At 68.7% G+C, this 57,611-nt stretch carries 46 protein-coding genes, 3 tRNA genes, 1 pseudogene and 1 riboswitch; of the genes and pseudogenes, 14 read left to right on the top strand and 36 right to left on the bottom strand.

What is annotated here, in order from left to right; all coding sequences use genetic code 11:
• The 5 genes from ACWELJ_RS11350 to ACWELJ_RS11330 all read right to left on the bottom strand — a co-directional run.
• Positions 1-968: DUF1254 domain-containing protein (locus tag ACWELJ_RS11350; RefSeq protein ID WP_452366058.1), on the bottom strand; the 968-nt coding region annotated here is incomplete at its 3' end.
• A gap of 65 nt (positions 969-1,033) precedes the next feature.
• Positions 1,034-1,969 (bottom strand): DUF389 domain-containing protein, encoded by a 936-nt coding sequence (locus ACWELJ_RS11345; RefSeq protein ID WP_452366057.1) that lies wholly within the window; start codon positions 1,967-1,969, stop codon positions 1,034-1,036.
• A gap of 169 nt (positions 1,970-2,138) precedes the next feature.
• Complete coding sequence (locus ACWELJ_RS11340) at positions 2,139-3,818, bottom strand: hypothetical protein (protein ID WP_452366056.1); 1,680 nt, start codon at positions 3,816-3,818, stop codon at positions 2,139-2,141.
• A 272-nt stretch (positions 3,819-4,090) separates the two neighbouring features.
• Positions 4,091-4,837 (bottom strand): tyrosine-type recombinase/integrase, encoded by a 747-nt coding sequence (locus ACWELJ_RS11335; protein WP_452366055.1) that lies wholly within the window; start codon positions 4,835-4,837, stop codon positions 4,091-4,093.
• A gap of 173 nt (positions 4,838-5,010) precedes the next feature.
• Positions 5,011-5,346 (bottom strand): DUF4913 domain-containing protein, encoded by a 336-nt coding sequence (locus ACWELJ_RS11330; RefSeq protein WP_452366054.1) that lies wholly within the window; start codon positions 5,344-5,346, stop codon positions 5,011-5,013.
• 649 nt (positions 5,347-5,995) lie between these two features.
• Between ACWELJ_RS11330 and ACWELJ_RS11325 the strand changes: the two genes are divergently transcribed.
• The 3 genes from ACWELJ_RS11325 to ACWELJ_RS11315 all read left to right on the top strand — a co-directional run bounded on the left by ACWELJ_RS11325 (position 5,996) and on the right by ACWELJ_RS11315 (position 7,559).
• Positions 5,996-6,184 (top strand): YegP family protein, encoded by a 189-nt coding sequence (locus tag ACWELJ_RS11325; RefSeq protein ID WP_452366053.1) that lies wholly within the window; start codon positions 5,996-5,998, stop codon positions 6,182-6,184.
• A gap of 112 nt (positions 6,185-6,296) precedes the next feature.
• The gene (locus tag ACWELJ_RS11320; protein WP_452366052.1) at positions 6,297-7,211 is read left to right on the top strand and encodes a tyrosine-type recombinase/integrase; all 915 of its coding nucleotides are present in this window, start codon (positions 6,297-6,299) and stop codon (positions 7,209-7,211) included.
• Between the two features lie 120 nt (positions 7,212-7,331).
• Positions 7,332-7,559: a hypothetical protein gene (locus tag ACWELJ_RS11315; RefSeq protein WP_452366051.1), complete on the top strand. Its 228-nt coding sequence runs from the start codon at positions 7,332-7,334 to the stop codon at positions 7,557-7,559.
• Positions 7,560-7,783: 224 nt separating this feature from the next.
• Here the strand turns inward: ACWELJ_RS11315 and ACWELJ_RS11310 are convergent, their stop codons facing one another.
• The 3 genes from ACWELJ_RS11310 to ACWELJ_RS11300 all read right to left on the bottom strand — a co-directional run bounded on the left by ACWELJ_RS11310 (position 7,784) and on the right by ACWELJ_RS11300 (position 10,981).
• Positions 7,784-9,955, bottom strand: coding sequence for a KAP family P-loop NTPase fold protein (locus tag ACWELJ_RS11310; RefSeq protein ID WP_452366050.1), 2,172 nt, complete (start codon positions 9,953-9,955; stop codon positions 7,784-7,786).
• A 440-nt stretch (positions 9,956-10,395) separates the two neighbouring features.
• Positions 10,396-10,468, bottom strand: a tRNA-Lys gene (locus ACWELJ_RS11305).
• Between the two features lie 81 nt (positions 10,469-10,549).
• Positions 10,550-10,981: a MarR family winged helix-turn-helix transcriptional regulator gene (locus ACWELJ_RS11300; RefSeq protein WP_452366049.1), complete on the bottom strand. Its 432-nt coding sequence runs from the start codon at positions 10,979-10,981 to the stop codon at positions 10,550-10,552.
• 132 nt (positions 10,982-11,113) lie between these two features.
• Between ACWELJ_RS11300 and ACWELJ_RS11295 the strand changes: the two genes are divergently transcribed.
• Complete coding sequence (locus ACWELJ_RS11295; protein WP_452366048.1) at positions 11,114-12,187, top strand: alkene reductase; 1,074 nt, start codon at positions 11,114-11,116, stop codon at positions 12,185-12,187.
• Positions 12,188-12,281: 94 nt separating this feature from the next.
• Positions 12,282-12,716 carry a TIGR03667 family PPOX class F420-dependent oxidoreductase gene (locus ACWELJ_RS11290; RefSeq protein WP_452366047.1) on the top strand — a complete coding sequence of 145 codons (435 nt, stop codon included), beginning with the start codon at positions 12,282-12,284 and terminating at the stop codon, positions 12,714-12,716.
• A gap of 62 nt (positions 12,717-12,778) precedes the next feature.
• On the opposite strand, the gene ACWELJ_RS11285 is transcribed toward ACWELJ_RS11290, so the two are convergent.
• Entirely contained in the window at positions 12,779-18,250 is a 5,472-nt protein-coding gene (locus ACWELJ_RS11285) for an ATP-binding protein (RefSeq protein ID WP_452366046.1), read from the bottom strand.
• Between the two features lie 166 nt (positions 18,251-18,416).
• Between ACWELJ_RS11285 and ACWELJ_RS11280 the strand changes: the two genes are divergently transcribed.
• Entirely contained in the window at positions 18,417-18,710 is a 294-nt protein-coding gene (locus ACWELJ_RS11280; protein WP_452366045.1) for a hypothetical protein, read from the top strand.
• Positions 18,711-18,867: 157 nt separating this feature from the next.
• Here the strand turns inward: ACWELJ_RS11280 and ACWELJ_RS11275 are convergent.
• Positions 18,868-18,940: transfer RNA gene (locus ACWELJ_RS11275), tRNA-Lys, on the bottom strand.
• Between the two features lie 220 nt (positions 18,941-19,160).
• Between ACWELJ_RS11275 and ACWELJ_RS11270 the strand changes: the two genes are divergently transcribed.
• Positions 19,161-20,369 (top strand): L,D-transpeptidase, encoded by a 1,209-nt coding sequence (locus ACWELJ_RS11270; protein WP_452366044.1) that lies wholly within the window; start codon positions 19,161-19,163, stop codon positions 20,367-20,369.
• An 83-nt stretch (positions 20,370-20,452) separates the two neighbouring features.
• Here the strand turns inward: ACWELJ_RS11270 and ACWELJ_RS11265 are convergent, their stop codons facing one another.
• The 3 genes from ACWELJ_RS11265 to ACWELJ_RS11255 all read right to left on the bottom strand — a co-directional run bounded on the left by ACWELJ_RS11265 (position 20,453) and on the right by ACWELJ_RS11255 (position 22,530).
• Positions 20,453-20,887, bottom strand: a complete 435-nt coding sequence (locus ACWELJ_RS11265; RefSeq protein WP_452366043.1) for a hypothetical protein — start codon at positions 20,885-20,887, stop codon at positions 20,453-20,455.
• Between the two features lie 115 nt (positions 20,888-21,002).
• Positions 21,003-21,650 carry a cyclase family protein gene (locus ACWELJ_RS11260; RefSeq protein WP_452366042.1) on the bottom strand — a complete coding sequence of 216 codons (648 nt, stop codon included), beginning with the start codon at positions 21,648-21,650 and terminating at the stop codon, positions 21,003-21,005.
• A 40-nt stretch (positions 21,651-21,690) separates the two neighbouring features.
• A complete protein-coding gene (locus ACWELJ_RS11255; RefSeq protein WP_452366041.1) occupies positions 21,691-22,530 on the bottom strand; it encodes a class I SAM-dependent methyltransferase in 840 nt (279 codons plus the stop codon).
• An 84-nt stretch (positions 22,531-22,614) separates the two neighbouring features.
• Between ACWELJ_RS11255 and ACWELJ_RS11250 the strand changes: the two genes are divergently transcribed.
• Complete coding sequence (locus ACWELJ_RS11250; protein ID WP_452366040.1) at positions 22,615-23,043, top strand: helix-turn-helix domain-containing protein; 429 nt, start codon at positions 22,615-22,617, stop codon at positions 23,041-23,043.
• 25 nt (positions 23,044-23,068) lie between these two features.
• Here ACWELJ_RS11250 and bla read toward each other — a convergent pair whose 3' ends face one another.
• Positions 23,069-23,977, bottom strand: a complete 909-nt coding sequence (bla, locus tag ACWELJ_RS11245) for a class A beta-lactamase (protein WP_452366039.1) — start codon at positions 23,975-23,977, stop codon at positions 23,069-23,071.
• Positions 23,978-24,023: 46 nt separating this feature from the next.
• A complete protein-coding gene (locus ACWELJ_RS11240; protein WP_452366038.1) occupies positions 24,024-25,802 on the bottom strand; it encodes a penicillin-binding transpeptidase domain-containing protein in 1,779 nt (592 codons plus the stop codon).
• A 154-nt stretch (positions 25,803-25,956) separates the two neighbouring features.
• Here ACWELJ_RS11240 and ACWELJ_RS11235 point away from each other — a divergent pair, with 154 nt between their 5' ends.
• A complete protein-coding gene (locus tag ACWELJ_RS11235) occupies positions 25,957-26,862 on the top strand; it encodes a serine hydrolase (RefSeq protein WP_452366037.1) in 906 nt (301 codons plus the stop codon).
• Here ACWELJ_RS11235 and ACWELJ_RS11230 read toward each other — a convergent pair.
• Both ACWELJ_RS11230 and ACWELJ_RS11225 read right to left on the bottom strand, forming a co-directional pair.
• Positions 26,811-27,764, bottom strand: a complete 954-nt coding sequence (locus ACWELJ_RS11230) for a LysR substrate-binding domain-containing protein (RefSeq protein WP_452366036.1) — start codon at positions 27,762-27,764, stop codon at positions 26,811-26,813. The genes ACWELJ_RS11235 and ACWELJ_RS11230 overlap by 52 nt on opposite strands.
• A gap of 36 nt (positions 27,765-27,800) precedes the next feature.
• A complete protein-coding gene (locus tag ACWELJ_RS11225) occupies positions 27,801-28,655 on the bottom strand; it encodes a thioesterase family protein (RefSeq protein WP_452366035.1) in 855 nt (284 codons plus the stop codon).
• A gap of 149 nt (positions 28,656-28,804) precedes the next feature.
• Between ACWELJ_RS11225 and ACWELJ_RS11220 the strand changes: the two genes are divergently transcribed.
• From ACWELJ_RS11220 to ACWELJ_RS11210, 3 genes are all read left to right on the top strand, one after another.
• Positions 28,805-28,993 (top strand): YegP family protein, encoded by a 189-nt coding sequence (locus tag ACWELJ_RS11220; protein WP_452366034.1) that lies wholly within the window; start codon positions 28,805-28,807, stop codon positions 28,991-28,993.
• A gap of 155 nt (positions 28,994-29,148) precedes the next feature.
• Entirely contained in the window at positions 29,149-30,366 is a 1,218-nt protein-coding gene (locus ACWELJ_RS11215) for an MFS transporter (RefSeq protein WP_452366033.1), read from the top strand.
• Positions 30,353-30,760 (top strand): MerR family transcriptional regulator, encoded by a 408-nt coding sequence (locus ACWELJ_RS11210; protein ID WP_452366032.1) that lies wholly within the window; start codon positions 30,353-30,355, stop codon positions 30,758-30,760. Before ACWELJ_RS11215 ends, ACWELJ_RS11210 begins: the two co-directional genes overlap by 14 nt.
• 71 nt (positions 30,761-30,831) lie before the next feature.
• Here ACWELJ_RS11210 and ACWELJ_RS11205 read toward each other — a convergent pair whose 3' ends face one another.
• From ACWELJ_RS11205 to ACWELJ_RS11190, 4 genes are all read right to left on the bottom strand, one after another.
• Positions 30,832-32,340, bottom strand: coding sequence for an amino acid permease (locus ACWELJ_RS11205; protein ID WP_452366031.1), 1,509 nt, complete (start codon positions 32,338-32,340; stop codon positions 30,832-30,834).
• Positions 32,341-32,376: 36 nt separating this feature from the next.
• Positions 32,377-33,447, bottom strand: coding sequence for a Glu/Leu/Phe/Val dehydrogenase dimerization domain-containing protein (locus ACWELJ_RS11200; RefSeq protein WP_452366059.1), 1,071 nt, complete (start codon positions 33,445-33,447; stop codon positions 32,377-32,379).
• Positions 33,448-33,663: 216 nt separating this feature from the next.
• Positions 33,664-37,158 carry an indolepyruvate ferredoxin oxidoreductase family protein gene (locus ACWELJ_RS11195; RefSeq protein ID WP_452366030.1) on the bottom strand — a complete coding sequence of 1,165 codons (3,495 nt, stop codon included), beginning with the start codon at positions 37,156-37,158 and terminating at the stop codon, positions 33,664-33,666.
• A gap of 193 nt (positions 37,159-37,351) precedes the next feature.
• Complete coding sequence (locus ACWELJ_RS11190) at positions 37,352-37,843, bottom strand: Lrp/AsnC family transcriptional regulator (protein ID WP_452366029.1); 492 nt, start codon at positions 37,841-37,843, stop codon at positions 37,352-37,354.
• An 85-nt stretch (positions 37,844-37,928) separates the two neighbouring features.
• On the opposite strand from ACWELJ_RS11190, the gene ACWELJ_RS11185 reads away from it, so the two are divergent.
• A complete protein-coding gene (locus ACWELJ_RS11185; RefSeq protein WP_452366028.1) occupies positions 37,929-38,546 on the top strand; it encodes an LppP/LprE family lipoprotein in 618 nt (205 codons plus the stop codon).
• Between the two features lie 61 nt (positions 38,547-38,607).
• Here the strand turns inward: ACWELJ_RS11185 and hutH are convergent, their stop codons facing one another.
• The 5 genes from hutH to hutU form a co-directional block, all read right to left on the bottom strand.
• Positions 38,608-40,194, bottom strand: coding sequence for a histidine ammonia-lyase (hutH, locus tag ACWELJ_RS11180; protein WP_452366027.1), 1,587 nt, complete (start codon positions 40,192-40,194; stop codon positions 38,608-38,610).
• A gap of 26 nt (positions 40,195-40,220) precedes the next feature.
• Positions 40,221-41,630 carry an amino acid permease gene (locus tag ACWELJ_RS11175; RefSeq protein WP_452366026.1) on the bottom strand — a complete coding sequence of 470 codons (1,410 nt, stop codon included), beginning with the start codon at positions 41,628-41,630 and terminating at the stop codon, positions 40,221-40,223.
• Between the two features lie 116 nt (positions 41,631-41,746).
• The gene (hutG, locus tag ACWELJ_RS11170) at positions 41,747-42,706 is read right to left on the bottom strand and encodes a formimidoylglutamase (protein ID WP_452366025.1); all 960 of its coding nucleotides are present in this window, start codon (positions 42,704-42,706) and stop codon (positions 41,747-41,749) included.
• A complete protein-coding gene (gene hutI / locus ACWELJ_RS11165; RefSeq protein ID WP_452366024.1) occupies positions 42,703-43,890 on the bottom strand; it encodes an imidazolonepropionase in 1,188 nt (395 codons plus the stop codon). The genes hutG and hutI overlap by 4 nt, the downstream gene beginning before the upstream one ends.
• Before the next feature lie 6 nt (positions 43,891-43,896).
• Entirely contained in the window at positions 43,897-45,567 is a 1,671-nt protein-coding gene (hutU, locus tag ACWELJ_RS11160) for a urocanate hydratase (RefSeq protein ID WP_452366023.1), read from the bottom strand.
• Positions 45,568-45,719: 152 nt separating this feature from the next.
• On the opposite strand from hutU, the gene hutC reads away from it, so the two are divergent.
• Positions 45,720-46,520: a histidine utilization repressor gene (gene hutC, locus ACWELJ_RS11155; protein WP_452366022.1), complete on the top strand. Its 801-nt coding sequence runs from the start codon at positions 45,720-45,722 to the stop codon at positions 46,518-46,520.
• Positions 46,521-46,542: 22 nt separating this feature from the next.
• On the opposite strand, the pseudogene ACWELJ_RS11150 reads toward hutC, so the two are convergent.
• From ACWELJ_RS11150 to orn, 10 genes and pseudogenes are all read right to left on the bottom strand, one after another.
• A pseudogene (locus ACWELJ_RS11150) lies at positions 46,543-49,887 on the bottom strand (NAD-glutamate dehydrogenase); the annotation flags it as partial.
• 82 nt (positions 49,888-49,969) lie between these two features.
• Complete coding sequence (locus ACWELJ_RS11145; RefSeq protein WP_452366021.1) at positions 49,970-50,767, bottom strand: IclR family transcriptional regulator; 798 nt, start codon at positions 50,765-50,767, stop codon at positions 49,970-49,972.
• Positions 50,768-50,789: 22 nt separating this feature from the next.
• Positions 50,790-51,362 carry a histidine phosphatase family protein gene (locus tag ACWELJ_RS11140; RefSeq protein ID WP_452366020.1) on the bottom strand — a complete coding sequence of 191 codons (573 nt, stop codon included), beginning with the start codon at positions 51,360-51,362 and terminating at the stop codon, positions 50,790-50,792.
• Positions 51,359-52,162: a CbtA family protein gene (locus ACWELJ_RS11135; protein WP_452366019.1), complete on the bottom strand. Its 804-nt coding sequence runs from the start codon at positions 52,160-52,162 to the stop codon at positions 51,359-51,361. The genes ACWELJ_RS11140 and ACWELJ_RS11135 overlap by 4 nt, the downstream gene beginning before the upstream one ends.
• 22 nt (positions 52,163-52,184) lie before the next feature.
• Positions 52,185-52,400 carry a CbtB domain-containing protein gene (locus tag ACWELJ_RS11130; RefSeq protein ID WP_379279599.1) on the bottom strand — a complete coding sequence of 72 codons (216 nt, stop codon included), beginning with the start codon at positions 52,398-52,400 and terminating at the stop codon, positions 52,185-52,187.
• A 40-nt stretch (positions 52,401-52,440) separates the two neighbouring features.
• Positions 52,441-52,566: riboswitch (cobalamin riboswitch) on the bottom strand.
• A 96-nt stretch (positions 52,567-52,662) separates the two neighbouring features.
• Positions 52,663-53,655, bottom strand: coding sequence for an SGNH/GDSL hydrolase family protein (locus ACWELJ_RS11125; protein ID WP_452366018.1), 993 nt, complete (start codon positions 53,653-53,655; stop codon positions 52,663-52,665).
• Between the two features lie 66 nt (positions 53,656-53,721).
• Positions 53,722-55,281 (bottom strand): ArnT family glycosyltransferase, encoded by a 1,560-nt coding sequence (locus ACWELJ_RS11120; protein WP_452366017.1) that lies wholly within the window; start codon positions 55,279-55,281, stop codon positions 53,722-53,724.
• 12 nt (positions 55,282-55,293) lie between these two features.
• The gene (locus tag ACWELJ_RS11115) at positions 55,294-56,292 is read right to left on the bottom strand and encodes an SGNH/GDSL hydrolase family protein (protein ID WP_452366016.1); all 999 of its coding nucleotides are present in this window, start codon (positions 56,290-56,292) and stop codon (positions 55,294-55,296) included.
• A gap of 224 nt (positions 56,293-56,516) precedes the next feature.
• A tRNA-His gene (locus tag ACWELJ_RS11110) sits at positions 56,517-56,589 on the bottom strand.
• 66 nt (positions 56,590-56,655) lie between these two features.
• Positions 56,656-57,282 (bottom strand): oligoribonuclease, encoded by a 627-nt coding sequence (gene orn / locus ACWELJ_RS11105; RefSeq protein WP_452366015.1) that lies wholly within the window; start codon positions 57,280-57,282, stop codon positions 56,656-56,658.
• Positions 57,283-57,611: the final 329 nt, after the last annotated feature.

The following is a 57,611-nucleotide window of genomic DNA, read 5'->3' as shown; positions in this document are numbered from 1 at the left end:
TCGACGGCCGCGCGTGCCAATCCCTTTCGCATCGGTTCGCTGAGAGCGTTGACGTCCATGGGCTTGCCGAGGGTGATCCCACCGCGGCGAAGTAGTTCGACGGCTGCTTCGTTGCCCGGTGCCGGTGGGTTTTCGGCCGCCAGATCGGCGATCGTCTGGAAGATCGCCAGATCGCCGTCGTAGTGCGGGCGCTTGCCCAGGTCTGGGACGGTCACCTGGCCGTGTTTGGCCGGATCGCTCCAGTTGGACAAGGCGGTCGTGGTGAACTTCTCTTGCAGCGCATTGACTTCGGCGAGATCGGCGGCGTTGTCGGGCAGCACGCCGATGCGGATCGCGACCATCGCGCTGTTGTTGGGTAGCCGATGCTCGATCACGCCGGGCGGTAGTTCGCCGTGCCAGTTCGGTCCTACGAAGGCGTGGTCGCCGCCCTTGCCGCCGGTCGCACGGGTTCCGAGATAGAAGACATTGTTGGTGTAGGCGTCGGCGACCTCGACCGACCAGTATCTGTCCATGATGTCCGGGGCCGTCAGGATCATCGGCTCATCGCGAAGTTCCATCCCCACACCGCTGTAGACGGTGTCGTTGTTCGGCGTGTACGGCATCTTGTCGTCTGCCGTAGCAAGGGTTTTCATGTGGCCGATCTGGTTCAGCGGAGCGGCCGGCGCGTAGGCCTTGGCCTTCTCCAACGCCACCGGATCCAGCCGCAGTGCGCGCTCCCGCTCCGAGATCGTCAGCGGGAGTCCGAACACGTAGTTCTGAATGCCGACCGAGTAGGCCCAGTCCTCCTCGGCCTTGGCGTCCGCTGCCCGAGTGTCCGAACTCTGGGGCGAGGCGTTGTCACTCTGGTGATTCGTGCCGGTCGAACATCCCAGCACCATGGCAGACACCCCCAACAGCACCATCGGTACCCGAACGCAAACCGATAGCCGTCGCAGCGGGCGGGGAAGATCGACGTAGCGTGCATTCATGGGGCAATGATGGCACCACTGAGCGAACTTGTAGCAACACTTGAGGGGTTGAGTTCCGAAGCGGGTCAGCGCTTGCGGGGAAGGACGCCGTCGCGACGGTCGGCGGCCTGCAGTAACAGCAGCACCGCTACCCCGGCGACGACGATCCCGATCAGGTTGACGCCGAGTTGAGCGAGCGAGCTCAGTGCGGCATGCCATTTTCCCGCGAAGGCCGCGACCGCCGCCAATCCGGCGGCCGGCACGGTCGTCACCGAGATGAACACACCCACCAGCACGGCGGAGGTGGAGGTGACCACGGCCAGCATCCCCGCTACACCTGCCAGCAGGGCGACCACCAAGGAGAACGGCCCGACCTGGTAGATGAAGTCGAAGGCGTGGGCGCTCTCGACGTTGCCGACCCCGATCCAACCGAGGCGGACCCACAACAGCGTGGCCAGCACGGTGATCGCCATCGCGGCCGGGAACGAAATGGCCAGGGTGCGTACCGAAGCCCGCACCAGCCGCGCATCGCGGCGCACCAACCCCACCGAAAGCGCTGCCAGCGGCCGGAATTCGGGCCCGACCACCATCGCGCCGACCAAGGTGAGTGGCGACGCTGTCGTCACCCCGACCGCCGACAGCAGGATCGCGATCGTCAGGAACGCGAGGAAGGTGGGCGTGAAGCGGGCCCCTTCGCGCGCCTGCTCGAGCAACTGCTCCCACACCACCGCTTGGTCCGGCGGCCGGGGCGCTGCGGCATCGGCCCGCCGTGCTGAACTGGACAGCATGGTTCCCGTCGGCGCGAACGAAATACTGCCCGTCCGAGCAAGATCCAGAGCGCTCAGCGCGGAGACCACGGTATTGACGGAGCCACGCGCCAGATCGGCTTCGATCACATCGCCGGGCGGATCCACGGCCTCACCGCGCGCGAGCGTCACATGGGTGGCACCGGGTTCCGCGACCAGGATGCGCAGAACGTCGCCGCTCCGCCCACTCGGAGAAACGATGCGCAGATGCAGCACGGTGTGGCCTCCTTCGGCCCGGTGGTGGGCTGAGTCAGCGGCGGAGGCAGCCCGGTTCATTTCCAGCAACCATAGCGGCAGCGGGCCCGAATACCGTCCCGCCCCGGGCCGACGCGCGACGGCCTGCCCCGGTGGGATCGGAGCAGGCCGTCGGGTGAGTGTCGCGGCGTTACTTGGCGATCTTGGCGCGGAAGGGTCCGCCGATGCTGTTGAACAGCAGGTCGCCGTTGGGGAGACCTTCGATGATGGCGTAAGCGCCGTTGCCGAGGTTGGATTGGCCGAAGATGGTGCGGTGCACGGTTTCTCCGGTCTTCCAGTCCAGGCCGGTGACCTCCCAGCCGTCGGCTTTGCTGTAGCCGTTGACGAACACGATCCCGGTGGTGCTGGAGATGGCTGGGACCATGGAGGTCGAGGCGACATCGCCACGTGCCCACACCGAGTTCCAGCGATGCCCGGCGGGGTCCCACTGGAAGCGTTGCATGCCGTGCGGCGGGGGATCGACCGGGCCGTTGGCGAGGACGTCGATAAGCCGGTCGGGTTCGCCGCCGCTACCGATGTTCTGGACCACGAACGCGCCGTACCCGTTGACCACGACCGACTGTTCGGATTGCACGAACTCCGGCAGCGGATCGGGCAGGCCCGCGGTCACCTGGACCTGGTCGGCGATGCGGTTGGACTTGGTGCCCGGCTTCTGCTGGAACCCTTCGGGAATCTTGTTGCGCCAGAACGCGACCAGATGCATCTGGTCCGCGCCGTCGGTGATCACGACCAGCTCGTCGGATTTGCCGTCGAATCCCATCAGGGTGGGGGTCGAGCCGGTGCCGGTGCCGAACTTCACCGCCGGCGGCCGGCGACCGGTGTCATAGGGCGAGGACCACGCGCCGTCGGCTTCGTCGGTCGAGAGTTTCGACCCGGTCCAAACGATCTTGCGCATGATCTTGTTGGAGGCGATGTAGATGCCGTTGTGCTCGTCGATGGACATCGAGTTCGACACGGTCTCGTCGTCACCGAAACGCACCCGCTGCGGGGCGGCGTCGAGGTTGGTGCGGTCGAAGGCCAGCAGCTCACGCGTGGAGCCCACGAGCAGATGCCCGTCGTAGGTCAGATTCACCCCGACCACGTTCTCCGGCAGGCCCGTGGCGGTGGTGCCGGTGCCCAGGAACGGTTTCAGGTCGAGGTGCTTGATCACCTGGACGCCGTCCTCGGGCTTGTCGTTGTTCACGAGCCCGAACACGTACAACTGAGAATCGTTGGTGGTGTAGTAGACGCGATTGTCCTTGTCCACCAGGCTGTAGACGCCGTTGGCGATACGGGTCCAGTTCGCCCCGCCCCAGTCCTGATTCACCGCGTCCTGGATCTGGGCGACGTCGGTGAAGTTCTGATTCAGCACCGCGTCCAAGGCCGGCGCGGGGATCGGCGCTATGCCGGGGGCGTCCATTCCCGCGACTTCCTTGAATCCACTGTTGGAGACGTCGACGTACCGCACGCCCGCGGACGAGGAGATCCACCGATACTTCGGGTCGGTGCCGGCCAGGGTGATGATGCTGACCGGTCCCACCGTGACGCGCGGCATCTGCGCCGGATCGATGTGGAAGGTGCCCCGCGGTACCGGATCGTCGAAGGTGTCGGTCTGGCCCGAGTCCAGGTGGGTGACCGCGTACTTGTCCGCGGCCAGATAGGGATTACGCGCCGGGCCCTGCCCTGCGGCGGCCGCCGGAGAAGAAGTGCCCGACGAGTCGCTGTCACCCGAATCCAAAGAGTTGCTGCTGCAGGACGAAACCGCCAGTGCCGTGGCTAGGGTCACTGCGGCGGCAACGGCGCCCGTGCGCAGATATCGAGTCGAACTCACCGGTGCATCACTCCTGTCCCTCGCGGCCGAAGGGACGCGAACTTGCAGTTGGAAAGCCAGAAACCGCTGCAGCCCGCCCGGCGAGGGCCAACTGCCACAGCCGGTCGAAACGAACAGAAGTCTCCGAGTTCAGCGAACGTAACACGCCTTTTCAGCGGGCCAGGAAATTGATTGCCACTGTGTTGCCAATGGCTCTCGACTCGCTGGGGTGCGTCCGCGAACGCGGGTCTTCCCGGAGTGCACGCCTTTCGGCAATGCAGGATGTTGAGATGTCATGTGGCCGAGGCCATGAACGCCGCGAGGATGTAGTTGGGGTGGCGGTCGAGGTTGGTGCGGGCGCGGTCGTAGCGCATGGTGGTGCGGGGGTCGGCGTGGCGGGCGGCGATCTGGATATCGCGCAGGTCGACTCCGGCGTCGAGCATGGTGGTGACGAAGGTGTGGCGCAGCATGTGCGAATGCATGCGCGGCAGCCGGACCACCGAGACGTCCGCCAGGTGCCGCAAGCGGCGGGTGGCGCAATGGCGGTCCATCCGTCTTCCTCGCAGGTTCAGCAGGATCGGCCCGTGGATTCGGCCGTCGACGGCGCGGTCGATCGCCCGCCCGAGATCGGTGACATCGCACCGGCATGCCTCGCTGATACGCAGGCCGAGCAGTCCGAGCATGGCGACCAGTGCGAAGTCCGGTGGGTTGTCCGAGTCGCGGGAGGCGACGAGCAGGGCTTCGAACTGGAGGTGTGAAAGTCTCAGTGTCGGAGACTCGTTCGACACGCGGGGCCGGCGCACGTACTCGGCGGGTGAGTAGTCGAGCAGGCCATCGATCACGCAGGTGCGATAGAAGCCCGCCACAACCGCCAGGGGTAGCAGTTTCCGCTCGGTGCACCACGAAAAGTACAGGTGTAGATCTGATCTCGTGTGGACGAGCGAGACGATGGAGAATCGTGCCAGGTAGGCCAGCGACGCCAGCCGCAAGACGAGATCATCACCGGCGAAGGAGACGTCCAGGTCGGAGGAGGTACTCATTCCTCACGATTGCCCCGGACCAGCGACCCACCGGAACGCGACACGCGCCGCGCACGGACACCCCCTACACCGCAGCCAAACATCCTGCATTGCCGATTACACGATGGCAGTCGATCACCAGAGGCTGATCCAGCGGACCACCCGAAAAGCGGGTGTGCCGAGCGCGTAACAGTTCAGGATGACTTGTAGAGGCCCGGCGGCGTCGCGATCAGCTGAAGCGGCGGCATTTTGTCGGAGTGTCCGGATGTGGTGGAGCAAAACTGGAAGGGGCCGTCCGGGTCGAACAGCATGCTCATATGCGGATCGGCGTGGTCGAGAAACCACACGCTCAAACCCGTTCTGCTATCGATCCGATAATGCTCCCACGCCCGCCACATAGCATCCAGTCGCGCGACGGCCTCAGCGTGCAACCACCACTGCGGACACCACACTCGACGGCCCTTATCGACTTCTCGTCGGTACAGAAGACTGAGATAGTTCTCCACGAATTCAACGACAGATCCGTACACCGACGGAAGGTTGCTAGGCTCCACAGAACATTGAACATACTCGGCCGCAAGGGGTTCGGCGCGCCTGGATCAGGCCGACCGCATAGTCCGATACCGGCTCGAACGGTTGCCCTCGACGTCTCGCGCCGGCGCGAGACGGGCATCAATTCACGGCTCCCGTACTGCGGGCTCGAAGGGCAATTGGCCCGCGGTCATCGCGGTGTGCCGAACGCACTATTCGGCCGATTACCGGATATCTCTCCACCTAAATACGTTGTCGTACATGGTCATTAGACCAGCGCTAGGCTTCGCTTGTCGGCCAACTACCAGGAGGCGATGGAATGGTGGGAAAGGAATGCTCGCAGGAACCTGACACCGCAGAAGGCGACGCCGATAGGGAGCCTGATCAAGAGCCGGACGTCGCTTCTGAGGCAGGGAATGCGGCTAACCCAACCACGAAATTCGGGGAGTTCGACTGGCAAGGAACGATGCGCGACAGCTGAGTTGTCGGCTCCCGATATATGGCGGCCGGACCCGTCCGTCCGCTGTTGCCGCGACCCGGGCGGTTCGGGCTGGTTGGGGCTTGTCTTTGCCGACTGTCCGGGATCTTCACCCCTACGCTGATGCTCTGTCAGATGCACGTTTCTCGAGGTGGTGGAACGAGGTAGTCATGGCAGGCAAGTTCGAATTGTTCGCCGACGCGGCCGACAAGTTCCGGTGGCGGCTCAAAGCAGGCAATGGTGAGGTCATCGCACAAAGTCAGGCGTATGCCAGCAAGGACGCCGCGAAGAAGGGCATCGCCTCGGTGCAGACCAACGCCGCCGGCGCGGCCGTGGTCGATCTGACCGAGGCGAAGTAGATCCGATCCATCGATGCCCCGATCGGCTGGGCTGATCGGGGCATCGATCTCTATCGGCCAGCGCGCGTGTGTCGAGTTCCCGCGGTTCGTCGCAACGGCGGCATCGTGAAGGATGGCTCCCTCACCCGACCTCGATGTCACCTTCGCCGGTGACGACCTCGTGCTCCGGCTGGCCGCCCTCGCCTACCTCGCCCGCTTCTCCGCGGTCTCGCGCATCCACACCAAATCCGATCTGCGCCTGTACTTCTCCTGGTGCACCGACCAGCAACTCACCCCACTCGCGGTCGCCCGCACCGAGGTCGAACGCTATATGCGGTGGATGCAGGAAGTTCGCCGCTTCAAACCCGCGACCGTCGCCCGCCGCCTGGCCGTCATCGCGGGCTTCTACCGCACCTGCGTCATCGACGGCGTCTTGGACCGTTCCCCAGCCGAGTACGTGCGCCGGCCCCGGGTGTCGAACGAGTCACCGACACTGGGACTTTCGCATCTGCAGTTCGAGGCGCTGCTGTGTGCGGCCCGCGACTCGGAAAACCCACCGGACTTCGCACTGGTCGCGATGCTGGGACTGCTCGGATTGCGGATCAGCGAGGCGTGCCGCTGCGACATCGACGATATCGGTGAGGAACACGGCCACCGCGTGCTGCGCACCGTCGGCAAAGGCACGAAGATCGCGCTCGTGCCGCTGCCGCCCGCAGTTGGACGCGCCGTCGACCGCGCCGTGGAGAACCGGATCCGCGGGCCGATCCTGCTCAACCTCCGGGGCCGGCGCATGGACCGGCACTGCGCGACCCGGCGTTTGCGGCGCCTGGCCGAGCACTCGGTGGTGCGGCTGCCGAATCTGCACCCGCACATGCTGCGCCATACCTTCGTCACCACCATGCTCGACGCCGGGGTCGATCTGCGCGATGTCCAGATCGCCGCCCGCCACGCCGACCCGCGCACCACGATGCGCTACGACCGGGCTCGCACCAACCTCGACCGGCATCCGAACTACATCCTGGCGGCCTACATGGCCTCAGCCACATGACATCTCAACCATCCGCACATGCCGAATGTCGGCAGAGCAGCTGCGTGATAATCCGTTCTCACACAGGGCCTGACCCGTAGGGTGGTTGCCGCAGCGGACCAGCGATAGAAGGGGTGCATTATGGCAGACGACTCTAAGGACGACTGGGCTGTACTCGAGGCCCGTAGATACATCCTCTTACAGATCCTGATGGCGTTTCCCCGGCAGGCTGATCCGAATGCCGTGGCAGAGGCGTTGTACGTAAAAGCCCGGGGCGACACAGCACTCCTTCAGCTAATCGAGCAGGACTTGTCCGCTGATGTCGTTGCCGCACTACAGCGGATCGCGAATGAGGCACCCACTATTTGATCTTCGGGGCCCTTCGGTAGGCGCGACTCGACGGCCCGCGAACGCGCTACATTGCCGCTTACGGGTCGGTCCGGAGCGGCCGGCACGGTCCTGCTGAAGATCGAACGCCCCGAGATCACCGGGGCGTTCGTATGTCTGGAACGTCCGCAACTGCCGAATTGAGGGCGGTTAAGTCGTACGTGGGCATTGTCGCTGCCCTACCGTCGGGATTATCCAATTCGTACTTACCTTGAGTCGTTGGCGCGGGTGCGACGCAGCTCGAAGGCGGCGAATGCTTGTCGCCCGTCGATCGACACGTCGGTCATATCGACCGTGGACGGGTTGTCGAACCCGCTCAGATTCAACTCGTCGACCGTAACAACCTTCGAAAAGTAGTCCTCAAGGAAAGAATCGATGACAATTGTTTCCGACCCGATCCTTCGTGAGGTACTGACGAACCGCGCCGCGATATTCTGCTGAGAGATCCCGCTGCCCAGTAGATTTGCTCGAAGCTGTGCCCACATTGCATCGTCCATGACTCGTATGAACGACAGAACCTGCTCCTCGAACGGTACATCCGGCAGGCTCAGGTCTCGCATGCATGCGTGCACTACACGATCACGGATAACACCGACAGCGACCGACAGCCGATCGTCGGAGGCCGCTTCCACGACGCGGATATGGGTCAGTACCGGTGCCGTCTGAATCAGACCGAACTCGTCGCAGTAGTCGGTGAGGATGTGGCGAGCTTCCTCCTCCGATGCTGCTGTCGCCACTGAGTGAGTGAGAATGCTGAAGACGACCGAACCCCAGCCGTAGTAGTAGTCCATCGGATGCAGGTTGGTCAGGCGCCGTGCGACCCAGCGGGCGGCTTCCGCGCTGGCCGCCGAGGGGGATCCTTCGACGACATCGAGGTTCTTGGACAGTTTCGTCATCAGTCTGCGCCATTGAGGGCCACGCTCAGTAAGGTGTTCGCTGATGATCGAGTCCTCCTCAAGTCCGCCGCGCCAGACAAGATTTCGGAATGCTTCGCGGACGTCCACATCGCTCAGGTCGTCCTCGGGTATCGCAAATTGGAAGTAGCGGGCGAAGTAATCCGGATCACCAATCCGGCAAGCAGCGGTTCGTTCTGTCCACACCGCACCTTGGACGTGAGGCAGGCCTGGGAACATCGCGACCAACATCCGATAGACCGCAACCACGGACTCACCGTTGCTGCCCGGGGCGAGGGTAGTGCCGACTCGGCCGAGCCACGCCTCGGCGTCGCTCGCAGGCCGGCGCTGAGGGTTGAGTAGCATCTGCCGCCACGTCTGGATCCGCTCATAGAGGTCGGGGTAGTTCAACCGGATGTAGGTGAGGACCGCTGCGTCGAACAGATCGATTTCACCCGGGCCAACGGTCGAACACAACACATCGGTCTGAAGGCAAAGCTGTTTGACGCTCCGCAGAGTCAAACTGTCCGGGTCAGGCAGCACATCGATCAACTGCTCGATCGCATACCTTGTGGCCGGGGCATCGAGGTCGAGCGCGAGATTCCCAGAAACGGTCGAAATCCCCTCTGTCAGTTCGGCTTCGATATGCACTCGTTGGATCGGGGGGAGAACAAACGGATACTGGACGATCTTCTCCAGGTATCGATGGGCCCGGTCCCGGTTGTCTCGTGCCAATTCCGAAGAGGTCAGTAGGTCCAGCACCGTGGTCTTGTCGTAGGCCAGAAGATAGTGCACGTTCGGGAAGCGCCCGAGTAGCCGGACCGCCTTCATCACAGCCAAGAGCTCGTCGGTGTGCAGTCGATCAAGGTCGTCTACGACGACTAGTACCCGCGTATCGGCGTTCTTGATGGCGGTGGAGATCTTGTCGAATCTGACCTGGAAAGGGTCCTCAGATGTCTTTGCTGTGCCGAGCTGATCGGCCAGCGCGTCTGTACCTGCCTGCCACGCAGCGTCGAGTCCGCCGGGCGCAAACTTATCGACGACCGCGGCGGCTAGAGCTTTACCGACCGCGTTTGCCACAGGTGCTGCCGCCTTCAGCAGACTCCTTGCATCGGTGGCCTTTTCTGGTAGGGCCGATGCGATCGCGGTGTAGAACTCGGTAATGAGAGAGTCGATGTCCGATGAGGCCCATGGCGTGAAATGCGCAACCGACCAATGATTTTCGGTGTCTGCTGAGTCCTTGGTCAGAGCTTCGCCGATCATACTCAGCATCGAGGTCTTGCCGCTTCCCCACGGCCCCGCCAATCCGAACACGACACTGGGCCCCGCGCCGGTTCTGGCGATGCGTTGCGCGATTCGGTTCGCAAGCTGGGCCCGCGCGAGGCGGTCCTGGCTCATCTTTTCGATCGGTGTATCGCTACCGTTCTCACGGCCTGACGACTCGGCGCTCATAAGGCAACGATCGTACTGGTCGACGTCAGACACGTGCGTAATCGTCAGCGGTACAGGCGGTCCGGCGTACATCGCCGCCGATCGCCAGCGTCGCTCTGCCCGCGATTCCCCGTGACTGCGGCTACTTGCTGCCGCCCTTCACCAACGGATCTGATGCTTGAATTGCACGGCGACACGGTGCCGGACCGTAACGCTTTGCACTAGAGCAGCAGGCTGTGTGACAGCAGTTCAAAACGTCCTGCATTGCCGCGTGGCGCGCGGTTCGAACCGGCCGTGCCAGGAGCGTGCGCGACCGGCGATACGCCGACTTCCGAGGGGCCTTCCCTGGCTGCCCGAACACGCTCAGGGCCGGGGACGGCCCCTGACAACCTGTGCGGCGCCGAATTTTTGGTGTTTTCTTGGAATGGGGTCCGATCCAGCGGCAGAACGAAATAATCCCCCGACCAGATCGCCTGGTCAGGGGATTATTTTTGTGCGCCATCAGGGACTTGAACCCCGAACCCGCTGATTAAGAGTCAGCTGCTCTGCCAATTGAGCTAATGGCGCGTGCGACTTCGTCGCGGGAAGGAACTTTAGCAGGGGTGGGGGTGGGATCGGGAATCGGCTGGTGAGGGGGTTGGGCGGGGGTCAGCGGGGTGGGGTGAGGGCTTTGCGGAGCAGGTCGGCGAGGTGTTGTTGTTCTTCGGGGGTCAGATTGGCGACCGCCCGGCGGGGGAAGGCGAAGGAGTTCTCGAACGCGTCGTTGACGGTGTCGCCCTCGGGGGTGCGCTGGATGCGGCGGAAGCGGCGGTCGGCCGGATCGGGTTGGCGCAGGACCAGGGAACGCGCCTCGAGGCGGGTGACGATCTGGGTGATGTTGGAGGCGTCGCAGCCGAGTTCCTCGGCCAGTTCGCCCATGCCGCGGGGGGTTCCGACCCGGCCGAGGACGCAGGCGTGGGCCATGCTCATGCCCTGCTCGTGGGCGGCGTCCTCGAAGGCGTGGTTGTAGGCGTCCACGAATTCGAACATCACGCCTTCGAGGTCGGTGGACGAGCTCACGGGACCTGCGGGAACTGCCATGCCGAAATTCTAGGGGACGGTTCCGACGAGGTACTTGATTGGATCAAGCATCAATGCCACGATGATGCTTGATCCAATCAAGTAGTTGCGCGACCGGATGGGCGCGTGACTCGATCACACGAGGAGTCCCTGGTGAGCACTCTGTTCGAGCCGGTGTCGATCGGTCGGTTGCGGCTGCCGAGCCGTCTGGTGATGGCGCCGATGACCCGCAACCGGGCCACCCCGGAGGGGCTCGTCACCGAGCTCACCGCCGAGTACTACACGCAGCGCGCGAGCGCCGGCCTGATCATCAGCGAGAGCATCCAGCCCAGCGTCATCGGCCAGGGCTACTTCCTGACCCCGGGCCTGCACAACGAGGCCCAGACCGAGGCCTGGCGCCAGGTCACCGACGCCGTGCACCGGGCGGGCGGCCGGATCATCGCGCAGCTGACCCACTGCGGCCGCATCGGCCACCCCATGCTGTACCCGGACGCCGCGCTGCCTCTGGCCCCGTCGGCGGTGGTCTCCGGTGAGCAGCTGTTCACTCCCGACGGCATGATCGACCACCCGGAACCCCGGGAGATGACCACCGAGGACATCACCACCACCATCGCCGACTTCGCCGCCGCCGCGCGCAACGCCATCGCGGCCGGCTTCGACGGCGTCGAGATCCACGGCGCCAACGGCTATCTGCTGCACCAGTTCCTGGCCGACAACACCAATCTGCGCACCGACGACTACGGCGGCTCGATCGCCCACCGCATCCGCTTCGTCACCGAGGTGGTGGCCGCGGTCGCCGAGGTCATCGGCGCCGACCGCACCGGTATCCGCCTCTCGCCCGGCAACCCGTTCAACCACATCGTGGAGGCCGACCAGGCCCCGCTGTACCTCGAGCTGCTGACCGCACTGTCCGACCTGGACATCGCCTACGCGCACATCATGGAGGGCGGCGACCGCGAGCTGACCACCAAGCTGCGCGCGGCCTTCGCCAACACCATCATCCTCAACCCGCACGCCACCCCCGAGGCGTTCCCCGCGACGGTCGACGCCGCCGCGGAAGCGCTGGAATCCGGTGTGGCGGACGCGGTCGCGCTGGCCACCCTGTGGCTGGCCAACCCCGACCTGGACGCTCGCATCAAGGCCGGTGGCCCCTTCAACACCCCCGACCCGGCCACCTTCTACGGCGGCGACCACGTCGGCTACACCGACTACCCGACCCTGGGCTGAGCCCGAATGAACCATCCGAGACTCGGAATGCCCACGGGCAGTGGGGTGTTGACCGTCACGGATCGAACCGACCCACATCTCGCAAGGAGACCGCATGTCCGCTTCCGCGCCGCTCATCGACCCCGACACCGACTTCGGCGCCCTGGTCACCAAACGTCTGGCGGAGGATGGCATCGTCTGGCTGACCACCGTGAGCCCCAGCGGTACGCCCCAGCCCAATCCGGTCTGGTTCCAGTGGGCCAATGGTGAATTCCTCATCTTCACCCAGCCGGGCACACCCAAACTCCGCAATATCGCCGCCGACCCGCGGGTGTCGTTGAACCTCAACAGCACCGCGAGCGGCGGCGAGGTAGTGGTCTTCAACGGCCCCGCCCGCGTCGACACCGCCGAGCCGACCCCCGCCGAGCTCGACGCCTACGTCGAGAAGTACGCCAAGGGACTGGTCGAGATCGGCATGACCCGCGACGAGTTCTTCGCCGACTATTCCGTCCCGGTCCGCATCACCCCGGACCGCCTGCGCGGCTTCTGAACTCCCGAACGAACGAGAACGCCCCGGCAGTCGGACTGCCGGGGCGTTCGTCGTGTTATCGATCAGCGGCGGGAGAGCCCCGCCTCGATGGCGGCGATGATGCGCGGGCGCATCTCGACGGTGCTGATGATGGCGTCCACCGAACCCACCTCGACGGCACGCTGGATGTTGTGCACGCGGTCGAACTCCGCGGCCACCTCACCCAGCTTCTCCGCCCGCACCGAGGAGCGCAGTTCGTCGCGTTCCGCGGTCAGGGTGGCGCGGTCGGTGCCGGAGGCGTTGGCCGCGCGCAGCTCGAAGTCGCGCACCCGCGGGTCGGACTCGGTGCGCGCGTTGACCTCGCCCGAGAACACGACCGCCGCGGCGGGGGCGCCGCCCAGCACGGAGGCGAACGAGCCCTCCAGCGCCAGCACGGTCATGCTCGGGTTCAGCGTCTTCGAGAACACCACGAAGGCGCCGCCGTGGTAGCGGGAGATCACGCAGAACACGATCGGGCCGTCGAAATTGACGATGGCCCGGCCGATCTCGGCGCCGTACTCCAGCTGCACCTTGCGCATCGACTCCGGCGAGCCGTCGAAGCCGGACAGGTTGGCCAGCACCACCAGCGGGCGGTTGCCGCTGGCCGCGTTGATCGCCCGCGCCGCCTTCTTCGACGACTGCGGGAAAAGCGTTCCCGCCGTGTAGGTGTCGGGTCCGTCGGTGGCGGGGAAGCCGCGCCGCCCCACGCTCTTGGACTCGATACCCAACAGGCACACCGGGATTCCGCCCAGCCGCGCGTCGAAGACGACGGAGGTCTCGGCGTCGGCCATACCCGCCCACCGCTCCAACACCTCGTGGTCCTGGTCGGCCAGCGCGCGCATCACGGTGCGAATGTCGAACGGCTTCTTGCGATCCGGGTTGGCGGCGGTGGAGAAGATCTCCCCGACCGTCGCGAAATCGCTGCCGTCGAGCACGTGCGGGAAGTCGGAGACATCGCGGTCGACCGGGTCGGCGGTCTTGCCGCGGCGCGGTCCGTCCTCACCGGGCACCACGTACGAGAAGTCGTAGTGGGCCATCAGGATGTCCCGCGCGGCAAGCAGATTCGGGGCCCAGTACTGGGCCTGGCCGTTGGGGCCCATCACGCGGTCGTAGCCGCCGATGCCGAAGTTGTCCTCCGCCGAGACCGCGCCGGAGAAGTCCAGCGCCTGCTTGCCGGTCAGCACCATCGCCGACTCCGGCGTCATCACCAGGATGCCCTTGGTGTGCATGAGCATGGTCGCCTCGGCGTTCCAGTACGGCTGCGCACCGACATTGATGCCGTTGACCACGATATTGATCTCGCCGCCGGCCTGGGTGAACTCGACGATCCGCTTGAGCGCGGCCGCCACCCAGTCCATGTTCTCGGTGCCCGACTTCATCGAGATGCGGGCGCCCGAGGACAGCGCGTACCACTCCAGCGGCACCCGCAGCGACTCGGCCAGATCGATGGCCGCGATCACCCGGCGGCACTCCGGCTCCGACAGCGCGCCCAGCGATTTCGTCGGGTCGCCCAGCAGGGCGACCCGCATGACACCGGCCGGATGCTGCGGGGTCGGGGTGGTGACCACACCGGCCACCAGCGCCGCGCTGTTGCGGCCCTTGGGCCGGTCCACCGGCACCAGGGTGTTGGCGTCGTCGAGGTCGTACTCGGTGAAATCGCCCAGCAGACCGGTCAATTCGTACGGGTAGACGGTGTTGCGGCTGCCCGCGCGCAGCACCTTCTGCCGGTACTCGTCGAGCGGCTCGACCGCGTCGTCGGTGCGCTCGCCGACGCTCACCTGGACGCCGCCGGTCGCGTCGAAGGACACGCGCACCGCGATCTTCTCCAGCTGACCGGTCTGCGGATCGCGCTGGCGGGCGATGAGCAGGATCTCCTCGAGGCCCGCGCCCGCGGTCATCGGCAGCACGTGCCCGGCGATCACCGTCTCCAGCTCGCTGCGGGTCACATCGACCACCGGCCAGATGTACATGACGATCCGGTTGGTGTTGAACCGCTTGTTCGACGGCCGCTGCGCCTGGGCGCGGCGGATGGAGTCGAGGCAGGTGGCGATGGTGCTCTCCGCGGTGGGCAGCACCAGCAGGCGGCCGTCGTGCTCGCGCAGCGCGGCCAGGTCACGCACCTGCGCGAACGCGATCAGGCGGTCGTCGGCCGGGTTCTCCTTGGCCACCGCGCGGAACAGGTACACCTCTTCGTCGTCCGAGGACGGCAGGCGGGTGAGGTCGAACTTGCGCAGCCGCTTCATCTGCATGCGCTGGGCGATGTACGGGTGCAGACCGCGGATCAGTCGTTCCTCCGACATCCCGGTGGTCGCGGGCCGGAAGGTGAAGTGGTGGTGCATGACCGCGCCACCGCTGCCTGCCACCGTGCAGGTGATTCGGTGCACCTGACTCGGAAGCGGCTGTCCGGCGAGCGCTTCCTGCAGCGCCACCGCCATCGCCTCGAAGTCCTCGGGCTGCTTCTCCCAGCTGAGGTAGATGTCGGCCTCGACCGAGGACGAGTCCCGGGCCACCTCGGCCAGCCCGCGCAGCACCAGATCGAGCGAATCGAAGCTCACCGCCGCCGACACCAGGTTCACGCCCCGGCGTTCGGCGATGACGAAACGCTGCCCGTTCGACTCCTCGGTCCGCACATCGGTGAGGTCCTTGTTGCCGTAGTAGCGCCGCGTCAGCACCTCCAGCATGGCGGTGTTGTCGGTGCTGCCGCGCACCAGCCGCTGACCCAGCAGCCGCACCAGCGGTTCGGTGGCCCGCACCATGTCCGCGATGCGGTCGGCGCGCTCGGCCGTATCCGGCTGGGCGTCAAGGAAACTCAGGTGCTTGCGCACGGTGGTGTACACCCGGGCGCGGTTGCGGCGCAGCAGCGGGTGGGCGTACCAGGCGTAGGCCACGCCACGCGCGAGATCGGCCAGACCCGGGAACCGGAACTGCGTCGCGGTCACCAGGCGTTCCAGCGCCAGACCGGCGGGCTCGCGCAACGCGCGATCCGGCACCGGCTCGCTCAGCCACTCGCGCAGCAGCGCGGTGATGACGGTGACCGTTCCGGCCGGGCGCTGCTGGGCCAGGAAGATGCGGAAGACCGCGGCCTCCAGGTCGGGCGAGCGATCCAGCTCGGCGACACCGTAGTGCGCGAACGCCGCGCTCAGATCCGCCCGATACGACTCCGGCAGCCCGGCCCGCTCCACATCGAGGCTCTGCATGTAGCTGTGGAAGAACTCGCGGGCGCTGTGCACGTGGCCCTGCGCGCCGTTGTCCTCCCAGGACCGGTTGTGGCTGAGCTCGGCCAGATCCGCGAACAGCTGCACGAGTTCGACTTCCTCGGCCAGCGGCCGGCGGTTGTCGGCGACGGCCGCCCGGCGCACGGCCAGGTAGTCGTCGAGCACCCGCTGCTCGTCGTGCGGGTCCACGTCGAAGCCCAGCAGCAGGCTGCGCAGATCCTGCAGGCTGCGGGTCAGGCCCTCGTGCGGCAGGACCGGAGCGGGCGCGCCCGGCAGGTCCAGCTCGACGGTGGCGGCGGGAGCGGCGTCCTCGGCCTCGGTGTCGTCGGCGAGCGGTTCCAGTCGCAGCAGCGGCGCGCCGGTCTCCACCTGGGAGCCGACCGCGACCGCGCTCTCCTTGAGCCGGGCCCGGAACGGCGCGCGCAGGACGGTTTCCATCTTCATGGACTCCAGCACCAGCACCGGCGCGCCCGCCTCGACCTCGTCGCCGACGGCCAGCGGGGTGGCGACCACCAGCGCCGGGGCGGGGGAGCGGACCACGCCGCCCTCGTCGCGGCTGATCCGGTGCGTCACGCCCTCGACATCGACCAGCGTCACCGGTCCGTGGGTGCCGGTGACGACCCGGAAGCGGCTGCCGTTCACCACGATCTGACCGGTGTGCCGGTCGAACCGCTCCAGATCCACATCGGCCGAACGCATATCGCCGCCCGCCTCGATGCCGATCCGGAAGCGGTGCGCGCCGATCCGGGCGACCCGCACCCGGTAGGCGGCGCCGCGCAGCTTCAGGTCGTGCGGGCGGCCGCTCTCGTGCTGCACCTGCGGACGGCCGCCGGCGGCGGTGGACAGCAGGCGCTCACGCTCGGCGCGCTCTTCCTCCTCGTAGGCGTCGATGGCGGCCACGGCCACCGCGATCGCCGAATGCCGGTGCGACACCAGGCGGCCCTGCGCGCGGACGCGGTCGATCCAGCCGGTGTCGGCGCTGCCGTCGATCACCTCGGGCTGCTCGAGCAGATCGAGCACGAAACTCTTGTTGGTGGAACCGCCTTCGATGACCACGCGGGTCTGCGACATGGCCCGGCGCAGACGGCCCAGCGCCTCGTCGCGGTCGCGCCCGTAGGCGATGATCTTGGCGATCATGGAGTCGAAGTCGGCGGGGATCGTATCGCCCTCGCTGACACCGGTATCCACGCGAATGCCGGGTCCGGCGGGCAGATCCAGGCGGGCGATCCGGCCCGGGGCGGGCGCGAAGTCGCGGTCGGGGTCCTCGGCGTTGAGCCGGGCCTCGATGGCATGGCCGCGCTCGGCGGGCGGCTGACCCTCGAGCTTGCCGCCGGAGGCCACGTGCAACTGCGCGCGCACCAGGTCGAAACCGGTGGTGGCCTCGGTGATCGGGTGCTCCACCTGCAGGCGGGTGTTGACCTCGAGGAAGGCGAACAGCTCGTCGCCCGGGTGGTACAGGAATTCGACGGTCGCCGCGCCGCGGTACCCGACCGCGACGGCCAGCCGCTCGGCGGAGGCCTTCAGCTCGGCGGCCTGCTCGGGGCGCAGCACCGGCGAGGCCGACTCCTCGATGACCTTCTGGTTGCGCCGCTGCACCGAGCAGTCGCGCACGCCCAGCGCCCACGCGGTGCCCTGACCGTCGGCGATCACCTGCACCTCGACGTGGCGGGCGCCGGTGACCAGACGCTCCAGGAACACCACGCCGCTGCCGAAGGCGCGCGCGGCCTCCTGCCGGGTCCGCTCGTAGGCGTCGACCAGCTCGTCGGCAGTGGTGATCATGCGGATACCGCGGCCGCCACCACCGGCGGTGGCCTTCAGCATCAGCGGGTAGCCGATGTCCTCGGCCGCGGCCAGGGCGGCCTCGACGGTCTCGACGCCGCCGCGACTCCACGGCGCGACGGGCACGCCGACCTCCTCGGCGATCAGCTTCGCGCCGATCTTGTCACCGAGCTTGCGCATGGCGTCGGGGCTGGGACCGATGAAGGTCACCCCGATCTGCTCGCACAGTTCGGCGAAGGCCGGATCCTCGGCCACGAATCCCCAACCGACCCACGCCGAATCGGCGTTGGTCGCCTTGAGCGCCTGCTCGAGCGCCTTCAGGTCCAGGTACGGGCGCGCCGCGGCGGGCCCGAGGTCATACGCGATATCGGCCTCACGGACGAAGGTCGCGTTGCGATCCACATCGGTGTGCAACGCGATCGTCTGGATCTGCCGGCCGGTCTCGGCCGCCAGATCCCGCACGGCGTGAATGAGGCGTACCGCGGCTTCACCGCGGTTCACAATGGCAATACGGCTGAACACCCGTCAGCTCCTTTATGTTGCGAAGGCCCGGTCGGGCAGCGTTTGGACTGCCGGTCACCGGTAGTGTGCACGTCTGCTGCTCTCGATACCACCGCGGTAGGGGGTTACTCGTACGTATCGTGGGCAAAGCGTCATCCGGGGGCCGTGACTGTGGGAGGCGATCAGAGTGTCCGACATCCTCGACGTACTGCATTCGCGGTGGGCGGAATCCGCCGCGGAGGCCCTCCTGACCGGGGAAGAGCATCCGACGCTGACCCTCACCACCCACGAAGTGGTGGACCTGATCGACCAGATCGCCGCCCTCCGCCACGCGGTCGCCGCCGCCGCCGCGTCCTTCGAACGGATCCGGGTGGCGCTCGACCAGCACACCGCGCACCCCGAGGCCCAGGCCCGCCAGGCCGCCAGCATCGCGCGGTACGCCGCCGACACCCTGGCGCGCCGCGATCGGGACGTCGCGTGAACCGACCGCCACCACCCGCGCCCGGACCCCGCCCGGTGACGAGAACGACTGAACCCCAACCCGATCCGACGCCCGGGGAGTGCGTCGCCGAGCATGGGATGCAGGCGAAAACAAACGAAGCCCCTGACCGGATTGCCTGGTCAGGGGCTTCGTATTGTGCGCCATCAGGGACTCGAACCCCGAACCCGCTGATTAAGAGTCAGCTGCTCTGCCAATTGAGCTAATGGCGCGTGTTTTACTCCGCCGGGAGTCTCGGGCTTTCGCTCCGGGCTCTCTGCGGTGCGGATAGAACATTAACAGGGATGGTCGCGGAAAGTGAAATCGCCCCATTGAGCTGGTGGTTTGTCGAGTTGTCGATGGTTGTTAACGCGGCGGGGGCGATCTCGGATGTTGTGGGGGAAGCCTTTGGAGGGTGGCCGGCTGCGCGCCGAGACGTGAAGTGGGGTTGCGATGGGTGAGAGGCAAGGCGGGCGACGGACCGGAAAGCTGCTGGGGGCCGGGGTGGTGTTGTCCGTCGTGGCGTTGGCACTGGTCGGATGTTCCTCGGGCGGTAGCGGCCAGTCGTCGTCGGTGGCAATCGATTCCAACCCGATCGGCGAGCTGATGAAGCCGAAGCTGATCTCCCCGGTGAAGGACGGCGACAAGGGCGTGGCGCCCGGCGAGCTGAACCTGAAGGTGGAGGACGGCAAGTTCACCGCTGTGGTGCTGAGCAATCCGGACGGCAAGCAGGTGCCGGGTCAGCTCGCGGCCGACGGCCGCTCGTGGAAGTTGGCCGAGCAGCTGGGATTCGGGCGCACCTACAAGCTGGCGGTCGAGGCCATCGGCTTGGGCGGAGCGACCACCTCGGTGATGAGTTTCACCACGATCTCGCCGAACAACCGCACTCACCCGTATCTGCTGCCCGCCGAGAACGAGGTGGTCGGCATCGGTCAGCCGGTGGCCGTGCAGTTCGACGAGAACATCCCGGACCGCAAGGCCGCCCAGAACGCGATCAAGATCACCACGACGCCGGCCGTCGAGGGCGCGTTCTACTGGGTCAACAATCGTGAGGTGCGCTGGCGGCCGCAGAACTTCTGGGCCCCGGGCACCAAGGTCGACATCGCGGTCAACGCCTACGGCCACGACCTGGGCGGCGGCCTGGTCGGCGACAGCGATATCCACTCCAGCTTCACCATCGGCGACGCCACCGTCTTCACCTCCGACGACAACACCAAGATCGTCACGGTGGAACGCAACGGTCAGGTGATCAAGACCATGCCCACCTCCATGGGCAAGGACTCCACCCCCACCGACAACGGCGTCTACATCGTCGGGGACAAGTTCGACCGCATCATCATGGACTCCTCCACCTACGGCGTCGCGGTGAACTCGCCCAACGGCTACAAGACGCCGGTGGACTGGGCGACCCGAATCTCGTACTCGGGCATCTTCTTCCACTCGGCCCCGTGGTCGGTGGGCGCGCAGGGCTATTCGAACACCAGCCACGGCTGCCTGAACCTCAGCCCGGCCGACGCGAAATGGGTGTACGACAACGTCAAACGCGGTGACATCACCATCGTGAAGAACACCGTCGGCGGCACCCTGTCCGGTGTGGACGGGCTGGGCGACTGGAACATTCCGTGGGAGCAGTGGAAGGCGGGCAACGCCGACCGCGGCTGACCGCGGGGGTCACGGATACGGCAGAAGGGGCATCAGCTGTGCGCTGATGCCCCTTCGACCATGCTCGACAGTGGGAGTCGGACTCAGCCGATCTGGCCCGGACCGTCGGGGCTGCAGCCCAGGGCCGCCAGGCCGGACAGCGCGGAGGCGGTGCCCATGACGGTGCAGGTGCCGGGTTCGGCGGAGTTGGTGTTCGACGACCCGAGCGCCCCGCCCAGCTTGAAGCCGGAGGAACCGGTGACCAGGGACTCGATCGGGCTGTTCGGCGCGGGGTCCTTGGTGGTGGGGCAGGGGGTGGTGGTCGTGGCCGTCGCGACGCCCGCGTTCGCGGTGCAGCCCGGCGTGGTGCCCGGCGTGGTGGTGCCCGGCGTCGTCGTGGTCGGCGTGGTCGTGGTCGGCGACGTGGTCGACGGCGTGGTCGTGGTGGCGTCGACGAGGGCGATTTCCGCCATGGCGGCGGGCGCGGCGGGCAGGAGCGCCGCAACGGCTAGCAAAGTGGTTACGGCGTAACGGTTCACGTGCGAAAATCCTTCGGATCGAGCGTGGTCGGGGCCCCGACTCCCCAGATGGTCCTGAGCAGTCTACGAAGATCGCGTGACCTGCGCCGCAAAATGCGACACACTGACGTTTCTCTCACATTCCGACGCGCGCCACCGCGCGCACCGGAGCCCCGTCCGCCCCGGACAGCCGCAAGGGGAACAGCGACACTTCCACCCGCTGACCGGCCTCCTGTTCCGCCAGCACCGCCGCCAGACCGGTCAGATTCTCCGCGATCACGGCATGCGCCCCGCACAGGATCCGATGCACCGGAATCTCCTCGGCCGGGGTCGGGTCCACACTGAGCGCGTCGATGCCGACCGTCCGCACCCCGGCCGCGACCAGGTACTCGGCGGCCGCCACGGTCAGATGCGGATGATTCAGGTACTCGTGCGTGCCCCAGTGCTCCGACCATCCGGTCGCCACGAGCACGATCACGCCCGCCGACACCCGCCCCTCGAAGTATGCGCGCCCGATCGACCCGCCCGCGCCGGCCGCCCGCGCGTCCACCACCACCGCCGGTCCGGTGAACCGTTCCAGCGGCAGCTCGTCGAGGGCGGGCAGGGCGTCGTCGATGTGCAGCGGCGCGTCCACATGGGTGCCGGTCTGCGATCCCATGTCCAGATGCAGCACATTGACACCATCGGCGGCCACGGTCAGCGCGGGCCGCACCGTCACCTCGGGGTCGCCCGGATACACCGGCATACCGGACCGGATCGGCACCGAGAGGTCGAGGATGCGCATGGTCGCCTGCCTGTCCATGGGTTTCGGGCGGTCGGTGGACTCAGCCGTGTTCGGGGGCGGTGGCGCGCAAGAGCCAGCAGGCGGCGGTGAAGCGGGCCTCGCCGTCGCGCACGAAGGGGTCGAAGGCCGCGCGGACCACGTCGACGACCTTCGCGCGGGTGTCATCGTCCACCTCGAGCAGGGCCAATCCAACCGGTCCCAATCGGGAGACGTATCCGGTCAGTGCGGATTCGGGCATCGCGCATTCGGCGTCGATCGGGGTGATGTCGATATCGGTCCAGCCGCCGTCGGCCAGGATCCCGGCCACCCGGTCGCGGTCGGCGAACCCGAATTGCCCTGGGGCGCCGGGGATCCGGGGCCCGAGATCGGGGAGCAGCGGTGCGGCCGCGTCCTCCGCGGCGGTGAAGAACGGATTCTCGGCGGCGTCGCGCCACACGACACACGCCAGCCGGCCGCCGGGCCGGGTGGCGTGGCGCAAGTTCGCGAACGCGGCCACCGGGTCGGCGAAGAACATCACCCCGAAGCGGGACAGGACGAGATCGTAGACCGCGGGGTCGAAGGTATGGGATTGGGCGTCGGCGCAGACGAAATCCACCGGCAGGCCCGCCCGTTCGGCATTGGCGCGGGCCGCCTCGAGCATCGGCTCGGCGATATCGACGCCGGTGCAGCGCGCGCCCGTCGCGCGGGCCACGGCCAGGGTGGTGCCGCCGGTGCCGCAGCCGACGTCCAGGACTCGCCGCGCGCCGTCGGCGCGCGCGGTCTCGACCAGCACGTCCTCGAGCGGCCGGAGCACCTGGCCGATCAGGTCCTGGAACTCGACCCAGGCATTGCCGGAGGTGGCCCAGCGGTCGGATTGGTCCTTGTCGAGCGGTGTCGTCATGATCGCTGTCCTTCATCGGGAACGGGCGGAGAACTACACTGTCTCAATTCAAGCCGACTTGAGGTCAAGTCCGAGGATAGCCCTATGACCAGCCTGGATATCGCCGAAGTGGTGCGCCGAACGGGCGTGCCCGCATCGACGCTGCGCTACTACGAGGAACGCGGCCTGATCGCCTCCACCGGCCGCCGCGGGCTGCGCCGCCAGTTCGACAGCTCGGTGCTCGAGCAGCTGGCCCTCATCTCGCTGGGCCGCACCGCCGGATTCTCCCTCGACGACATCGTGCTGGTCTTCGGCCCACAGGGTGAACTGCGGGTGGACCGGGCCCTGCTCACCGGCAAGGCCGACGAAGTGGACCGCACCATCACGCGATTGACCGCGGTCCGCGACGGTCTGCGGCACGCCGCCGCCTGCCCCGCCCCGAGTCACGCCGAATGCCCGAGCTTCCGGCGCATCCTGCTGGGCGTGATACGGGGCGAGATCGATGTCGGCGATGCGATGGCCGGTCCGAAATGATTGCGTGACACCTCATTTCGCGCGCTCAGCGCACCGCGCTCACGGCTCTTTTCGCGAGCGCGGCCACCAGCGGATTGTCGTAGGCCGCGTCCTTGTCCGGTTTGGCGGTGAGCACCACGATCACCAGTGGCGCGGACCCGTCGGCGGGCCAGGTGACGGCGGCGTCATTGGCGGTGCCGTAATCGCCGGAACCGGTCTTGTCGCCGGTCTTCCAGCCCGCGGGCAGTCCGGCGCGGATGCGGGCGTCGCCGGTGGTGTTGGCGAGCAGCCACGCGGTCAGCTGTTGGCGTTCGGGATCGGGCAGGACATCGCCGACCACCAGCCGCTGGTAGTCCTTGGCCAGGGCGGCCGGGGTGGTGGTGTCGCGCTCGTCGCCCGGGATGTCGGTGTTGAGCTCGGGTTCCCAGCGGTCGCCGCGGGTCTTGTCGTCGCCGAGCGATCGCAGGAATGTGGTCAAACCCGTTGGCCCGCCTAGTAATTCGAGCAGCTGGTTGCCCGCCGTATTGTCGCTGCGGGTGATGGCGGCGTCGCAGAGTTCGCTCACCGTCATCCCCGTGTCCACCCGGGTGCTGGTGACCGGGGAGCCCGTCACCACCTTGTCCGCGCCGAAATGGATGACCTGGTCGAAGAATCCGCTGGCCAGGGGGTGCTGACGCAGCAGCGCGCCGCAGGCCAGGCCCTTGAAGGTGGAATTGAAGGTGAAGCGTTCGTCCTGCCGGTAGCCGACGGTCTTGCCGGTGCCGGTGTCGATCACGAAGACGCCGGCCCGCGCGCCGTGCTGCTGCTCGAGGGTTCGCAGGGCGGCGTCGCCGGGCGCGGCCGTGGTCGGCGATTCGCCGTGGGCGGCTTCGCCTTTCGAGTCGGTTCCGCAGGCGGCCAGCAGCGGCGTGAGCACGAGCAGTGATGCCAGGGCGCGGTATTTCAGGGTCGGCAAAACAAGCCTCTCAATCGGTTCGAGCGGTGTGGAGTGTCGTGGCTGGTCAGCGCGGGGCGCGCAGCATGCGGCCCGCGGCCTGCACGGCCGGGTCGGAACTGCCCGCGTCGCTGACGAAGACGGCGAAGGCGAGATCTCCGTCGATGCCGACGAACCAGCCGTGCGCGTGCTTGTCGTCGATGTATTCGGCGGTGCCGGTCTTGCCGAGCAGGCCGGGAATATCGCGCAGCGCGGTGGCGGTGCCGCCGGTGATCGTCTCGCGCATCATGGATTTCACCTGATCGGCGATGCCGGGCGGCAGCGCCGGGGGCTGCCGGTCGGGTTTACCGGGATGACCCTGCACGAGCGTCGGCGGTGTGACCGAGCCGTGCGCGAGGGATGCCGCCAGCAGCGCCATGCCGAACGGCGACGCGGTCACCGTGCCCTGCCCGATGCCCTCCTCCACCCGCAGCGCCGGCGTGTCGGCGGTGGGCACCTTGCCGGTGACGGTGGTCAATCCCGGTGTCACATAGTCGATGCCGAGTCCGAGCTGCGCGGCGGCATTGGTCAACCCGTCCGGCGGCAGCTGTACCGCCAGCCGTCCCATGGTGGTGTTGCAGGACCGCGCGAAGGCGGTGTGCAGCGGCACCTGGCCGAGGTCGAAGTTGTTGTCGTTGGGGATCTCCCGGCCCTCGATGTTCTCCCTGCCGGGGCAGGCGACGGTGGCGTCCGGGGTGACCTGACCGGCCTGGAGGGCGGCCGACACGGTGACGGTCTTGAAGGTGGAGCCCGGCGGATACAGCCCGGTCAACCCGATCGGGCCCTGCGCGTCCGCGGGCGCGTTCTGCGCCATGGCCAGCACGTCACCGGTGGCGGGCCGCAGCGCGACGATGGCCGCCGGGGTGGTGATCGGCGCCAGCGCCGCCTCGGCCGCGCGTTGCAGGCCGACGTCGAGGGTGGTGCGAATATCGGTGACCGGCTTGGGATCCGGGCCGCCGACCCGCTGGGTGCCGTCGCCGCCCTGGGCGCGGACCGCCCACCCGGCGGCGGCGTCGGCTTGCTGCTGCCACAGATCCGACAGGCCGGAGAAGGTCGGCGAGGACAGGGCCTTGTCGACGGCCAGGAGCCGGGTCTGCTGCGCGGTCGTCACGTTCGCGAGTGTGGTGAGCGCGGATTGCACGGTGGCGTAATCGGATTCGCGGAGGATGACCGCGGTGACCGGCTTCCCCTGCGCCGCGGTCAGGTCCGATCGCAGGCTCTCGGCCGTGATGTCGGGCGCGACCGGCCGCAGGGCCGCCGCGACGGCCTCGAGGTCCGCGCCGGGCGCGACGTTCACCAGTGTCACCACCTGCTGGGTGAGCAGCGGGCCGCCGGTGCTGTCGAGGATCCGGGCCGGATCGGGGTAGGCGACGGCGTAGGACAGCGGGCCGATGTTCAGGCCCGGCGCGACGGTGGCCGGGTCCCAGTGGATCTTCCAGTCACCGCCGGAGCGTTCGGCGCGGCCCGCGGTGGTGTAGGTCCACTCGTTCTTGCCGTCCTTGCCCAGCTTCCAGGTGGCGGAGAGGGTGAAGGTGCCGCTGTCATCGGTCTTCTCGACCTTGCTCGCCTCGAAGCGCACCTGTTTGCCGAGGTTGTCGTACAGCGTCCCCAGGGTGGTCGAGGCGGCGGCGGGGTCGCTGGTGGCGGTCGCCGCGGCCGGGACGTCGTCGCGGGTCAGCGCGTCGGCGAAGGCATCGACGGTCTTGGACAATCCGGATGTGGAATCCGACCCGGAGCACGCGGTCGCCGCCACCAGCACGGCCGCGACACAGACGCCGGTGCGTGCCCTCCTGCTGAAAGCTGCCATGACAGCCACCCCAACACGGATCACCACCCGCTGTCCAAGACCAACACGGGTGAGAACCGATAAGTGTTTCGTTATCGTCGCAGCGCAATGCCCACGGGAGCGGTCGGTCGCGGGCGGTTGACGGCCCGATCCGGGCACCGGGAATGCTGGGGGAGTGGAAGCGATCTTCGGGGCGGCCGGCGTCGCGGGCCGGGTGCACGCCCGCTGTCTGGACTGTGACGGCGAATTCGGCTGGGCCGCCGACGAACCGGTGGTGCTGTCCTCGGTGGTGAAGGTGCCGCTGGTGCTGGAGTTCGCGCGGCAGGTCGCGGCCGGGCAGCTCGATCCCGCCGACCGGGTGCGCGCCACGGCCGCGGACCGGCTGGGCGGGGTGGGGTCGGCGGGCTGCCACGACGATGTCGAGTACAGCCTGCGTGACGCCGCCTATTTCGCGCTCACCGTCAGCGACAACACCGCCGCCGACCTGCTGTTCGACCGGGTCGGCGTCGACAATGTGCGCTCCCTGGTCCGCGAACTCGGGCTCGCCGACACCCGCGTGATGGGGTCGATCCGCGACATCCTGTACCTGATGGCCGAGGATATCGGCGCGCGTGACCTGCTCGAATTCGCCCGGCGCTATCCGGAATCCAGCCCCGAGGAGGTGTTCGGCAGTCGCGCGGTGGATCCGCTGCGCACCACCGCCGGGACCGCCCGGGACATGACGCGCATGCTGACGCTCATCGCCCGCGACCTGGCGGGCCCGCCCGAGGCGTGCGGGTTCGTGCGGGATCTCATGCGCCAGCAGGTGTACGGGCATCGGCTGCCGTCGGCGTTCGGCCCCGAGACCGACATCTGGTCCAAGACCGGGACGTTGCCGGGCATCCGCAACGAGGTCGGGGTGGTGGAGTACCCGGACGGAAGCCGTTACGCCGTAGCGGTTTTCACGGTGTCACACAGTCTGGCCGGGCGGCAGCCCGTGGTGGACCGCGCGATCGGGACGGCCGCGCTGACGGCCATCGAACGCATCGATCACTGCCTGCCCGCGACCACGTCCCACGGCCGGCGCCGCGGCGCGTCCTGAAGCGGCGCCGGGGGCGACGGGCCGTCGCCCCGCACCACCGCCACGATGAGCTCGGCGAACTCCCGCACCAGCGGATGCGGGGCGGCGGCGGGCCAGGTCAGGGCGAGCCGCCAGCTCAGCGTGCCCTCCGGCAGTGGCCGCCACACCACCCGCGGCTCCTTCTGCGCCACCAGACCGGTGTCGAAGGCGACGCCGCGGCCCGACAGCACCATGCCGAGCACGAACTCCGGATTGACCGCGTGCTGCACCGAGGCGGGGTGGAAGCCGTGCTCCCAGCAGGTGCGCAGGGTGGCGTCGTAGAGGCCGGGGGCGGCGGCGCGCGGGAAGATCACCAGGCCGTGCCCGCTCAGGTCGGCCAGGGTCAGTGAAGTCCGCTGGGCGAGCGGGGAATCCCGGGGCAGCACCACGCCGAGCGGGGTCTCCACGGCCGGGCCGGATTCGAGGCCGGGCGTCTCCGCCGGATATTGCAGCAGGCCCGCGTCCAGTTCCCGCTCGCCCAGCAGGCGGACCTGTTCGGCGGTGGTCAGCTCCTGCAGGTCCACCCGCACCTGGCGGTTCTCGAACGCGGTCAGCATGGCGGCCAGCACCCGGCCGGCCAGTTCGGGCGGCACGCCGACTCGCAGTGCGTCGACCTCGCCGCGATGGGCCTTGTCGACCAGCGATTTCGCGCGTTCCCAGCGGGCGATCAGGTCGCGCGCCTCGACCAGCAGGATCTGCCCGGCCTCGGTGAGCTCCACGCGGCGGCTGTCGCGGTCGAGCAGCCGCGCGCCGAGTTCGCTCTCCAGTTTGCGGATGCGCTGGCTCAGCGCGGGCTGGGCGATGTGCAGCCGCTCGGCCGCGCGACCGAAGTGCAACTCCTCGGCGACGGCGATGAAGTAGCGCAGCTGACGCAGCGGGTCCATCCGGTCGACGATATAGGTTTCCTTATCGCCGGGTGGTCAGGCCCGGGCGCGCACCTCGAGGATCTGCAGGCAGCGCCCGATCGGGCCCTGTTCGTCGTGCAGCACGGTCGAGCACAGGCCGACCCCGTCGGGGCCGATCGAGGTCTCGACGGCCAGTCCGATCCACTCGCCGACCGGCAGCCGGAACAGGTCGATGGTCAGGTCGGTGTTGAGGAAGGTGAAGTGCCGCGGATCCAGCCGCGCGCCAACGCCATTGGCGACATCCGCGACCGAGAACACGCGCACCAGGGGCGAGATCTCCTCGCCCTCGACCACCTCGACGCGGGGCTTGACCCACACCCGCCGGGTGATGTCGTCGCTGTCCACTCCGCGCAGATCCACCGATTTCACGTAGCCGACATCCCAGCCCGCGGGCAGGCCCCAGCTGACCTCGCCCTCGTCGGGCACCGGCGGCAGCGGGGCATCGGCGGTGTGCACCACCCGGGAGGTGTCCGAGGTGGCGATCCGCCAGGCCGCGGCCTTGGCGACCACGCGAGCACTGCCGTCGGGCTGCGGCGCGACCAGCTCGGCCGCCACCAGCTCGACCCGCTTGCCCGGGCGCTCGATCCAGGCGCGAACCTCGATCTCTCCCACCGGGATCGGGCCGAGGATCTCCATGGTCAGCCGCGCGATCCGCGTGCCCTCCCGGGGCGCGCACCGTTCCACCGTGCGGGCCAGCAGCGCCGAGGGCGGCGCGCCGTGCTGCATGGTTGCCGCCCATACGCTCACCGTGGACGCGGTGGCCCGGTAACGCTCGTATCCGTCGCGCTGGGACTCCAGCGCGAGGAAGTACGCCCTGGTCCCGGCCTCGTCCCCCGAGGCCGCCTGATCTGCCGCTGTCGCATCCTGCATTCGGGTCACCCCGTCAACGTATCAGCCCACGTCCGACCCATTAGACGGTGTACGACAAACCCCCGCATGTCCATTCCCGCCGTTCGGCTTCGCTACCCATACCCTGATGCATGTCAGATGCACCTTTCCCGGCGTGGAACGAGGTAGTCATGTCAGGCAAGTTCGAGCTGTTCGCGGATGCGGCCGACAAGTTCCGGTGGCGGCTCAAGGCCGGCAACGGCGAGGTTATCGCGCAGAGCCAGGCGTACGCGAGCAAGGACGCGGCGAAGAAGGGCATCGCCTCGGTCCAGACCAACGCCGCCGGCGCGGCGATCGCCGACCTCACCGACTCCAAGTAATCCGACCCGACCGAGGCCCCGCCGCAGGCGATTCCGCGGCGGGGCCTCCGTGTTTCGCCGCGCGGAGTTGTTTCCAGGGTTGACCTGACATCGATGTCAAGTCCTAGCATCGGTCGCGTGCATCCCCCATTGGATGCATGGAGGGGAAATCGCTTATGACTCAGCGTGTTTCGTGGTTGTCGTTCCTGGTCGTGCTCGCTGTCGGAACCGATACTTTCCTGGTGGCGCCACTACTGCCCACACTCACCCACGCCTACGGCAACGATCCCGCGCGGTCGGGCTGGATGGTGTCCGCGTATGCCGTGGGGTACGCCGTGCCGGCACTGATCGCCGGGCCGATCTCAGACCGGCTCGATCGCCGAACCGTCCTGGTTTCCGGACTGGCGGCGTTTGCCATCCTTACCGGCGCCTGTGCTTTCGCGCCGACGTTCTGGGCCATGGTGGCCCTGCGGTTGGCCACCGGAGTCGCCGCGGCGTTCGTGACTCCGCAGATCTGGGCGTCGATCCCGGTGCTGGTGCCGCCACCGAACATCCTGCGCACCATGGGATATGCGACGGCGGGACTTTCCGTCGCGCAGATGATCGGCGTGCCGATCGGTAGTTTCCTCGCCGGCTGGACGTGGCATTCGCCGTTCCTCGTGGTCGCCGTGTTGTCGCTGGTCCTGACGGGCGTCGTATGGCGACACTTCCCGCAGGTTCCCAGGCTGGGCGTCGGATCGCCGGCAGGACTCGGGGCCACCTATCTGACGTTGATCAGGACACCGACCGCGCCTTGGCTCTTCCTGGCCTATCTGCTGTTCCAGACCGGCAATTTCACCGCCTTCTCGTTCATCGGAACGTGGTTCACGGGCGACTTCGGATTGTCGGTGACCGGAGTGGGGCTCGCCATTGTGGTGCTGGGTGCGGCCAATGCCGTCGGCTCGCTGTTCGGTTCGGGAACGGCTGCCCGGCTGGGACCGGAGAAATCGCGCCGGGTCGCGATCATCGCGCTCGTCGGGTTGTACACGGCGCTGCCCTTCGCGCCGACCATCGGTGTGGCGGTGGCACTCCTGTGCGTGATCTTCCTGATCGGCGGATTCGTGTTCCCGGTGTTCATGGCGACCATGCAGGCGCTGACCACCACTGCGCGCGGAACGGTGTCGGCGCTGGCGAATTCGACGATGTACCTCGGCACTACCATCGGTGGGGTCATCGGCGGCATCTTGATCACCCGCTTTTCCGGATTCCATGGCATCGCGGTGGTGGTCGTCTCGCTATTGGTGCTGTCGCTGACCTGCTATCTGGCCGCCGACCGTCAGCGCCGTCGCGTCACGGCATCGACGTTCGACGATGGCGGCGTGACGATGGAGGAGGCTGGCGGTGCACATCGGTGAACTGGCGGAACGGTCGGGGGCGAGCGCGCGGTCCATCCGGCACTACGAATCGGTCGGCCTGCTGACGTCGCGGCGCAGCGGTAATGGGTACCGCGATTTCGATGCCGGCGCGGTCGAGCAGGTGGCGAAGATCAAGCTGCTCCTGCAGGTCGGGCTCGACATCACCGATATCGTCGCGGTGCTGCCCTGTGTGGACAATCTGGCCCAGTCACGCTGTGAGCACGCCCAGCGGCGCTTCGACGAGCATATCGCGCGGATCGAACGGCAGCAGGCGCTGCTCGCGCAGGCGAAGTCGCTACTGCTCGAATTGCGCTCGGCGAGCTTTTCGGAGCTCGGGCCGCCCCCGGGCAACCTGCGAGTGGTCAGCGGGAACCGGATCGCGGGATTGCAGTAGGGATCTCGTGCGGCCGGTCGAGACGACGGGCCCTCGCCTGGACGGCGGAGGGCCCGTAGCTCGTTGTGGCGTCAGGGGACGGGGTCCGGTTCCCTGGCCGGGATGGCTTCCGCGGCAGGGGCTTTCTGTCGGCCGAGGACCGAATGGGAGCGGCTGTAGGCGAAGTAGATGACGATGCCGAGGGCCATCCAGATGACGAAGCGGAGCCAGGTTTCGATGGACAGGTTCAGCATCAGCCACAGGCAGGCCAGGGCGGCCAGGATGGGGATGAGGGGGACCAGGGGGACGCGGAAGCCGCGCTTCAGGTCGGGGCGGGTGCGGCGCAGGATCGGGACGCCCAGGGAGACCAGGACGAAGGCCACCAGGGTGCCGATATTGACCATTTCCTCGAGGGTCCCGAAGTCGACGAAACCGGCCAGCAGGGCGCAGATGACGCCGACCAGGACGGTCAGCCGGACCGGGGTGCCGTGCTTGCCGGTATGGGCCAGACCGCGCGGGAGCAGGCCGTCGCGGGCCATGGCGAACAGCACCCGGGTCTGGCCCAGGAACATGACCATGACGACGGTGGACAGGCCCGCCAGCGCGCCGATCGAGATGATGTTCTTCACCCAGGTCGCACCGTGGATGGCGAAAGCGGTTGCCAGGGTGGCGTTTCCGCTCGCCAGCTCGGTGTAGGGGACCATACCGGTGAGGATCAGCGAGACCGCCACGTAGAGCACGGTCACGATGGCCAGGGAGGCGAAGATGCCGCGCGGGACGTCGCGCTGCGGGTTGCGGGTCTCCTCGGCGGTGGTGGCCACCACGTCGAAGCCGACGAACGCGAAGAACACCAGCGAGGCCGCTGCCAGCAGGCCGTACCAGCCGAAACTGGTTCCGCCGGAACCGGTCAGGAAGGAGAACAGCGACTGGTGCACGCCGCCCGCCTGCTCCGACGGCTGGGCCGGGGGAATATAGGGGGTCAGATTGGACGCCTTGAAGTAGGTCGCCCCGACCACCAGTACCAACGCGATCACGGCCAGCTTGATGGCCACCGCCACCGCCGACACCCGCGACGACAGCTTGGTGCCGGTCGCCAGCAGCGTGCCCACCACGGCGATGATCACCACCGCGCCCCAGTCGAAGCTGATCGACCCGATATGCGCGACCGGGCTCACCAGCCCGTGCAGCACCTCGCCGAGATACTGCGACCACCCCTTGGCGACCACCGACACCGCGAGCGCGAACTCCAGGATCAGGTCCCAGCCGATGATCCAGGCGATGACCTCGCCGAAAGTGGCGTACGCGAACGTGTACGCACTGCCCGCCACCGGCACGGTCGAGGCGAATTCGGCGTAGCACAACGCCGTCAGCCCGCACGCGATGGCCGCGAACACGAAGGCCAGCGAGACCGACGGCCCCGCCACCTGGCCCGCGGTGCGGGCGGTGAGCGTGAAGATGCCCGCCCCGATGACCACGGCGACACCGAAGATGGTCAGATCCCGCGCGGTCAGATCCTTGCGCAGTTTGGAATCCGGTTCATCGGTATCCCGAATCGATTGCTCGACCGATTTCGTGCGGAACACTCCGCTCGCGAACGCCACTGTTCGTCTCCTTTCCGAAGAGTTTCGGTGCCGCGCTCAGCGAACTCGCGGGATGGCGTCGAGCCGCCGCTCCGCGAACCTGTTCGCCGCCGCACCGGTGCCGATGCCCTCGGCCTGGGATTCCGCGATGATGTCGCGGCAACGGCCGAAGATGCCCCTCACCGCTTCTTCGACCTCGGCCGGCGCCGCGTGCCGCAGCTCACCGGCCACCTGAACCAGCCCACCGGCATTGGCCACGAAATCCGGGACCCAGGTGATGCCGCGCTCGTTCAGGGCGTATTCCACCGCGGGCGTGGCCAACTGGTTGTTGGCCGCCCCGCAGACGAGTTTCGCCTCGATGGCCTCGGCACTGGACACGGTGAGCGTGCCGCCGAGCGCGCAGGGGGCGTAGACATCGACCGGAGCGGTGGCGACACTGCTCAACAGTCGAACCGACGGGTGTTCGGTCGAAAGACGTTCCAGGGCAGCGGTGTTCACGTCGGTCGCGCAAACCTCCGCGCCGTCGGCCAGTAGCAGCCGGATCAATTCGCCGCCCACCTTGCCGACGCCCTCGACGCCCACCGTCCGGCCGGAAAGAGTCGGTGCGCCCCATACAGATTCGGCTCCGGCGCGCATGGCGTTGAACACGCCCAGGGCGGTGAGCCGGGCGCTGTCGCCGGAGCCGCCCGCCGCGACGCTGCGGCCGGTCACATGGCTGGTGTAGCGGCCGATCGCGTCCAGGTCATCGGTATCGGTGCCCACGTCGCCCGCCGTGATGTAGCGCCCGCCCAGGGATTCCACGAACCGCGCGTAGGCGGCGAACAGCTCCTCGCTCTTGTCGGTCGCGGGATCGCCGATGATGACGGCCTTGCCGCCGCCCAGATCCACCCCGGAGGCCGCGGCCTTGTAGGTCATGCCCCACGACAGTCGCAGCACGTCGTCCAGCGCGGCCGCCTCGGAGGCGTACGGGTACATCCGGGTGCCGCCGAGCGCCGGGCCCAGCCTGGTCGAGTGAATCGCGATGATCGCCTTGAGCCCGCTGCGGTCGTCCTCGCAGAACACCACCTGCTCGTGTCGCCGGGCGCTCAGTTCGTGCGAGCGGCCGAAAACCCCTGCGTCGGTGTGCATTGCGGTCACGGTCGATTCCTTTCGTGGTCGCCGCTCGTGGCGGCTCGGTGGGGCCGCGTGGTGGGCGGCCGGGGTTCGGCGGTCGCGTCCGGTGGGCGCGGGCCGTGGCGATCCCACGCCATAGGGTGGTCGGAGATCGCCGAGGGCGGGCGACGGTCGCTGATCGTCGCCGTATTGCTCTGGGCTGGTGTGGAATTGGCGGCGGGCAGCGCCGGGTCAGCCGTCGAGGCCGAGTTCGCGCAGGCGCGCGCGGTAGAGCTCGACGTTGCCGAGCTTGACGTCCTCGTAGCCGCGGACGACATCCGGCAGGGCTGCCGCCTCGACGGCGGTGACGTACCCGTCGGCGGTGAGACCGGTGGCGAGGCGGTGCACCATCTCGGTGTAGTGGGACAGCAGTTCCCGTTCCACCTTGCGGACGTGGGCGTAGCCGAAGGGGTCGAGCTTGGTCCCGCGCAGCGCCTTGCCCTTGGCGAGCAGCTTCAGGGCCACATGGGATTTCGGGGCGAGGCCGATCTTCTTCGTGCGGCCCAGCGCCCGCAGCACCGGCGGGTGCAGCTTGTAGGTGAGGTTCTCGCCGCCGGGGACCTGCGCCTTGACCTCGTCGAGGAAGGCGGGATCGACCAGCAGGCGGGCGACCTCGTACTCGTCCTTGTAGGCGGTGAACTTGTACAGCCCGCGCGCCACGGCCGCGCTGAAATCGGTGCGCTCGGTGATCGCGCGCTCGGCGGTCCAGGCGGCCTGCACGGTGTCGATGTAGCGGCGCGCGACCTTGATGTTCTGATAGCCGATCAGTTCGCCGGCGCGCAGCTCCACCAGCCGCCGGACCTCGCCGTCGAAGCCGGTGCCCGCCAGCAGTTCGGCGGGAACGACCCGCGGAACGCGCTGGGCCGCACCGGAATCGGTGGCCGCCGCGAACGCGGCCGGATCCGCGATGGCCACCCGGCCCCAGCGGAACGCCGCGATATTGGCCGGCACCGCGATACCGTTGATGCCGATCGCCTCCTCGATCGCCGCGGCGGGCAGCCGCAGACCGCCGGTCTGGAAGGCCGCGCCGACCATCAGGAAGTTGGCGGCGGCGGTAGTGCCGAACAGGTGTTGCGCCGCGCCCAGGGCGTCGAAGCCGACCTGCGAATCCGACACCGCCGCCAGCCGATCCAGCAGCGGACCGGTCTCCGGGTAGGCGACCGACTTGTCGTAGACCATGTCGCCGGTCGGGGTCTGGCTGGTCGAGGCCACCACGACAGTGCCGTTCGGGTTGCCGTACGCCAGGTTCTTCGGGTCGGCGGCGGTCAGCAGGTCGATGGCCATGATGCAGTCCGCGCTGCCCGGGGTGAGCCGGTTCGACGGCTCCAATTCCGTCGCGGAGAACCGCAGATGCGACAGCACCGGCCCGGCCTTCTGGCTCAACCCGATCTGATCCAGGCTCTCCACCGCGTACCCGGCCCGCAGCGCGGCCGTGGCCAGCACCTGGTTGACCGTCACGATGCCGGTGCCGCCGATGCCCGCGATGAGCACGTTCTGCGTGCCCAGCGGTGCGCCGAGACCCGGGTCCGTCACCTGCGGCGGTTCGGCCGGCTTGCGACGCAGCCCACGGACTCGCTGGGAACCCTTGCCGCCCTTGGCATCCGGACGCAGTTCCACGGTCACGAACGATGGGCAGTCCCCGTCCAGGCAGCTGTAGTCGGTATTGCACGAGGTCTGATCGATCCGGGTCTTGCGCCCGAACTCGGTCTCCACCGGCTGCACCGACAGGCAGTTCGACTTGGTGCCGCAGTCGCCGCAGCCCTCGCACACGGCCTCGTTGATCACCACACGGGTGTTGCGGACCGGCAGGGTGCCGCGCTTGCGCTGCCGGCGGGCATCGGCCGCGCAGTGCTGGTCGTAGATGAGAACCGTGACGCCCTTGATCTCGCGCAGCGTCTTCTGCGCCTCGTCGAGCCGGTCGCGATGCCACAGCAGGGTGCCCTTGGCGAGCGCCTTCTTGTTGTGCCGCTTGGGATCATCGGCGCAGATGATGATCTGCTTCACGCCCTCGGTGGTCAGCTTGTGGGTCAGCTGCGCGACCGAGAGCTGCCCCTCCACGTCCTGCGCGCCGGTCATGGCGACGACCTCGTTGTAGAGCAGCTTGTAGGTGATGTTCACCCCCGCCGCCACGCACGCCTGCACCGCCAGCTGCCCGGAGTGGAAGAACGTCCCGTCGCCGATGTTCTGGAACAGGTGCGGCACATCGGTGAACGGGGCCTGCCCGATCCACTGGCTGCCCTCGCCGCCCATCTGGGTGAGGCCGGTGACCGCGCTGTCGCCGCGCCCGGACAGGGTGACCAGGGTGTGGCAGCCGATGCCGCCGCCGCCGATGGAACCCGCGGGGATGGCGGTGGAGCGGTTGTGCGGGCAGCCGCTGCAGAAGTACGGGGTGCGCTTGGCGGACAGCACCTCCAGCGACAGCGCCGGGGGCGGGGCCTTCTTCAGCTCGACGTGCTCGCGCAGCACCCGGCGCAGCGGGCCGAGCAGACGGCCCGCGGTGAGCTCGCCGTCGAACGGCATGAGCGGCAGCCCGTTCCCGTCCAGCTTGCCGAGGATGCGCGGGGCATCGGTGCCGCCGTACAGGATCTCGCGGATCTGGGTCTCGACGAAGGCGGTCTTGTCCTCCACCACGATGATCTGTTCCAGGCCGCGCGCGAATTCGGTGACCCGCTGCGCGCCGACGGGATACGGCATGCCGATGCGCAGCAGGCGGATCCCCGCCCGGTGCATGGCCGCCTCGTCGACGCCGAGATCGTGCAGGCCCTGCCGGACCGCGTCGAAGGTGGTGCCGGTGGCCGCGATCCCGATCCGCGCGTGGACCGGATCGACCTCGATGACATCGAGGTCATTGGCGGTCCCGAAGGCGCGCACGGTCGCCCAGCGCGGCCCGTACAGATCGGCCTCGGCGAGCACGCTGTCGGCCGGCGCCGCCATCGGCCGCTGCCGGTAGGCGAAAGTCTTTCCCTCCCACTGCACTTCGGGCACGGCGATGGTCAGGTTCGCGACCGAGCCGTCCACCGTCCACGCCCCGTCGGCGACATCGGCCACGATCTTCAGCGCCACGACGCAGCCCGAGGCCCGCGACAGCGCGATCCCCTGTATGCCCATGGTGATGATCTCGCGGGCATTGCGCGGGAACAGCACCGGCACGCCCATCGCGGCCAGCGACCGCTCGCTCACCGCGGGCACGGTCGAGGACTTCGAGGCCGGGTCGTCACCGACCAGCAGCAGCACGCCGCCGCGCGGATTCACCCCGTACATATTGGCGTGCCGGATGGCGTCGGTGGCCCGGTCCACGCCCGGCCCCTTGCCGTACCAGACGCCGACCACGCCGTCGTGGGTCGGCGTCCCGGCGGGCAGATCGGCCTGGCTACCCCACACCGCGGTGGCCGCGAGCTCCTCGTTGAAGCCGGGCACGAAGGCGATGTCGTGTTCGGTCAGCACGGTCGGCATGCCCAGCAGCATCTTGTCGACCCCGCCCAGCGGGCTGCCCTGGTACCCGGACACGAAGGTCGCGACCCGGTGACCGGCGCGCATATCGCGGACATGCTGTTCCACCAGCAGGCGGGCGATGGCCTGCACACCGGTGAGAAGGACCGGACCCGCACCCGACCGGTAGCGGTCGGCGAGATCGTAGGGCGTAGCCGGTTCGGCCTGTGGTGCAGGCGCGCAGGCAACGTCGGTCATGAACAGTCACCACACTCTCCACGGCCCAGATTGTGAGCCGCAACGAAGGGACCAAGCGATCGGTGCTGCGAAATCTGCCGTGATGTGTGATCTGTGTCAACAGTCGCGTGAAAAGTTGATCAGACTGCTCAAAAGTGATCTGGAACACTGTGAGGTGCGCAGCATTCTGGTCAGTCGGGCGCTGTTCGGCCGGTCAGGGTGCGTCGGGGCCGGGATGACTGGTGAGGTGCTCGACGAGCGGCAGCGACCGGTATTCGATCGGCGTCGCCAGGGCCAGCATGGTCTCGGTGTGCTTGACCCCCTCGATGGCGTGCACGCGCTGGATGACGCCCAGCAGATCCGGCTGCGACCGCGCCGCCACCCGCACCAGCAGATCCCCGCGCCCGGTGGTGGCGTGCACCTCGAGCACGTTCGGGAACGCCCGCAACGCCTCGACGATGTCGTTCATCCTGTTCTGATCCAGTTCGATGCCCAGGAACGCGTGCACCGCGAAGCCGATGGCCTCGAGATCCACGTCCGGCGGATATCCCCGCACCACCCCGGCCGCCTCGAGCCGTTTCATCCGCGCCTGCACGGTGTTCCGCGCGATGCCCAGCCGCTGCGCCAACTCCAGGATCGGCACCCGGGGATCGGCCGCCAATGCTTTGAGCAGTGCGGAGTCGAGGGCGTCGATCTTGATGCTCATGCCGCATTCTCGCACAGCGGTTCTCGATAACGCCGCTGCTCACGCGGCCGATGATGAGGGCGTGACAGGTGCTCGGGGAGGACTCATGCAGACCAGGACAGCGGCGCTGATCGCGATGGCGGCCGCCGTGGTGGCGGTGACCACCGCGTGCGATCCGGGATCGTCGACGGGGCCGGTGACGACCAGCGGCGCGGCTCCGGTGGCGACGAGTGCGGGCACTCCGGCCTCGCCCGGGAGCCCCGCGACGACCTCGGGCGGGGCCGCGCCGCGGCAACAGGGTGGCGCGCCCGCGGGGAGCGGGCACGGACTGTGCTTCGACATCAACTCCGACCTGGCGCGCGCCGCCATCGCCAAGCTGAACCCGCCGCCGGTCGGCGGGTGGCAGACCGGCCAGGCGAGCGATGCCGCGCTCGCCTCGGGCTGTGACGGCGTGCTGTCGTGGATGATGGTGAACTCCAATACCAATCACCCGTACACGCACGTGCTGTTCTTCACCGGCGGCACGTATCTGGGCACCGCCACCGCCGACCCGTACATGTACACCCAGGTCACCGGCAAGACGCGGAACTCGCTCTCGCTGACCTACCGCTGGCTCGACAACAGCGATCCCATGTGCTGCCCGCAGGGCGGTCCCAGCGTCGTCACCTTCACGCTCAACGGCACCACCGTGAAAGCGGACGGCCAGTTCCCGCCGCACGCCTGACCCGGTGTGCGCGAAAGAGGCCCGGAACCACCAGGTTCCGGGCCTCCGCGGTATCGCGGGATCAGGCCAGCGGGCCGACCACCGATTCGGCGCCCGCCAGCAGCTCACCCGAGGCCGCGAGGCGCACCACGGCCTCGATCTCCGGAGCCAGGTAGCGGTCCGGGCCCGGGCCCTGCACCGATTCGCGAATGCGGTCGCGGACCGCGGCGGTCGCGGGCGACGGCTCCAGCGGCGCGCGCAGATCCAGGGCGCGGGCCGCGGTGAGGGCCTCGATGGCCAGCACCCGGGTCAGGCCGTCGATGGCGCGGCGCAGTTTGCGGGCCGCCGACCAGCCCATGGACACGTGGTCCTCCTGCATGGCCGAGGACGGGATCGAATCCACGCTGGCGGGCGCGGCCAGGCGCTTGAGCTCGGAGACGATCGCGGCCTGGGTGTACTGGGCGATCATGTGGCCGCTGTCCACGCCGGGATCGTCGGCCAGGAACGGCGGCAGGCCGTGGTTGCGGGCCTTGTCCAGGAAGCGGTCGGTGCGGCGTTCGCTGATGCTGGCCACGTCGGCCACCACGATGGCCAGGAAGTCGAGCACATAGGCGACCGGCGCGCCGTGGAAGTTGCCGTTGGACTCCACCCGCCCGTCGAGGGTGACCACCGGATTGTCGACGGCGCTGGCCAATTCGTAGGAGGCGATCATCTCGGCGTGCGCGAGGGTGTCGCGGGCGCCGCCGGCGACCTGCGGGGCGCAGCGCAGCGAGTACGCGTCCTGCACCACCGTGCAGTCGGGGGTGGCGTGGCTGGCCACGATGCCCGAATCCCGCAGCAGCCGAACCATATTCGAGGCGGCGACCGCCTGGCCCGGCTGCGGGCGCAGCGCCTGCAGGTCGGCGGCGAACACCTTGTCGGTGCCCATCAGGCCCTCGACGCTCATCGACGCGGTCACGTCGGCCAGGCGCAGCAGCCGGCGCAGGTCGTGGCAGGCCAGCACCAGCATGCCGAGCATGCCGTCGGTGCCGTTGATCAGCGCCAGGCCCTCCTTCTCGGCGAAGACCATCGGCTCGAGACCGGCCGCGGCCAGCGCCTGCGCGGCGGGCATGAGCGTGCCCTCCGCGTCGCGGACCATGCCCTCGCCCATCACCGCGAGGGCGACGTGTGACAGCGGGGCCAGGTCGCCGGAACAGCCGAGGCTGCCGTACTCGTGCACGACCGGGGTGATCCCCGCCGACAGCAGCGCGGCGTACGCCTGCGCGACCTCCACACGCACGCCGGTGCGGCCGGTCGCCAGCGTGGACAGCCGCAGCAGCATGAGCGCCCGGATCACCTCACGCTCGACCTCGGCGCCCGACCCGGCCGCGTGCGAGCGAACCAGGCTGCGCTGCAACTGGGTTCGCAGCTCCAGCGGAATGTGGCGGGTGGCCAGGGCGCCGAAGCCGGTGGACACGCCGTAGACCGGCTTCGGGTCCGCGGCCAGCGCCTCGATGCGGGTGCGGCTGGCCGCGATCACGGTGAGCGCGTCCTCCGACAGCCGCACCGTGGCATTGCCGCGGGCGACCCGGACCACGTCCTCGGGGCTGAGGGCGCCGACGCCGACGACGACTTCGGCGTCGGAGGCTGCGGTGTTTTCCTCGGAGAGTCGGAGAGTGTTCGCGCTCATCGTGATGTAGTCCTATCGAATCTTGTTCAGGGCAGGGCGATTTCCGGAGCCGGGTCCGCGAGGGCCACCGGAACGGGTTGGGTAGCGGGCCGCACCCACAGCCGGAAGGCGGCGGTGAGCAGGACCAGCCAGACGGCTCCGACGACCAGCGCCACCCGGGTGTCGGCGTCGAAGGCGAGCAGGATGATGACGAAGGCCAGGCCCGCGATCGCGGCGATCGGCAGGTAGGGCCAGAACGGCACCGGGAACTTCAGATTCGCGGCCTCGGCCGCGGTCATCTGCTTGCGGGAGCGGAAGTGCGACAGCAGGATCATCAGCCACACGAAGACCGTGGCGAAGGTGGCGATCGAGGCGATGACCACGAAGACCCGGTCCGGGATCAGGTAGTTGAGCACCACGCCGACCAGCAGGGCCGACACCATGATGACGACGGTCATCCACGGCACGCCGTTGCTGGAGACCCGCCGCATCACCGCGGGGGCCTGCCCGCGCAGGGCCATGCCGTACATCATCCGGCCCGCGCCGAAGATATTGCTGTTGATGGCCGAGAGCGCGGCGGTGATCACCACGATGTTCAGCACGGTCGCCGCCGAGCCCAGGCCCAGGCTGTTGAAGATCTGCACGAACGGGCTGCCCTCGTCGCCGATCTCGTTCCACGGCGTGACGGCCATGATCACGGCCAGGGTGAGGACGTAGAACAGGATGATGCGGACGGGCACGGTGTTGATCGCGCGCGGGATGGTGCGCTCGGGGTTCTCGGCCTCGCCGGCGGTGACGCCGATGATCTCCGAACCGCCGAAGGCGAACATGACGATCGCGAAGCAGCCGAGGAAGCCGCCGATCCCGTTGGCGAAGAAGCCGCCGCCGGCGTTCAGGTTGGACAGGCCGGTGCTGGTGTCGTGGATGCCGAATCCCCAGATGAGAACCGCGATCCCGCCCGCGATCATGGCGATGATGGCGACCACCTTGACCAGGCTGAACCAGAATTCGAGTTCACCGAAGACCTTGACGTTGAGCAGGTTGATCGCGCCGATGAAGAAGACGATCGCCAGCACCCAGATCCACCGGGGCACATCGGGGTACCAGAACCCCATGTAGACGCCGAAGGCGGTGGTGTCGGCGAGCAGCACGATGACCATCTCGAACACGTAGGTCCAGCCGGTGAGGAACCCGGCCAGCGGGCCGATGTGCTGGCTGGCGTACTCGCCGAACGACCCGGACACCGGGTTGCGGACCGCCATTTCGCCCAGCGCCCGCAGCACGATGAAGATGACCGCGCCGCCGATCAGGTAGGCGAGCAGGACCGACGGTCCGGCCTGCTTGATCGCCTCGGCCGAGCCGTAGAACAGGCCGGTGCCGATCGCGGATCCGAGTGCGATGAATCGGATGTGGCGGGCGGTGAGACCCCGGGTCAGGGTCGAGGAGATGTCTTTCACGGATCGGACTCCCTGGGTTGTTCACGACGCAGTTCGACAGGGATTGTGAGTGCGTTCACACATGTATAGGGCTGTCTATACAACTGTGTCAAGAGTGTGCAGTTACACGACGGCAACTAATCTAGATGGCCGCCGCGCCGAGTCGCGATCCGGTGGATCAGCCGAGCGGCCGTGCGCGCGGTCCGATGATCGATATCGAGGTCCGGATTCAGTTCCGCCACGTCCAGCAGGGCGAGCTTGCCGCTGTGCGCGACCAGGTCACATACCCGCTCGACGACCTCCAGCGGTACGCCGTACGCGGCGGGCGCGCTGACGCCCGGAGCCACCGCCGCGGGCAGGACATCCAGGTCAATGGTCATATACAGGACATCGACGGAGGCCAGGAACTCCTCCACGAAACCGCGCACCCCGGGCAGCTCCGTGGCGGTGCAGTCCTCGTCGAGCCGATAGCGCACGCCCAGGGCCGCGGCGGTCTCGAACAGCGCCACGGTATTGCTCGGCTGCGAAATGCCCAGCACGGCGTAGTTCAGCGCCCGCCCGGCCTCGGCCTCCCGCTCGGCCATCTGCCGGAACGGTGTGCCCGAACTGGGTGTCGGATCGCCACGCAGATCGAAATGGGCGTCGAGGTTGAGTACGCCCAGGCGCGCTCCCGACGCGACCGCCCGCGAGTCGGCGATGCCGAGATAGCTGCCGTAGGCCACCTCGTGCCCGCCGCCGAGCACGGTCACGAAGTGCCCGGCGTCGAGCAGGTCGGTCACCACCGCGCCCAGCCGGCGCTGGCCGGCTTCCAGATCACCGTCCTCGACCGCCACGTCACCGGCGTCCATGGCGCTTGCCGGGCAGGGGAGCGCCATGGACGACAGTGCCTGCCGCAGCGCGGCTGGTCCGGCGGCAGCTCCGGTCCGCCCCTTGTTACGGCGGACCCCCTCATCGCTGCTGAAGCCGACCAGAACGCTTGCTCCGGAAGGGGTTTCGGGGGAGTAGGGCGTGATCGCGCGGTGCCAGCGCAGGTGTGCGGCGCCCGGGCCGTCGTCGCGCCCCGACCAGGGCGCGGGCGGGTGATCGACAGCGGTCATAGCCGGTGACCGTCCTTCCAGATCTCGCGCACCAGCGCCACACCCGGCCGATAGGCCAGATACAGGTGCGAGGGTGCGTCCAGTGCGATCAGATCGGCGCGCGCGCCGACCCGGATGCGGCCGATGTCGTTGCGCCGCAACGCCGCCGCGCCGCCCGCTGTGGCCGCCCACACGGCTTCGTCGGGGCTCATGTGCATTTCGCGCACGGCCAGCGCGATACAGAACGGAATGCTGGTGGTGTAGCAGGTTCCCGGGTTGCAGTCCGCGGCCAGCGCGACCGTCACGCCCGCGTCGAGCAGGGCGCGCGCGTCGGGATACTTGTTGCGGGTGGAGAAGTCGGCCCCCGGCAGCAGGGTCGCGACCGTAGTGGACGCCGCCAGCGCCTCGACATCCTCGTCGGTGGTGTAGGTGACGTGGTCGACCGAGGCCGCGCCCAGCTCGGCGGCCAGCCGGACGCCGGCGCCGTAGCTGAGCTGGTTGCCGTGCACCCGCGGGGTGAGTCCGGCCGCGATGCCCGCCTCGAGCACCGCCCGGGACTGGTCGGCGTCGAAAGCGCCCTCCTCGCAGAAGACGTCGATCCACTTGGCGTGCGGTGCGCACGCCGGGATCATCTCGTCGACGACCAGCCGCACGTAATCATCGCTGCGCCCGGCGAACTCCGGCGGGGTGACATGCGCGGCCAGCAGGGTCGTCTCCGGCGTGTGCCGGGCGATGACCTCGAGGCTCCGCAACTCATCGGCAACGGTCTGGCCGTAGCCGGACTTGGATTCGATCGTGGTGGTGCCGGTCCGCGCGGCCTCGGCGACCAGGCGGGCCATGTTCGCGTCCAGGGTCGCGTCGGCGGCGGCGCGGGTGGCGGCGATGGTGGTGCGGATGCCGCCCGCCCCATAGGGCGCGCCGGTCATCCGGGCCGCGAACTCCTCCGACCGTTCCCCGCCGAACACCAGATGCGCGTGACTGTCGACGAATCCGGGCAGGGCGGCACGGCCTTCCAGGTCCACCCGCGTCCCGGCGCTGCCCTCGGGCAGGCGGGTGCGCGGGCCGACCCACTGGATCAGGCCGTCGCCGATCACCACGGCGGCATCGCGGAGCACCCCGAGTTCGCCGTCGCCGATCTCGGGATCATTGGTGACCAGCGCGCCGATATTGTCGACGACCGTCCACTGCCCGGATTCATGTCGCATGTGGGTTCAGTTCTCCTGCATCGGGATTCGAACGCCGCGGGTCGCGGCGACGTCGGCCGCGTGCTGGTAGCCGGCGTCGACGTGGCGGATCACGCCCATGGCGGGATCGTTGCTCAGCACCCGCTCGAGCTTGCGGGCGGCCAGCTCGGTGCCGTCGGCGATACACACCTGACCGGCGTGGATGGACCGGCCCATGCCGACGCCGCCGCCGTGGTGGATCGACACCCACGACGCGCCGGAGGCGGTGTTGACCAGTGCGTTGAGCAGCGGCCAGTCGGCGATGGCGTCGGAGCCGTCGGCCATGGCCTCGGTCTCGCGGTAGGGGGAGGCGACCGAACCGGAGTCCAGGTGATCGCGGCCGATGGCGAGCGGCGCGGACAGCTCACCGGAGGCGACCATCTCGTTGAACTTCAGTCCGGCGCGGTGGCGTTCGCCGTAGCCGAGCCAGCAGATGCGGGCGGGCAGGCCCTCGAAGTGCACCTTCTCCTGCGCCATGGTGATCCAGCGCTTGAGGTGCTCGTTCTCCGGGAACAGATCGAGAATGGCCTGGTCGGTGGCGGCGATGTCCTTCGGGTCGCCCGACAGCGCGGCCCAGCGGAACGGGCCCAGGCCCTCTTCGAACAGCGGCCGGATGTAGGCGGGCACGAAGCCGGGGAACTCGAAGGCGCGCTCGTAGCCGCCCTTGCGGGCTTCGTCGCGGATGGAGTTGCCGTAGTCGAACACCTCGGCGCCGGCGTCCATGAAGCCGACCATCGCCTCGACGTGCGCGGCCATGGACTTGCGGGCCTCGGTGGTGAACCACTCGGGGTCCTCGGCGGCGCGCCGGTGCCAGTCGGCGACGTCGACGCCCAGCGGCAGGTAGGACAGCGGGTCGTGGGCGGAGGTCTGGTCGGTCACGATGTCGATCGGGGCGCCCATGGCGAGCAGGCGCGGGAAGATCTCCGCGGCATTGCCGACCACGCCGATGGACAGCGGTTCCCGCGCGTCGCGCTTCTGGATCGCCAATTCCAGTGCGGCATCGAGGTTATCGGCCTTGACGTCGAGGTAGCCGTGGGCGATGCGGCGGTCGATGCGGGTGACGTCGACGTCGACGCAGATCGCGACGCCGTCGTTCATGGTCACCGCGAGCGGCTGCGCGCCGCCCATGCCGCCGACGCCGGCGGTCAGGGTGATGGTGCCGGCCAGGGTGCCGCCGAAACGCTTGCGCGCCACCGCGCCGAAGGTCTCGTAGGTGCCCTGCAGGATGCCCTGGCTGCCGATGTAGATCCACGAGCCCGCGGTCATCTGGCCGTACATCATCAGGCCCTCGGCCTCGAGCTTGCGGAACTGCTCCCAGTTGGCCCAGTCGCCGACCAGGTTGGAGTTGGCCAGCAGCACCCGCGGCGCCCACTCGTTGGTGCGCATGACGCCGACCGGCTTGCCGGACTGCACCAGCAGCGTCTCGTCGTCCTTCAGCGTCTTCAGGGTCCGCACGATGGCGTCGTAGGCGTCCCAGCTGCGGGCCGCGCGCCCGGTGCCGCCGTAGACGACCAGATCGTCGGGGCGCTCGGCGACCTCGGGGTCGAGGTTGTTCATCAGCATGCGCAGGGCGCCCTCCTGCTGCCAGCCGAGGCAGTTCAGGTCGGCGCCGCGCGGCGCGCGGACCGGGCGGGGGCCGGACGGGGTGTTGGTGGTCATCGGGACTCCTGTGTACTGACTGGTGGTGACGCCCATAACACTCCGGATCCGAGCCCTGGAACAGCGTCGGCGGCCAGGATTCTCGGATCTCAGACACTTGACGGTCGCGGCGGCCCGGAGCTGCGCCGATACACTTGGGCCCGAACGGGCTGATGTCCACCGATGGGCAGGATGTGGAACAGGTGACGAATGTGGCCATGGACGAGGCGGATATCGCGGCGCTGTACGCGGCTCGCAGCCACGGCGCGGCCCCGGCGTATCGGCGCGTCAAGGACATGATCGCGGAGCAGATCGTGGCGGGCCGCTGGCGCGAGGGCGAACTGCTGCCCTCGGAGAACCAGTTGGTCGGGGCGCTGGGGTTGTCGCGCATGACGATCAATCGCGCACTGCGCGAACTGAGCGCCGACGGGCTGGTGGACCGGCTGATCGGCGTCGGCACCTTCGTGGCCGGGCGCAAGGTCAGCTCGGCGCTGGTCGAGGTGCGCAATATCGCCGACGAGATCCACGACCGCGGACACGGGCACCGGGCCGAGGTGGTGTCGCTGGAGCAGCGCGCGGCGGACGCGGCGATCGCGCAGGAGCTCGGCGTGGAGGAGGGCAGCGCCGTATTCCATTCCAAGCTGGTGCATTTCGAGGACGGCCTGGCCATCCAGCTCGAGGACCGGTTCGTGAATCCCGAACTCGCGCCGCGCTATCTGGAACAGGATTTCACCACCACGACGCCCAACACCTACCTGGTGACGGTGGCCCCGCTGGGCCGGGGCGAGCACGTGGTGGAGGCGGTGCTGCCGACCGCCGACGAGTGCGCGCTGCTCGGGCTCGACGAGACCGAGCCGTGCCTGCTCATCCGCCGCCGGACCTGGTCCGAGGATCGGCTGGTCAGCGCGGCGCGGCTGCTGCACCCCGGTTCCCGCTACCGGCTCGCGGGAACCTTCGACGTACAGGGTTCGTAAGGGATCGAGGGTTCGCCCGGAATCACGCCGTGTGGACCAGGCCGCGAATCTGACGCACCGCCACCGACATGGCGGCGACATCGGCCGCGGGACTGCTGAAGATCTCGGCCAGGGTGGAGCGGGTGCGCTGGATCCGGGTGGCGTTGCGGGCCGCCCACCGCGCGAGGGTGTCGGCCGCGGGCTCGGTGGGATCGGGCCGGTCGGCCAGCAGCGCCAGGCACAGACCGCGCAAGGATCCGTACAGGTCGTCACGCAGGGCCAGGCGGGCCATCGAATTCCAGCGGTCCGCGGTGGACAGCCGCGACACCGACTGCAGCAGGCGCACCGTGCCCAGATCCTGGCTCAGCGCGTAGTACAGCCCGGCCACGTCGGCCGGGTCGTGATCGCCGGCGTCGGCGACCTCGATGATGTCGAGCAGCCCGAACTGATCGAGCAGCAGATGCACCCGGGTGGCCAGCTCGCGCGGCACCCCGGCGTCGACCGACCCGGCGATCCGGTCCTGCAGGCCGGCCAGTTCACGGTCGCGCAGCCAGTCCGGGACCAGCTGTGCGTGCGCCGCCAGTCGCGGTGCGAATCGGGCTGTCTCGGTGGTGATGTCGAGCGGTTGCGGGCGGTGGGCCAGCAGCCAGCGCACGGCCCGGTCCAGTACCCGCTGGGTGGTGCGGACGAGACCGTTGGTCACCGCCGCCGGCAGACCGGCGTCCGCGATATCGGCCCAGAGGCGGTGCAGCCCGAACACCCGGGTGGCGATCAGATAGGCGCGCACCACATCCGGGCCCACGGCCGCGGAATCCTCACCGAGCCGGAAGACGAAACTGATCCCGCCGTGGTCGATGACGTCGTTGGCGAGCTGGGTCGCCACGATCTCGCGGTGCAGCGGGTGCTCGGACACGCTGTCGCCGAAGCGTTCTCGCAACGTCGCGGGGAAGTAGTCGAGCAGGTGCTGGTGGAGGGCGGGGTCGTCGGGCAGATCGCCCGCGAGCAGTTCGTCCTCGAGCGCGAGCTTGGCGTGCGCCAGCAGGGTCGCCAGTTCCGGGGAGGTCAGGCCGTGCCCGTCGGCGGCGCGCCGGGCGAGTTCGGTCTCGTCGGGCAGCGCCTCCAAGGAGCGGACCAATCCGCGCCGGGCCTCCAGCTGCGCGATCATGCGGGCGTGCACCGCGATCCGGGCGGCCGCGTCGGCGCGGCTCACGCCCAGGACTCGGTTCTGGGAACGGTTGTCCCGCAGCACCATCCGGCCGACCTCGCCGGTCATATCGGCCAGCAGCCGGTCGCGTCCGGCGCGGTCGAGCCGCCCGGCCGACATCATGGCGTCGAGCAGGATCTTGATATTGACCTCATGGTCGGAGCAGTCGACGCCGGCGGAGTTGTCCAGGGCGTCGGTATTGATTCGGCCGCCGCCGCGGGCGAATTCGACGCGGGCGAGGGCGGTGAATCCGAGGTTGCCGCCTTCGCCGACCACGGTGGCGCGCACGTCGGCGGCGTTCACCCGTACGCCGTCATTGGCCTTGTCGCCGACATCGGCCTGGGACTCGGCGGTGGCTTTGACGTAGGTGCCGACGCCGCCGTTCCACAGCAGGTCGACCGGCGCGCGCAGGATGGCCCGGATCACCTCGTCCGGCGCGGCCGCGCTGATCGAGTCCGGAAGGCCCAGTGCCGCACGGACTTCCGGGCCGAGCGGCACCGACTTCGCGGTGCGCGGCCACACTCCGCCGCCGGGGCTGATGAGGTCGCGGTCGTAGTCGGCCCAGGACGAGCGGGGCAGCTGGAACAGCCGCTTGCGTTCGGCGTGGGAGATCCCGGCCTCCGGCCGCGGGTCCAGGAAGATGTGCCGGTGGTCGAACGCGGCCACCAGCCGGATGTGCTCGCTGAGCAGCATTCCGTTGCCGAAGACGTCGCCGCTCATATCGCCGATGCCCGCCACCGTGAAATCGGCGGTCCCGGTGTCGCGGCCCAGGTCGTGGAAGTGGCGTTCGACGCTCTCCCACGCGCCGCGGGCGGTGATGCCCATCGCCTTGTGGTCGTAGCCGACCGACCCGCCCGAGGCGAACGCGTCGCCGAGCCAGAAGCCGTAGCCGGCCGCGACCTCGTTGGCGATATCGGAGAAGGTCGCGGTGCCCTTGTCGGCGGCCACCACCAGGTAGGTGTCGTCGCCGTCGTGGCGGACGACGTCGCGGGCCGGGATCACCGAACCCGTCGCGGCGTCGATATTGTCGGTGACGTCGAGCAGCCCGGCGATGAACTGCCGGTAGCAGGCGATGCCCTCGGCCAGGTGCGCGGCGCGGTCGGCCGCGTCGTCGCCGGTGGGGCGCGGGGGCTGTTTGACGACGAATCCGCCCTTGGCGCCGACCGGCACGATGACCGCGTTCTTCACCGCCTGGGCCTTGACCAGTCCGAGCACCTCGGTGCGCAGATCCTCCTTGCGGTCCGACCAGCGCAGCCCGCCGCGCGCCACCGCGCCGAATCGCAGATGCACGCCCTCGACCCGGGGTGAGTAGGCGAAGATCTCGAATCGCGGCCTGGGCTGGGGCAGTTCGTCGATGCGCTGCGGGTCCAGTTTGAACGACAACACCTCGGCGCCGCCGTCACGCACGAAGTAATTGGTGCGCAGGGTGTTTCGGACGAGCGCGGTGAGGGCGCGCAGAATGCGGTCCGGCTCGAGCCCGACGACGCGGCCGATGACCTCGTTGAGGCGATCGGTCAGTTCGGCTTCGGCGGCCGCGCCGTGCGTGTCCGGTGCGAAGCGCGCGTGGAACAGCTCGACCAGCAGGCGCGCGGAATCGGGGTGTGCGGCGAGGGCTTCCGCGATCCGCTCCGGGCTGTAGGGGAATCCGCTCTGGCGCAGGTACTTCGCGTAGGCGCGCAGGACGGACACGGGACGCCAGGCCAGGCCCGCGCTCAGGACCAGGCGGTTGAAGGTGTCGCTCTCGGCGTCGCCGCGCCAGGTCGCGGCGAAGGCCTCGGTGACGCGGGCGTGCGTTTCCGCGCCGACCGCCGGTTCGCCGTCGAAGGCCAGGCCGAAGTCGTAGATCCAGCACTGGTGTCCGGTGGAGTCGTCGAGCGGGTAGGTCCGTTCGTCGAGGACTTCCACGCCCAGGGATTGGATGACCGGCAGGATGCGGCTGAGCGAGACGGCCGCCCCCGCGATGTAGAGGGTGAGCCGCCATCGTCCGCGCGCGCGTCCGGTGGGGGCGTGCAGGGCGACGTCGAACGATTCCGGTCGCAGCGCTTCGACGCGGGCGATGTCGGCGGCGGCGCGGTCGGGGCCGAAGTCGTGTTTGTACCACTCGGGCAGGGATCGGGAGTACGCCCCGGCCAGTGCGTGATCGGCCATTCGGGCGTGGAGGGCGTCGTCCCAGTCCTGCGTCATCGTCGGAAATCTCCCCGGTGCGGCGGTTGTCTATACAACAACATACAACCTGTGTGAGTGGTCTCACAAGGGTGCCGCGGAGTCAGGGCGCGACGGGCACATGACCGGCGATACGCGAGGTCAGGCGCTCGGCGCCCCACCGCAACGCCTGCCCCACCACCTCCGGCTCGGGATAGGACAGCGTCCGCCAGGTGGTACTCAGGGCCGCCACCGGACGGCTGTTGTGATCGAAGACCGCCGCGCCCACCGACCGCAGGCCCGCCGTCACCAGCTCCACCTCCTCGGCCCAGCCGCGGGCGCGCACCTCGTCCAGATCCCGGCGCAGCTCGGTCAGCGACCGCGGCCCGCGCCCGGTGCGGGTGAGGAAGTCGGAACGCTTGGCGTACAACGCCTTCACCTGCGCGTCCGGCAGCGAGGCGAGGATCGCGCGGCCGTTCGCGGTCAGATGCGACGGCAGCCGGACGCCGATATCGGTGATCAGCGAGACCTCCGCCGACGGACCCGAGCTGGGCCGTTCCTTGAGCAGGTAGACCGTCTCGTTGCCGTGCAGAATGCCCAGATGCACCGCCTGCCCGAGCTGCCGGGCCAGCTGGTGCAGGATCGGCTGCGCCAGCCGTTCCAGCGGCTCGTGCCGCAGGTAGGCGGACCCGATCTCGAAGGACGTCACGCCCAGCCCATAGGCCTGATCACCGGGTACGTACACCACGAATCCGCGGTCCACCAGCACCGACAGGATGTGATACACCGACGAGCGCGGCAGTCCCAGATCGCGGGCCAGCACCGCCGCCCGGACCGGTCCGGGGCCGTGCGCCAGCCGGACGAGGATGTCGAGCGCCCGGCCGACGGCCGGAGAGGTGGTCGAACCCGAGGATTGCGCCATTCCCCGGATTCTGCCAGCGAAGTCAGCCCGCGAGTTCGTGCGCGGTCGCGCGCAACGTCCACGCCGGGCCGCGGTGATGCAGGGTGGTGGCGCTCAACGGCGGGATGTCGATGCGCCAGAACGACTCCGGGGGAGCGTCGAGCGTGCGCAGGACGGCGGCCCGCACGATCGCGGGATGGGTCACCGCGACGATGCGCTCGCCGCGCCCGGTCAGACCGCGCATCCACGCGCCGACCCGATCGAGCAGGCCGGTGATCGATTCACCGCCGTGACCGCGGTAGCCGGGGTCGGTGAGCCAGCCCATGAGCTGCTCGGGCGCGAGATCGTCCATCGACTTCCCGGCCCAGTCGCCGTGGTCCAGATCGCGCAGCGCGGGCTCCGGGATGCCGGTGAATCCCAGTGCCCGGCAGGTCTGTTCGGCCCGGGCCTCCGGCGCGTGCAGCACCGTCGCGGGCGCGGGGCCGGGCAGCCCGCCCGCCTGCTCGGCCGACCGCGACCCGAGCGGGTGCAGCGGTTCATCGGCCGGAAAGCGGGCGGACCGCACGGCATCGGTGATCGCGTGCGTCACCAGGGTGAGCCGGGTGACCGCGCTCATGCCGCCTGCGCGGGCTCGGCCGCGCGGTCGCCCAGCAGACGCGGCGCCAGCCAGGCGAAGCCGACACCGATGACCACCCACACCAGGAGCTGGCCGGCGAAGGCGTAGAGCCGGAAGTGGTACAGGTCGTCGGCCGGGAACCCCGGGAACACGATCGTGCCCGACGCGTCCCGCAGCGGCTCCGGCGCTTCGGAGAACGACGGCAACAGCGCCAGCAGCGCGCCCATCACCACCACGAAGCCCGCCGCGGCGGCGACCGTCGCGGTCCAATTGTCCAGGCGCGCGGTCAGTCTGCGCCCCAGCCAGATCGCGGCGACCAGCAGCACCGCGCTGATCACGATCAGGCCCACGTACAGTGCCGTGCGCTCCTCGATGGTGTCCGGATTCCCGACGGACGGCGGGTTGGCCGGGTACTTCAGGAACGGCGCCGCGTACAGCGCCAGGAACATGCCGCCCGACACCAGCAGCGCCAGATTCCGCGGCGAGATCTTCCCGGCCTTGCGCAGCGCCAGAAAGTAGACGACCGCGAACAGCGCGCCCAGCGCCGCCCCGAACACGATCACGCCGAAGCCCAGTCCGACATTCTGCTGCTGCGCGCGGGTGAACAGCTCGGCCCCGTGGTCCATGTCCATGGACTGGCCGGCGGCCTTGTCCAGCGCCATCTGCGCGTGATCGCGCCCCTCTTCGTAATCGACGGCGCGATCGATGATCGGCTCGGACAGGATCCGGGCGAACACGAACGCCAGCGATCCGCCGAGGGCTCCCAGCAGGACCCCGCGGCCGATGATTCGCTTTTCCATTGTGGCTACTCGATTCCCGGTGCTAGTGGCAGGGGAATCCGAGGAAATGCCGGCCGTCGTGCACGAACTCGTGCACGTGCATGTCGCTGCCGAACACCGACACCGCACCCTGGTCGATGCCGATGAAGTAGATGGCCAGCAGGGCCAGCAGGGTGGTGCCGACCAGCCACAGGGCGGTGGTCGGGATGGAGAGCGCGCCGCTGCCGAGACCGGAGCGAGGAGCGAAAGAGGTAGCCACGAAGGACTCCTTTGAGTCAGGGGGATTCCGCGTCCCCGTTGCCGATCGAACCGACGATGTGAGGGTCTGACTCGCATCCGTCTCGCATCGAGACCGGCTGCTCACAGTGGCGCGACCGCTCCGGAATTACACCGGATTCCTCATGACATCGTCGATCAACCATACGAAGACGTATCACCCCTGGTCAATCGGCTGCGCCGCAGCGTCCACCTGATGAGATGGCGTCGCCCGCACCGGAAACCCGGTGCGGGCGACGCGAAGATCAGCGGGTGAGGTGGCTGTAGACCTCGGCGGCCACGGCCGTGTCACCGCGCGGCGTCGGGTGGAAGGGGAGTCCGACCAGGTTCACCTTCGGGTCCAGGGCGGCCAGGACCCACGGGTCCGGGGAGCACAGGCCGTGGCCGGCGGTGGGGACGCGGGCGTCGACGAAATCGATCGAGAGGAGTTGGGCCGCTTCGCGTTCGGCGTCGTCGAGACGGTTCCAGAAGGCGTTGACCGCGCCGCCGCGGGGCTGGAAGTAGCGGAAGGTGCCCAGGACGTCGAGGCACCAGGCGTTCGAGTTGGCCGGGGCCAGTTCGGGATAGCCGACGAGCTGGATCTTCGCGTTGGGCGCGTAGTACTTCACGTACTCGACGACCTTGCGGATGCGGTCGGCGTAGGCGGCGCCGGTGATGGTGTCGAGCTCGGGCCAGTGCTCCTTGTCGACGGCGTCGGGGTCGCAGCCCTGGCTCATGTTCAGCGCGCAGCGCAACTGGCTGGGGGCATCGGCGACATTGGTCGAGTCGCGCGGCCAGGAGTCGTTGGCGCCCAACTGGATCGCGACCACCTGGGTGCGCGGGCCGAACGCGCCGTTCTTGCTCGCCTTGATCGCCAGCTGCGACAGGGTGTAGCCGTCGCGGCCGGGGATCTCCTTGCCGGTCGAGGTGACCGGGCCGCTGTCGATCGAGGCGTTGGTGCAGGTGGCGTTCTCGAAATCGGCTGCGGGAACGCCCATCAGCGCGCTCAGCTGGACCGGCCACGAGGTGCCGCGGTGCAGGCACTCGTGCGAGGCGGTGTCGTTGTTGCCGTCGCATTTGACCAGGATCCCGTCGCACGGCGGGTTCGCGGCGAACGAATCACCGAGTACGACAAGGGTGCGACCGGCCGCCGGAGCCGGTTCGTCGGCGCCGGCGACGCCCACCGAACCCACCGCGGCGAGCACGGCGGCGACGGCGGCCAGCCGCAGCGACGCGCCCTTGGTCGTGAAACTCAACATGCAAATCCTCCCCAGCGGAAACGTTGCGCTAGACCGACAGTGTTGCTCATGCGACCGACAGTGTTCTCACGAGGCCGGAGGGACGATCATGTAGGTCAGCTTCGGCCAGGCCACCGATAGCGGGACCAGCGGCTCGCGCAGGATCCAGATGTTCACGTGATGGTTCTGCCCCGCGATGCCGAGCTCGTCGATCATCTGCAGCGCTTGGGTTTTCTGCCCGAAGTTCGCCAGGAAGGCCCGCTGCTCCGGACCGTCGTTGTAGCCGACCCACAGAATGGTCGTGGCCGAGTCCGGCGGTGGACCCCATACGGCGAAACCGCGATTGGGGCTGTAGGCCGGCGGAATCGACTGGAACTTGCCGTAGTGGTCGAGCGCGCCGGCCTCGTTGTAGGCCTCCGCGACCACCGCGGTGACGGCCCGCTCCTCGGGCGGCAGACCGCTCGCCACCTTGTGCACGGCGTCGGCCAGATCGGCCCAGTCGTCGTTGCCGTAGTGCTGCAGGAAGCCCAGCCGGCTGGCGTTGGGGACGTCGATCCAGCTCTTCGGGTAGGGGAGCGTGGCCAGGGCGGCCATCAAAACCGCGGTGAGGACGGTCAATCCGGTGAACACCCGCCGCAGCACGGCGACCGGCCGCGGACCGGCGGTGCCGAACCAGCCCGACAGGATCGCCGCGCCCGCACCGAAGATCGCGGGAATGGTCCCGGCGACGTAATAGGACCGGCCGTGGCCGGCGACCACCAGCACCACCATCAGCAGCGTCGCGACGAGCACGAAGCGGTACGGCCGCAGCTTCGAATCCTTGGCCAGACCGTACAGGCCGAGCACGCCCAGGCCGCCGCCGAGGAATCCGGTGACCACCAGGATCGCGATCACCGTGCCCCACTGGCCGCCGTCGCTCTGCGCGGTCTCGTGCGCGATGGCGGCATTGGTGGCCAGCTGCGGCCAGTCGTGGGCGGCCTGCCACAGCAGGGCCGGGGCCATGGCCGCCGCCATGATCAGCAGGCCCAGCCACAGCGCGGGGCGGCGCAGGATCTCCCGCGGACCCGCCACCAGCACGGCGACCCCGACGCAGGCCCCGAGCATCAGCACCAGCCACTTGTCCTGCACGTCGATCGCCCCGGCGACACCCGCGGCGACGAGCAGGCGGTCGCGGCGGGTGCGCACCCAGCGGACCAGTAGCCAGATGATCAACGCCTGGAACGCCACATCGATGGCGACGCTGTCGAGCACGGTGTAGGCGAAGATGAACGGCGAGGCGGCGTAGCCGGCGGCGGCGAGGAGCTGGAACCGTTCGCGCGCACCGCATTCGTAGGCGACCGCGGCGGTCAGCACCGAGACCGCGATCAGCAGCAGCAGGCCCGGGATCCGCAGCGCGATCACCGATCCGGGCGCGAGCACGTCGGCCAGCCGCGCGATCACTGGGATCAGCGGGCCGTTGTCGACGTAACTGACGGCGAGGCGGCGACCGCACGCCAGGTAGTACAGCTCGTCGCCCGCCAGCTGGAACCGGAACGCCGAGACCGACCAGACCAGTGTGATCAGACCGGAGACCAGTAGGACACCGCGCCACGCGAATTGCGGCGGCGCGGCCGTCGCCTCGGATTCGGGAGTGATGGTGAGCGTCATTGCTTCTCCGGGTCAGTGTGACGCGAGGCGGCTGTGGATGGTGGCGGCCACGGCCGCGTCCCCGCGCGCCGACGGGTGGAAAGGCAAGGCGGACGGGCTCTGCCGGGGATCGAGGAAGTTGCTGAACCAGGGGTCGGCGGCGCACAGGCCGTGTCCGGCGGTGGCGGGCTTCAAGTCGATGAAGTCGATGCCCAGGATCGCGGCCGCCTCGCGCTGGGCGGTCTGCAGCCGGTTCCAGTACTCGACCATGGCCCCGGCCCGCGGCTGGACCCAGCGCACGACGCCGAGCAGGTCCGCGCACCACTCGGTCGTGCCCTCCGGGGCGATCTCGGGGTAGCCGATCAGTTCGATCTTCGCGTTCGGGGCGTAGTACTTCACATAGTCGACGACCTTGCGGACCCGATCGGCGTAGGCCGTCCCGGTGATGGCGGTGTAGTCCGGCCACCGGCCCTCGGCCACGGCGGCGTCGTCACAGCCGTGCACGAGGTCGGTCACACAGCCGAACACGTTGTTCACACTCGCCGAGAGCGTGGCGTCCTTGGGCCAGGAGTCGTTGAACCCGAGCTGGATGGTGACGGCGCGGGTCCGCGGCCCGAACGCGCCGTTCTGCGCGGCGTCGAGGGCCAGCTGCGTCAGGGTGTAGCCGCCGCGGCCGGGCACCTGCTCACCGGTGGAGGTGACCGGGCCGGTGTCGATGGACGCGCTCGAGCACGAGTTGTTCACGACATCCGCGGCCTCGACGCCCATCAGGGCGCTCAGCTGCACGGGCCAGGAGGAGGGACCGTGCAGGCAGGCCCGCAGACCGGTGCTGTCCGGGTTCTCGCATGTGGTCAGCACCACGTCGCAGGACGGGTTCGCGCTGTAGGAGTCGCCCAGCACCACCAGCGGGCGGCCGGGTGCGGGGGCCGGTTCGGCCTCGGCGGTGCCCGCCGATACCGCGGCGGCCAGGACGCCCAAGGCGACGGCCAGCCGGGGGAGTGCCACCCGGCCGGTTGTCCAGGAACTGGTCAAGTGCAAAATCCTCATCGAGCCGCAGCCATGCCGAACTGGGCATGATTATGATGCAGCCCACAGCAACTGACAGATAAAGCAAAGTAACTGCATTTCACTTGGTTGGCAAGCAAGCGATTCGCACTCGGCGAAGGGCCTCCGGATGCCCGCGAAAAGCGGTTCGGTCTACCCCGCAACGCAGTTCGGCCCAGGCGAGAGAGGATTCTCTGGCCTGGGCCGATAAGGGTGGCTGACGGGACTCGAACCCGCGACACCCAGGATCACAACCTGGTGCTCTACCAGCTGAACTACAGCCACCATCGCCGGTAACTTCCGGCGCGCTAGAGCTTAACGTGTCGTCGCTGTGAGTACCTAATCGGCTGTTCAGGAGGGGTTTACGGGCGGCTCCGCGGGGGTCGTCAATTCGGCGGCGACAGCGGCGATCTCGGCCGTGGAGGGACCGGGCGCCGGAACGAACGCGGTGCGGCGGTAGTACTGGAGCTCACGGATGGACTCCTGGATGTCGGCCAGGGCGCGGTGCGCGAGGCCCTTCTCGGGCTGGCCGAAGTAGATCCGCGGGTACCAGCGCCGGGCCAGCTCCTTGATCGAGCTGACGTCGATCATGCGGTAGTGCAGGTGCGCGTCCAGCGCGGGCATATCGCGCGCGATGAACCCGCGATCGGTGGCGATCGAATTGCCCGCCAGCGGAACCGTCCGCGGCGTCGGCACGTACTGCTTGATGTAGTCGAGCACCTGCTGCTCGGCTTCCTCGAGGGTGACGACCGACCGCCGCACCTCCTCGGTGAGCCCCGACTTGGCGTGCATCTCGGTCACCACCGGCGGCATGGCGGCCAGCGCGGCATCGTCGGCGTGGATCACGATGTCCACGCCCTCGCCGAGAATATTGAGGTCACTGTCGGTGACGAGGGCGGCCACCTCGATCAGCTTGTCGCTGTCGAGCCGCAGCCCGGTCATCTCGCAGTCCATCCACACCACGTACTTGTCGGTCACCGCCAAACACTAACCCTTCGGCCGGACCCGACCCGGCTTGCCGCCACCGTCCGCGCGGCCGAAGCGGCGCTGGTTAACCGGAGGCAACCCGCGTCGAGGCCGCTCGGACGTGCGAACGAGCAGTATCGTTGCGGTCGAATCTCACGCGCGGCGAGCGGTGGGCGTGTGGGTCGGGCAGTTTCTCAGCAGCGGTAGCGGTAGGCACAGCAGACGGAGGAAGCGCGATGACCACCCCGCAGGAGAAGGCAGCGGCGGCCCGCAAGGCGGCGGAGGAAGCCGCGCGGATCGCGGCCGAAGCGGCGGCCGCGGCCGAGGCCGCCGAACAGGAG

The sequence above is a fragment of the Nocardia sp. NPDC004582 genome (genome assembly GCF_053602115.1).
Note: the sequence above shows the minus strand (reverse complement) of the source record. Positions and strands in the feature narration are given on the sequence as shown.

Coding starts and splice junctions, on each gene's coding strand:
- ACWELJ_RS11190 (WP_452366029.1), bottom strand. CDS start 37,843: ATGAGCATCAAGATCGACGCCCTCGACTCCGCACTGCTCAAAGCATTG.
- ACWELJ_RS11240 (WP_452366038.1), bottom strand. CDS start 25,802: ATGGCAGCTTTCAGCAGGAGGGCACGCACCGGCGTCTGTGTCGCGGCC.
- ACWELJ_RS11225 (WP_452366035.1), bottom strand. CDS start 28,655: ATGCAGGATGCGACAGCGGCAGATCAGGCGGCCTCGGGGGACGAGGCC.
- hutU (WP_452366023.1), bottom strand. CDS start 45,567: ATGACCACCAACACCCCGTCCGGCCCCCGCCCGGTCCGCGCGCCGCGC.
- hutG (WP_452366025.1), bottom strand. CDS start 42,706: ATGACCGCTGTCGATCACCCGCCCGCGCCCTGGTCGGGGCGCGACGAC.
- ACWELJ_RS11215 (WP_452366033.1), top strand. CDS start 29,149: ATGACTCAGCGTGTTTCGTGGTTGTCGTTCCTGGTCGTGCTCGCTGTC.
- ACWELJ_RS11230 (WP_452366036.1), bottom strand. CDS start 27,764: ATGGACCCGCTGCGTCAGCTGCGCTACTTCATCGCCGTCGCCGAGGAG.
- ACWELJ_RS11200 (WP_452366059.1), bottom strand. CDS start 33,447: ATGCACACCGACGCAGGGGTTTTCGGCCGCTCGCACGAACTGAGCGCC.
- ACWELJ_RS11325 (WP_452366053.1), top strand. CDS start 5,996: ATGGCAGGCAAGTTCGAATTGTTCGCCGACGCGGCCGACAAGTTCCGG.
- ACWELJ_RS11335 (WP_452366055.1), bottom strand. CDS start 4,837: ATGAGTACCTCCTCCGACCTGGACGTCTCCTTCGCCGGTGATGATCTC.
- ACWELJ_RS11260 (WP_452366042.1), bottom strand. CDS start 21,650: ATGCGCATCCTCGACCTCTCGGTGCCGATCCGGTCCGGTATGCCGGTG.
- ACWELJ_RS11300 (WP_452366049.1), bottom strand. CDS start 10,981: ATGGCAGTTCCCGCAGGTCCCGTGAGCTCGTCCACCGACCTCGAAGGC.
- ACWELJ_RS11255 (WP_452366041.1), bottom strand. CDS start 22,530: ATGACGACACCGCTCGACAAGGACCAATCCGACCGCTGGGCCACCTCC.
- ACWELJ_RS11125 (WP_452366018.1), bottom strand. CDS start 53,655: ATGTTGAGTTTCACGACCAAGGGCGCGTCGCTGCGGCTGGCCGCCGTC.
- hutC (WP_452366022.1), top strand. CDS start 45,720: ATGTCCACCGATGGGCAGGATGTGGAACAGGTGACGAATGTGGCCATG.
- ACWELJ_RS11185 (WP_452366028.1), top strand. CDS start 37,929: ATGCAGACCAGGACAGCGGCGCTGATCGCGATGGCGGCCGCCGTGGTG.
- ACWELJ_RS11320 (WP_452366052.1), top strand. CDS start 6,297: ATGGCTCCCTCACCCGACCTCGATGTCACCTTCGCCGGTGACGACCTC.
- hutH (WP_452366027.1), bottom strand. CDS start 40,194: ATGAGCGCGAACACTCTCCGACTCTCCGAGGAAAACACCGCAGCCTCC.
- ACWELJ_RS11195 (WP_452366030.1), bottom strand. CDS start 37,158: ATGACCGACGTTGCCTGCGCGCCTGCACCACAGGCCGAACCGGCTACG.
- ACWELJ_RS11270 (WP_452366044.1), top strand. CDS start 19,161: ATGGGTGAGAGGCAAGGCGGGCGACGGACCGGAAAGCTGCTGGGGGCC.
- ACWELJ_RS11315 (WP_452366051.1), top strand. CDS start 7,332: ATGGCAGACGACTCTAAGGACGACTGGGCTGTACTCGAGGCCCGTAGA.
- ACWELJ_RS11140 (WP_452366020.1), bottom strand. CDS start 51,362: ATGAGCGCGGTCACCCGGCTCACCCTGGTGACGCACGCGATCACCGAT.
- ACWELJ_RS11135 (WP_452366019.1), bottom strand. CDS start 52,162: ATGGAAAAGCGAATCATCGGCCGCGGGGTCCTGCTGGGAGCCCTCGGC.
- ACWELJ_RS11145 (WP_452366021.1), bottom strand. CDS start 50,767: ATGGCGCAATCCTCGGGTTCGACCACCTCTCCGGCCGTCGGCCGGGCG.
- ACWELJ_RS11250 (WP_452366040.1), top strand. CDS start 22,615: ATGACCAGCCTGGATATCGCCGAAGTGGTGCGCCGAACGGGCGTGCCC.
- ACWELJ_RS11290 (WP_452366047.1), top strand. CDS start 12,282: ATGTCCGCTTCCGCGCCGCTCATCGACCCCGACACCGACTTCGGCGCC.
- hutI (WP_452366024.1), bottom strand. CDS start 43,890: ATGCGACATGAATCCGGGCAGTGGACGGTCGTCGACAATATCGGCGCG.
- ACWELJ_RS11220 (WP_452366034.1), top strand. CDS start 28,805: ATGTCAGGCAAGTTCGAGCTGTTCGCGGATGCGGCCGACAAGTTCCGG.
- ACWELJ_RS11120 (WP_452366017.1), bottom strand. CDS start 55,281: ATGACGCTCACCATCACTCCCGAATCCGAGGCGACGGCCGCGCCGCCG.